The following is a 57,671-nucleotide window of genomic DNA, read 5'->3' as shown; positions in this document are numbered from 1 at the left end:
GCCGGCGGGGCGGCATAGCGCGCCTGCCACGCGGCCAGTTTCTCCAGGTGCGCCTCTTCGTCCTGAGGATAGATCTGCCACACCAGCGGACGGGCCGCCCACGCGGCACGCACGAACGAATCCTCGCCGCGGACGAAATTGATGTCGGCGCACCACAGCAGACGGTCGAAGTCGGCCTGCACCAGCAGCGGTATGCGCGCCATGCGCAGTCGTCCGCCCGGCGGCACGGCAGTCTCCAGGCCGGGCGCCACGCCCTGGGGCACCAGCAGCAGCGTGGACTCGGCGTCGGCGCCCAGCGCCGCCGCCATGTCGGCCCAGGGCGCGTGCGGATAGCAGAACAGCGTGGCCAGGCGCGCGCCGGACGCGGCCAGGTCCAGGTCGGGCTGCGCGAGACCCAGCCCGGCCAGGAATTCGCGCCGCAGGCCGCTCGATGCCTGCAGGGCATCGCGCTCGGCCGACAGGCCGGGCTCGCGCATCAGGCCGCCGGTGGCCGGGGTGAAGCCGGGGAAGAAGAAATGCTTGACCAGGCCGTCCGGGCGCAGCGACGGCACGCCGTGGCAGCTTTCGATCCACGCCTCGGCGCTGAGATATTCGAGATTGATCCATACCGGATGCGTCTGCCGCATCGCCTGCACATACGCGGCGGGAGGATCGCAGGCGAACGCCTCGATCACGACGTCCGCCGGCTGCAGCAGCGCGGGATCCGGATCCGGCGTCCAGTGCACGACCTCGATGCCGGCGCATCGCTGCCGGGCGGCGTCAGTGCGGACCTCGGGTTGGATGCGCGAGAAGGTGGCCAGGTCGTCCACCCACAGGCGCACCTGCCAGCCGTGTCCATGCGCCAGGCGACGGGCCAGGCGCCAGCACACGCCGATGTCCCCGTAGTTGTCTACCACGCGGCAGAACAGGTCGGTACGCATGGCGTGCGGGCTCCGGGAAGATCAGTGAAAGCGGGTGGGGGTGGCTTCGGCGTCCTCGGGCAGTTCGGCATGCACCAGTTCGCCCAGCGGGTTGGGAAACTGCGGCGCGCCGCAGTCTTCGCAATAGTCGAGCGGCAGCAGGCCCGGAATGCGCCGGACTTCGCCCACGCCGTACTCCTTCAGCAGCGCGGCGATCTCATCGACCGCATCGGGACGGCCCTCGTCGGCGGCCGGGACATCGTCCTCGCGGCCGTACAGCGGCCAGACGCAGCCGTAGTAGACGTCGTTGCTGTTTCGCGCGGTGAAGCCGATGCGGTATTCCTCGATCTGCGATTCTCCGCAGCCAGCCACCACGGCACGCAGCTGCCCGGGCATCAGGTTGACGGCGCTTTCCAGCCAGCTGACGGCGGCGCGAAGCGACAGCGGGCGCACGCGGCGGTCGGCGTCGCGGTTGCTGACGTAATAGGCATCGGGCAGCAGGCATTCGATGCCGCAGCCCGGCAGCAGCCCGGCCAGTGTGGGCTGCGCCTGCGCGATCCATTGCTCGAGGCAGGCGTCGCGGCTGGCCGAGGCATCCTCGGGGTGCTCCTGCCAGCGGAAGATCGGGGTGCGCTCGGGCACGGCCACCGCCGCCACCAGATAGCGCGTGTCGGCCAGCATGTTCGCCGTTTCCATGTCGGCGTTCAGCACGGGCCAGCTGGTCTCGGCGCCCAGGGCGCGCGCTGCCAGGCGGTGCATCCATTGCCAGGTTTCGGCGAAAGTGCGCGGCATCTGGTCGATGCTGACCAGTTGCGGCAGCAGCGACACGCGCGCCTGGCTGGAGAGCACGTGGCCGTGCAGTTGCGCCAGCAGCGCCTGCTGCGCGGGCGCGGCCACCGGACCGGTGGGGATGGTGTAGCGCGTCCATGCGGCGATCGGCGCCACCAGCAGCAGCACGTCGTAGCGCACGCCGTTCTTCTCGATCTGCATGGATTCGGACAGGGTCTCGGCCTGTTCGATCAGGACTTCGTACGCGCCCGTGTCGTTCTGCGACAGGTGATCCAGGGCCGACTCGAGCGGTCCGTCCTGGCCCTGGCGCAGCAGCTTGGTGATGGCCTCGCCCAGTTGCGCCTGCCAAAACAGGTCTTCCACATGACTGCCCGATCGGTTCAGCGATTGCGACAGCGTCACCAGGCGGGTGGCGTCGCGGGACAGGCGGGTGGACGTTCGGCTGCGGGCTCGGGCCATGAATTCTTCGCAAAGCGTATAGGTGAACCTCGTAGTTTACCTCTGCTCGCCGCGTCGCCCCGTATTGATCCGCCGGCGGCAACAGTGCGTGCCGCCGGCCCCCATTTATCGGTGCGCGGACCGGCGTCATCATGACGCCATGTCCACCACTCTGTTGCAAAGGTCGTCCATGCGCTGGCCCGCCCTGTTCGTTTCCCATGGTTCGCCGATGATGGCGGTCGATCCCGGCCGGACCGGCCCGGCGTTGGCAGCCTGGAGCCGGGCGCAGGCTCAGCGCCCCGCCGGCATCCTGGTGGTGTCGCCGCACTGGAGGGGACATGGACTGGCCGTGTCCACGCGAGACAGGCAGGCGGCGTGGCACGACTTCGGCGGCTTCCCGGCCGAACTCTACGAACTGCAATACCCGGCCTCCGGTTCGCCGGCGCTGGCCGGCCGCGTGCGGGCGCTGCTGGACCGGGCCGGCATGCCGGTCGCCGACGATGCCGGCCGTCCCCTGGACCATGGCGCCTGGGTGCCGCTGCGCTATCTGTATCCGGACGCCGACGTGCCGGTGGTGCAGCTGTCGCTGGACGCCGGGCGCGACGCGCGCGGCCAGTACGAACTGGGCCGGGCGCTGGCGCCATTGCGGGACGAAGGCATTCTGCTCATCGGGTCGGGCTCGCTCACTCATAATCTGCGCGACGTGCGCATGCCCCATGACGCACCGGCGGCCGACTACGTGCGGCCGTTCCAGGACTGGTACGCCAGCCGCGTCGCCGCCGGCGACGTCGAAGGGCTGCTGGACTGGCACGCCGCGCCCGGCGCGTCCCGTGCCCATCCGCACGATGATCACCTGATGCCGTTCTATGTGGCGTTGGGGGCGGGCGGCCCTGTGCGCACCCGGCTGGGCGACGAGGTGGCGTATGCGGCGCTGGCCATGGATGCCTACGAGTTCGGCGACTGATTCGTCCCTCTCGTCGTACCTCTGTGGCGCATACTTTCCGCCGCGTGCCGCTGTCCGACCGAGTAAGGGCGGGCGGCCGGCCTGGCGGTCCGGCTCGTCGATTCGCGCCAGCCGGCGAGGGCGGGTAGTCCGCGGGGCTGCCCGCTTTCTTTCAATTGACTTTCAACGAGCGCTTCTTCACACTATTCATAAGACATCGTACAACTTTAATGATGGCTCCGGCTCGCGCCAGGGGCTTCCGATACGTGTAAAAGGAGACACCACATGAGTATCGCTCGCCGAGAGTTCCTGGCCGCCATGGGCGCGGTCGCGCTTGCCTCGGCCGCCCGTCCGGTCTTCGCGCAAGACTGGCCCTCCCGCACCATCCGCCTGATCGTGCCGTACCCGCCCGGCGGCTCGTCGGACATCATCGCGCGGGCCATCAGCCAGCCGCTGTCCGCCGCCCTGGGCCAGACCGTCGTGGTCGAGAACCGGCCCGGCGCCAATGGCAACCTGGGCGCCGGTCAGGTCGCGCAGTCGGGCGAGGAAGGCCACACGCTGCTCATCTGCGACGTCGGCGCGCTGGCCATCAGCCCGTCGGTATACACCAAGCTGAACTTCGACCCCTCGAAGGACCTGCGCGGCGTGGGCATGCTGGCGTACTCGCCCCACGTATTGGCCGTGCACCCCTCGGTGCAAGTCAAGACCCTGCCCGAACTTGTCGAGCTGTCCAAGCGCCAGCGCCTGAACTTCGCCGTCACCGCCGTGGGCAGCGCGCCGCACCTGGCTGGCGTGGCTGTCGAGCAAGCCACCGCGGCCAAATGGGAATACGTGCCCTACAAGGGCGGTTCGCAGGCCATCACCGACACGGTGGGCGGCCAGACCCAGATCATCATGAACGGCCTGCTGGCCACGCTGCCGCATGTTCAGAGCGGCAAGCTCAAGGCCATCGCCATCTCCAAGCGTTCGCGCATGGACATCCTGCCCGACCTGCCCACCATCGCCGAGCAGGGCGTCACCGGATTCGAATCGGGCACCTGGCAGGGCATCCTGGTTCCGCGCAGCATGCCCGACGCCGTCGTCCAGCGTCTGGGCGCCGAACTCACCAAGATCATCAACCAGCCCGACATCAAGAAGAAGCTCAACGACCAGGGCGCCGAGGTCGTCACCATGAGCCCCGCCGAACTGGACAAGTTCTTCGCGCAAGAGCGCCAGCGCTGGGCGGGCGTGGTGGCCAAGGCCGATATCCGCCTGGACTGATCGGCAGTCGCGGGCCTGCGGCCGCACCTGGCCGGCCGCACTCGCCGGCCGCACCTCGCCGGCCGCACCTCGCCGGCCGCACCAGCCCCCCATCCTGCCCTTTGCGTACCGCGCGGGGCAAATAGAAAAGCCGATCCACGGGGATCGGCTTTTTGTTTGCTGGCGCCTGGTGGCGCCATCGCGGCGGCACAGGCAGGCAAGCCGCCCGCCGCGTGCCCGTTGCGTTATGCCGCCAGCAGCTGGCGCAGCACGAAAGGCAGAATGCCGCCGTGCTTGTAGTAGTCCACCTCGATCGGCGTGTCGATGCGCAGCAGCACCGTGACGTCCTGCGTGCTGCCGTCCTCGCGGTGGATCGTCAGCGTGACGTCCTGCATCGGCTTGATGCCGTTCTCCAGACCCGAGATGTCGAAGGTCTCGCGGCCCGTGATGCCGAGGCTCTCGACGCTGTCGTCACCCTTGAACTGCAGGGGCAGCACGCCCATGCCGACCAGGTTGCTGCGGTGGATGCGCTCGAAGCTGCGCGTGATCACGGCCTTCACGCCCAGCAGCTGCGTGCCCTTGGCGGCCCAGTCGCGCGACGAACCCGTGCCGTATTCCTCGCCGCCGAACACAACGGTGGGCGTGCCCTCGGCCACGTACTTCATGGCAGCGTCGTAGATCGACATCTGCTCGCCGCTGGGCTGGAACAGCGTCTCGCCGCCTTCGAAGCGGCTGCCGTCCTCCTTGGGCGGGATCATCAGGTTCTTGATGCGCACGTTGGCGAACGTGCCGCGCATCATGATCTCGTGGTTGCCGCGGCGCGAACCGTAGCTGTTGAAGTCGGCTTTCATCACGCCGTTCTCTTTCAGCCACTTGCCCGCGGGCGAGGTTTCCTTGATGGAGCCGGCCGGCGAGATGTGGTCGGTGGTGACCGAGTCGCCGAAGATGCCCAGCGCGCGGGCGCCCTTGACCGTGGGCAGTTCGCCCGGGGTCATGTCGAAGCCTTCGAAGAAGGGCGGTTCGGCGATGTAGGTGGACTCGGGCCAGTCGTAGGTTTCGCCGGTGACGCCCTTGATGTTCTCCCACAGCTTGCCGGGATTGGTCTTGACCTGGCCGTAGTTCTGCTGGAAGGCCTCGGGATTCAGCGCGAACTTCAGCAGCGCGTTGACTTCGTCGGAGGAGGGCCAGATGTCGCCCAGCCAGACGTCGCCGTTCTTGCCGTGGCCCACCGGTTCGGTCATCAGGTCGCGCGTGACCGTGCCGGCCAGCGCATACGCCACCACCAGCGGCGGCGAGGCCAGGAAGTTGGCCTTGATGTTCGGGTGGATGCGCGCCTCGAAGTTGCGGTTGCCCGACAGCACGGCGGCGCACACCAGGTCATTGCCCAGGATGGCTTCGTTCAGGTCGGGCGCCAGGTCGCCCGCGTTGCCGATGCAGGTGGTGCAGCCGTAGGCCGCCACGTCGAAGCCCAGTTGCTCGAGGTAGGGCAACAGGCCGGTCTTGGTCAGGTACTCGGTGACCACGCGCGATCCGGGGGCCAGCGACGTCTTGATGTGCTTGGGCACCTTCAGGCCGGCTTCGACGGCCTTCTTGGCCAGCAGGCCCGCGGCCAGCAGCACGCTGGGGTTGGACGTGTTGGTGCACGAGGTGATGGCGGCGATCAGGATGTCGCCGTTCTTCAGCTTGGTGCCTTCGCTGGTGGTGAAGGTCTGCTGCAACTTTTCGGCGGGCTGGTTGAAGCCGTTCTCGGACACCGGCTTGGAGAACAGGTCGATGAAGGTGTTCTTGACGTTGCCGATCTCGATGCGGTCCTGCGGGCGCTTGGGCCCGGCCAGCGAGGGCGCCACGGTGGACAGGTCCAGCGTCAGCAGCTTGGTGTAGTTGATGTCGCGGGCAGCGGGCACGCCGTACATCTTCTGCGCCTTGAAGTAGGCGGCGAAGGCCTCGATCTCTTCGGGCGTGCGGCCGGTGCCCTCGAAGTAGTCGATGGTGCGGTCGTCCACGGGGAAGAAGCCCATGGTGGCGCCGTACTCGGGGGCCATGTTGCCGATGGTGGCGCGGTCGGTCACGCTGAGGCTGGCGGTGCCTTCGCCGCAGAATTCCACGAACTTGCCCACCACCTTCTCGCGGCGCAGCATCTCGGTGATGGTCAGCACCAGATCGGTGGCGGTGACGCCGCCGCGCAGCTGGCCCTTCAGTTCGACGCCCACCACGTCGGGCGTCAGGAAGTACACGGGCTGGCCCAGCATGCCGGCCTCGGCTTCGATGCCGCCCACGCCCCAGCCGACCACGCCGATACCGTTGATCATGGTGGTGTGGCTGTCGGTGCCCACCAGCGAGTCGGGGTAGTACACGTCATTGCTGTCGTGGTGCACGCCGCGGGCCAGGTATTCGAGGTTCACCTGGTGGACGATGCCGAAGCCCGGAGGCACGACGCCGAACGTGTCGAAGGCCTGCATGCCCCACTTCATGAACTGGTAGCGCTCTTTGTTGCGCTGGAACTCCAGCTTCATGTTCAGGTCGAGCGCGTTCTTGGAACCGAAGTGGTCGATCATCACCGAGTGGTCGACCACCAGGTCGACCGGCACCAGCGGCTCGATGCTCTTGGGGCTCTTGCCCATCTTGTCGGCCACCGACCGCATGGCGGCGATGTCGGCCAGCAGGGGCACGCCCGTGAAATCCTGCAGCACCACGCGGGCCACCACGAACGGGATCTCGTCCTCGCGCCGGGCGTTCGGCTGCCAATTGGCCAGCTGGCGCACATGCTCTTCGGTGACCTTCTGCCCGTCACAGTTGCGCAACACCGATTCCAGCACGATGCGGATGGACACGGGAAGCCGCTGGACGTCGACGCCAAGGGTTTTGCCCAGGGCCGGCAGCGAATAGAACTGACAGGTTTTCTTGCCTAGCTTGAAAGTCTTGAGCGTGTCGAGCGTGTTGTGCGGCATGATGGACTCCGTGGGTTTGGACCGCGTAAAGCCGCCATTTTCTGGCGTTTCGGCGAGCTTGTCATTGTATGTGAGACAAACCGTCGCGGGGGTTTATGTCTTATATCTTATATAAGACATAAGACATGTGTCAAAGCAGGATTCAACCGTGGTCCGGCAGCCTGTCCAGCGCGGCGTCCAGGCCCTCGACGGCGGGCAGGGCGATGCCGAAATCGCCCGTCAGCACGTCGCGCAACTGTGCGGCCGACTCGAGCCGCCGCCGGCGCACGGCGCCATCCGACTCATAGCGCGTGTACTCGCGATTGCGCAGCGCCAGCCGGGCGCCGGGTATGGGACGCGCCGCCACCAGCTCCTGCGTGAAGAAGGAATCGGGATAGGTCGAGACGTAGTAGCTGGCCACTTCGTAGTCGGGCAGCTCCTGCGGGTGCAGGTCATAGCGATAGAGCGTGCGCCAGGCGTTGCCCACCATGGCCTGCATGCGCCATCCGTCGTCTTCCGGCAACAGCCTGAAGTCGCCGTGCGGCGTGCGCTGCACGCCGGGTTCCAGGCGCAATACGCCTGTCAACGTCATGGCGCCGAAGCCCACGTCCACGATGTGCGGTGCTCCGTCGAAATGTACCTGCAGCAGCATGTGAGTGCGAGGCGTGATGGCGTCCTCGGGCTGTGTCCACAGGACTCGCGCGGCCAGGTTGGTCACCCGCAGCCCCAGCCCCCGCAGCGCGGCGCCGAACAGCAGGTTGTGCTCGTAGCAGTACCCGCCGCGCTGTTCATGGACCAGCTTGCGATGCAGGTCGGGCAGGGCCAGGCTTACGGGCTGGCGCAGCAGGGGGCTCAGGTTCTCGAAGGGAATCGCCTGCACGTGATGCAGCACCAGGCTGGCGACCCCTTGTACGGTGGGGGCGGGCCACGACGGCAGGCCGATACGTTGCAGATAGGCATCCCAGACGGCTTCGGCGGGCATGGGCAGCTCCTTGGCGTTGTGCGATGCCGTCCATCGTAACGCTAGAAAATGCCCAGCCAGCCCCCGCCTTCCAGCTCTTTCTGGCAGCTCTTGTACTGCGCGGCGAAGCGCTCCGCGCGCGTCTGCACCAGGCCCGCCACGCGTTTCAGCCATGCCTTGGACTCGTAGCTGCGATTGCGATAGCCGGTCCAGCCCTCGTGGTAGTTCAGATACTGCCGATAGGCGTCCCATTTCGAGATGCCGTTGATGCGCTGGGTCTTGGTGATGTACCAGCCCATGAAGTCGAGCGCATCGTCGAAGTCGTCTCGGCTCGAGAACCAGCCGCCGGCCTCGCGCTGGTAGTCGGCCCAGGTTTCGTCCTTGGCCTGCGCGTAGCCATAGGCCGAACTGACGCGGCCCCATGGGATGATGCCGAGGAAGAAATAGCGCGGCGGCAGCGCATCGTGCCGGAAGCTCGATTCCTGGTACATCATGGCGAACGGCACCTGCGGCGGCACGCCCCATTTGTCGCGTACCGCGACCGCGGCGTCATGCCAGTCGGGCTTCTCGCGGAAGATGGCGCACAGGTTTTCCGGGTCCGAGGGCGGGGCGGTGGCGCAGCCGGCAAGCAACGCCAGCGGCGCCAGAAACAGCGGTCCTCGCATTGCCTTGCGTGTCCTTCTCGGTAGCCGGGATGGCGCCGATTTTAAGCATACGCTGCGAACTATGATGAAATGCGACCGGCCCCTCGCCGATTTTCCGCCGTACCGTACGCCAGGCATCCATGAAAGGCTCCCGCAACTCCCTGACCTCGCTGCGCATTTTTCTCGAGGCCGCGCGCGCGCTCAACTTCAGCCGTACCGCCGAATCCCTGCACCTGACGCAAAGCGCGGTCAGCAAGCACATCAGCGCGCTGGAAGACCGGCTGGGCTGCCCCCTGTTCAAGCGCCTGCCCACCGGCCTGCGACTGACGCACGCCGGGGCGCTGTATCTCGAGCGGGTGGCGGCGGGGCTGCGCCTGATCGACGAGGCCGATGCGCTGGTCGCGAGGCCGGGCTCGCGAGTCGCGCTCAATCTGGCGGTGTCGCCTTCCTTTGCGCAGTTCTGCCTGATTCCCGGCCTGCGCGAATTCTTCGAGCTGCACCCCGAAGTGCGCGTGAACGTCCGGCCCCGCCTGCTGTACGGGCGGGATCGGGCCGAGCGCTTCGATGCCGAGATCCAGCTGCACACCGGCCACGTGGCCGGCATGTCGGCCCAGTATCTGTGCGGGCGGGAAATGACGCTGGTGGCGGCCCCGGACTTGCTGGCGCGCACGCCGGTGCGCGGCGTGGAAGATCTCGAGCAATTGACGCTGCTCAAGCGCGCGCAGCGCGGCTATGGCTGGGACGAGTGGAAGGCCGAGGTCGCGCCGCTATGGCGCGGGCCGGGCGCCTCGGCGCCCGAGTATGAAGGCTTCTCGGTGCTGCTCCCCGCCGTGCTGGCGGGGCTGGGCGTGGCCATCGTGCCCCTGTGCATGGTGCTGGACCACCTGCGCGCGGGGGCGCTGGTGCGGCCGCTGGGCGAGGTGGTCGAGGGGCGTTATGGCTACTTCCTGCTGCAGCCGCGTCCCAATGTGGGCGGGCCGTACGCCGACGCCTTGTGCGCCTGGGTGACCGAGCGCGCCGGCCGGCTGGACGCGCAGGTCCAGGCGCTGCGATAGCTTGCCGGAGCCGCTATTCCATATCGGAATAGCGCATGCGCATATGTCGTTTGCCCATGGCGAAGTCGGGCAACAGAATGGAGGAACTTCATTCACCTCCCTGCCTGCATACCGACATGTTCAAGTGGAAAAAACTCCTTGCCAGCGTGGCGCTGCCCGGCCTGGCCGTCCTGGCGGCGACGCCGGCGTTCGCCGCCTATCCCGACAAGCCGATCCGCCTGGTGGTGCCGTATTCGGCCGGCGGCAGCTCGGACGTGCTGGCGCGCGCCATCAGCGACCAGCTTGGCGCCGAACTGGGCCAGTCGGTCGTGGTAGAGAACCGCGCCGGCGCCGGTTCGATGATCGGCACGGCCTTCGTGGCCGACTCGGCTCCCGACGGCTACACGCTGCTGCTGGCCGACGTTCCGTTCACTATCGTGCCCGCCCTGTATCGCGACCGCGTCAAGTATGACGCCCGCAAGGACTTCGCGCCGGTCACGCTGCTGGGCGTCTCGCCCATGTACCTGTTCGTCAAGCCGGACTCCGAGGCCCGGACGGTGGACGGACTGGTGTCGGCCGCCAAGGCGCGCCCCGGGCTGATCTCGATTGGGTCGGGCGGCAATGGTTCGTTCACGCACCTGATGGCCGAACTGCTGATGCTGAAGACTGACATCAAGCTCGTGCATATCCCGTACAAGGGCGCCTCGGCCTCGGTCAATGACCTGGCAGGCGGCCAGATCGAGACCAGCTTCACCACCATGCCCACCGCCGCCGCGCTGTACCAGGCCGGCCGCATCAAGCCTATCGCCGTGTCCTCGCCCGAGCGCCAGCGCGATACGCCGGACGTGCCCACTTTCCGTGAAAGCGGCCTGCCTGACCTGACCGTCGAAAGCTGGTGGGGCGTGATGGCGCCGGCGGGTACGCCGGCGGACGTGGTGCAGCGCCTGGACGCCGCCATGAAGAACGTCATGCAATCCGACGCGGTCAAGCAGCGCCTGTCCAGCGTGGGCGTCCGCTTGCCGCCGGACACCTCGGCGCAGGCCCTGCAGAATCTGCTGACGGCCGACTTCGCTCGTTGGCAGGACGTGGTCACGCGCGCTGGCATCAAGCTGGACTGAACGCGCCTATCCCGGAGAGAGACTCATGATGGATTGGATGCAAGCTGCCTCGGCAGACGCGGCGCTGATGGACGACTTCCGCGCGATCTGCGCGTTCGGCGGCCGCATGTCGGGCTCCGGCCAGGACGACGCCGCCATGGACTGGGCCCTGCGGCGCCTGGGCTCGGTGGGGGGCGAGGTTCGCAGGCTGGCCGTGCCCTACGACGGCTGGCGCTGCGAGGGCGCCGCGCTGGAGCTGCTCGGCCCGCAGGGACCGGTGGCGCTGGCCTGCCGTCCGCTGCTGCGCTCGGCATCGACCTCGGCGCAGGGCCTGGAGGCCGAGGTGCTGGACCTGGGCGGCGGCCGCGCCGAGGACTTCGAGCGCGCCGGCGAGCAGGTGCGCGGCCGGATCGTGCTGGTGCGTCATGAGTATCCGTTCTCCGGCGAGCACCTGCATCGCCGTCGCAAATACGACATGGCCGTGGCTGCCGGCGCCAGCGGTTTCCTCATCGCGAACACGCGGCCCGGCGCGGGCGTGCTGTCCGGTTCCTCCGGCCGGCCGCGCGGCGCATCCGGCATCCCCGCGGCCTATATCGACGCCGAGGGCGCGCAGGCCCTGGCGGCGGCTGCCGCGGCCGGCAGCGCGCGGGTGCGCCTGCTGGTCGACGGCCGCGAGATCGACGAGGCGCTCGCCAGCGTGGGCGTGCTGGACCTGCCTGGCGGGCGCGACAGCCGCGTGGTCATCAGCGCGCACGTCGACGGCCATGACCTGGGCTGCAGCGCGCTGGACAACGCCACCGGCGTGGCCGTGGCGCTGGCCGCCGCGCGCCTGCTGGCGCCGCGCCTGGGGCCGGACACGCCGGGGCTGCGCATCTGCCTGTTCTGCGCCGAGGAATGGGCGCTGACCGGCTCGGCGCGATACCTGGCCGACATGCCGGCCGACGAGCGCGCCAACCTGAAGGTCGACATCAATCTGGATACGGTGGCGGGCGACGCCGAACTGACGGCGCTGATCAGCGGCTTCACCGGCCTCGAGCCGCTGGTGCGGCAGGCGTCCCAAGCCGCGGGCGTGCCGGTGGGAACGTGGCTGCCGCTCATGCCCAACTCTGACCATGCCAACTTCGCGCACCACGGCATCCCCGCGCTGCGCCTGGTGGCCGGCTTCGGCAAGCCTGAGTCGCGCGTCAACAACATCCTGTCGGCGGGCGACGTGACGAGCGTGATCGAGGAAGAAGAAATGCGCCGTGCGCTGGCGGTGACGGCGGCGATGGCCGATGCGGCGCTGTCGATGAGCGACGCTGAACTGGGGCGGCTGGCCGCCAAGGCGGACTGAATCCGCCGCGTCCGCGATGCCCGCCGCGCGTTGCGCGGCAGGCATCCGGGCAGGCCGCAACAAAGCGGCCGGATACGAGCCAGGCCTTGCTCAGGCCGACGGCGGGACGAAGCCTTGCGCCTCGACCGTGCCGTCTTCGAACAGGAAGCGCTCCATCTGCTGCTGCAGATACTTGCGGGCGCGCGCGTCGGCGAGATTCAGGCGGTTCTCGTTGACCAGGCGCGTCTGGATCGCCTTCCATTCTTCCCAGGCTTCTTTCGAAACCTGCTGCCAGATGCGCGTACCCAGTTCGCCGGGATAGGGCGGGAAGTCGAGCCCTTCGGCCTCGCGCTTCAGTTTCACACAGTTGACGGTTCGAGCCATGGTCTGCTGCCGGTAAGGATTGCGAATCCTCGATTCTAGCCGGCCCGCGCCGCGAGCCGGGCCGTGGCCCTGCCGGCGTCAGAGTTTCTTGATGAAGACCAGGCTGTTGCGCGAGCGGTTGTAGTTGTTCTGCTTCTCGCGCGGCAGGTCGGAGATGCCGCCCTGCACGAAACCGCGCTTGATGAACCAGTGCGAGGTGCGGGTGGTCAGCACGAACAGGCGCTTCATGCCCAGCGCGCGGGCGCGCGCCTCCATGTGGCGCAGCAGTATCTCGCCTTCGCCCGAGCCCTGCCATTCGGGATGCACGATCAGGCAGGCCATCTCGGCCATCTGTTCGGCGGCGTACGGATTCAGCGCCGCGCAGCCGTAGATGACGCCGTCGTGCTCCAGCACGGTGAAGCGTTCCACGTCGCGCTCGATCACGCTGCGCGGACGCGGCACCAGCGTGCCGTCGGCCTCCAGCGGTTCGATCAGGCTCAGGATGGCGCCCACGTCGTCGATGGTGGCCGGCCGCAGGTCGTCCAGCGTGTCTTCCACCACCATGGTGCCCACGCCGTCGTGGGTGAACACTTCGAGCAGCACGCTGCCGTCCAGCGAGTAGGGCACCAGGTGCGCGCGGGCCACGCCGCGCTTGACCGCCAGCGAGGCGTACTGAAGGTACAGCGCGGTGTCCTCGTCCAGTTCGTCGCCGGCCAGCAGGGCGTCGGCGTCCGCGCGCGCCAGTTCGGTGTCCACCGAGCCGTCGTCGTTCAGCACGCCGGCCGAGCCGGACAAGAAGATGAGTTTTTCGGCGCGCAGCGCCACCGCCACGCTGGTGGCCAGTTCTTCCATCGCCAGGTTGAAGGCGTCGCCGGTGGGCGAGAAGCCCAGCGGCGACAGCAGCACCACCGAGCCGCGCTCGATGGCGAACTTCAAGGCGTCGCTGTCGATCTTGCGCACCATGCCGGTGTGTTGATAGTCGACGCCATCGACCACGCCGGTGGGGCGCGCGGTGACGAAGTTGCCCGAGATCACGCGTATGTGAGAGCCCGACATGGGCGTGTTCGGCAGGCCCTGGCTGAAGGCGGCCTCGATGTCCAGGCGGATTTCGCCGGCGGCTTCCTTGGCGCACTCCAGCGCGGCCTTGTCCGTCGGCTGCATGCCGCGGCCGAACTGCTGCGTGTAGCCCTTCAGGCGCAGCTGTTCATTGACCTGGGGACGCGAGCCGTGCACCAGCACCAGCCTCACGCCGAGCGCGGACAGCAGCGACAGGTCTTGTATCAGCGTGTTCAGCGCGCCCGCCTGCACCAGCTCGCCGCCGAATGCCACCACGAAAGTCTTGCCGCGGAAGGCATGCACATACGGCGCCACCTCCCGGAACCAGCGCACGAACTGCGCGGCCGCGAATTCGGGGGCTTCAAGGGCGGAGACGGTGTCGTGTTCCTGGTCGGGCATGATGGCGGCGTGGAATTCCTGGATGACGAAGAAGCGGCGCCCGGCCGGAAACGGTCCTGTGGCGGGTCGCGGAATTATATGGCCGGCGGGCGGCGCATGAACGCCATGCGCGGGGCGGAAACGTCGTCGCCACGGTCGCGGCGGGCGGGGCGGCGCCGCAAAATTTATAATGCGCGGTTCACCGGATGAATCCTTCCCATGTCTGAAGTCTCCCGCGCGCCAGGGCGCGGCGGCAGCGGCGGCGGTCCCCGTCCCGCGCCGCGGCCCGAGCGCCCCGAGCGGCCCATTCCCGCCGTCACCTATCCTGAAGACCTGCCCGTCAGCGCGCGCCGATCTGAAATCGCGCGTGCCGTCGCCGCACACCAGGTGGTGATCGTCAGCGGCGAGACCGGCTCGGGCAAGACCACGCAGCTGCCCAAGATCTGTCTCGAGCTCGGCCGCGGCCGCCGCAAGATGATCGGCCACACCCAGCCGCGCCGCCTGGCCGCCACCTCGGTGGCCAAGCGCATCGCCGAGGAACTGAACACGCCCATGGGCGAGGTCGTCGGCTACCAGGTGCGCTTCAACGACCGCACCGGTCCCAACGCGGCCATCAAGCTGATGACCGACGGCATCCTGCTGGCCGAGTCGCAGCGCGACCCGCTGCTGCGGCGCTACGACACCATCATCATCGACGAGGCGCACGAACGCAGCCTGAATATCGACTTCCTGCTGGGCTACCTGAAGCAGCTGCTGCCGCGCCGGCCCGACCTGAAGCTCATCATCACCTCGGCCACCATCGACGCCGAGCGGTTCTCGCGCCACTTCGCCGAGTCGCCCGACAAACCCGCGCCTGTCATCGAGGTGTCGGGCCGCCTGTATCCGGTCGAGGTGCGCTACCGTCCCGTGCAGCAGCCGCAGGACGACGAGGACAGCCCGGCCGCAACAGCCAAGGCCACCCGCGGCGGCGAGCGCCTGACGGGCGACGAAGAGCGCGACCTGATCGACGCCATCGTCGACGCGGTCGACGAGTGTGCGCGCCACGGTCCGGGCGACGTACTGGTGTTCCTGCCCGGCGAGCGCGAGATCCGCGAATCGGCCGAGGCGCTGCGCAAGCGGCATCCGGCCGGCACCGAGATACTGCCGCTGTACGCGCGCCTGTCGCAGGCCGAGCAGGAGCAGATTTTCCATCCGCGCGGCAACGCACGGCGCGTGGTGCTGGCCACCAACGTGGCCGAAACCTCGCTGACCGTCCCCGGCATCCGCTACGTGGTCGACAGCGGCCTGGCACGCATCAAGCGCTACTCGTGGCGCAACAAGGTCGAGCAACTGCGCATCGAGCCCATCAGCCGCGCCTCGGCCAACCAGCGCGCGGGGCGCTGCGGGCGCGTGGGGCCCGGCGTGTGCATCCGCCTCTACGACGAAGCTGATTTCAACGGGCGCGCGCCGTTCACCGATCCCGAGGTGCTGCGCTCGTCGCTGGCCTCGGTCATCCTGCGCATGAAGTCGCTGGGGCTGGACGAGATCGAGAGCTTCCCGTTCGTCGAGGCGCCGCCCGGCCGGGCCGTGGCCGATGGCTACCACCTGCTGCAGGAACTGGGCGCCATCGCGCTGGCCTCGATGGACGACGGCGGCGATGCGCCGCGCACCGGCAAGTCGTACGAACTGACTTCCACCGGCCGCGAGCTGGCCAAGCTGCCCGTGGACCCGCGCATCGGCCGCATGATCCTGGCCGCGCGCGAGCAGCAGTGCCTGGCCGAGATGCTCATCATCGCGGCCGCGCTGTCCGTGCAGGACCCGCGCGACCGCCCCATGCACGAGCGCGAGGCCGCCGAGGCCGCGCACGCCAAGTTCGCCGACGACAAGTCCGAGTTCCTGTCCTTCCTGAAACTGTGGCGCTGGTACGGCGAACAGGTGCAACACAAGCAGTCGCAGCGCAAGCTGGTGGGCCTCTTGCGGCAGAACTTCCTGTCGCCGATCCGGCTGCGCGAGTGGCACGACGTGCACACGCAACTGGCCGCGCTGGTGGGCGAACAGGGCTGGCGCCTGAACCAGACCGACGCCACCTACGAACAGCTGCACCTGGCGCTGCTGTCCGGCCTTCTGGGCAACATCGGCTTCAAGGGCGAGGAAAGCGGCCAGTATCTGGGGGCGCGCGACATCCGCTTCCACATCCATCCGGGATCGCGCCTGGCCAAGAAGGGCGGGCGCTGGATCATGGCGGCCGAACTGGTCGAGACCACCCGGCTGTATGCGCGCTGCGTCGCCAGCATCGACCCCGTCTGGCTGGAACGCGTGGGCGCCCACCTGCTGCGCCGCAACTGGTCCGACCCGCGCTGGGAGAAGAAGGCAGGGCAGGTGGTGGCCAACGAGCGCGCCACGCTGTATGGCCTCACCATCTATGCGGGGCGCCGCGTGCATTACGGCCGCATCAACCCGCAGCATGCGCGCGAGCTCTTCATCCGCGAGGCCCTGGTACCCGGCGAGATCGACACGCGGCTGCCCTTCGTGGCGCACAACCGCAAGCTGATCGCGGGCATCGAGAAGCTCGAGCACCAGACGCGACGGCCCGACATCCTGGTCGACGACGAACTCATCTACGCATTCTACGACCGCCAACTGCCCGAAGGCATCTCGCAGACCGCCACGCTCGAAAAGTGGGTGTCCGGCCTGCACAAGACCGCGGCCGCCGCGCTGCTGCTGACGCGCGAAGAGCTGATGCGCCACGAGGCCGCGGGCGTCACCACCGACGTCTTTCCCAAGAAGGTCGAGTGGCAGGGCGTGTCCATGGCGCTGGACTACCACTTCGAGCCGGGTTCGCCGCGCGACGGCGTCACGCTGTCGGTGCCGCTGTTCGCGCTCAACCAGATCGACGCGCAGCGCTGCGAGTGGCTGGTGCCCGGCATGCTGAAAGAGAAAGTGCATCTGCTGCTGAAGTCGCTGCCGCAGAAGCTGCGCCGCCACTGCGTGCCGCTGCCCGACTATGCCGCCGGCTTCTACGACCGCTGGTACGACAGGCTGGGCGACCCGCAGCAGGGCCTGGTCGATGCCATCATCGCGGACATGTGGCGCCAGGTGCAGGTGCGTCCGGCGCCGGGCGACTTCAAGCTCGAGACGCTGCCGGCTCATCTGTTCATGAACTTCCGCGTGGTGGACGAGCACGGCCGCATGCTGGCCGCCGGCCGCAACCTGGCGCAGCTCAAGGCCGAACTGGGCAAGCAGGCGCAGGCGACCTTCCAGCAGTTGGCCGCGCGCGATACCGAAGTCGCGCAGGCGCTGGCGCACGAGAACCTCACGTCATGGACCTTCGGTCCGCTGCCCGAGATCATGGAGATCCGGCGCGGCGGTCAGTCCGTCATCGGCTATCCCGCTCTGGTCGACCGCGGCGCGCATTGCGATCTCGACGTGTTCGACGATCCCGACGAGGCGCGCCGGCACCATCGCGCGGGACTGCTCAAGCTGTTCCGCCTGGGGCTGCGCGAGCAGGTCAAGTTCCTGGAAAGGAACCTGACCGACCTGACCAAGATGAGCATGCTGTACATGACGCTGGGCACGCAGGACGAACTGCGCGACCAGGTCATCGACTGCGCGCTGGCGCAGGCCTGCCTGGGCGAGCCCTGGCCGGTGAACGCGCAGCAGTTCGAGGCGCGCCGCGCCGAGGGCAAGGGCAGGCTGGGCCTGCTGGCGCAGGAGGTGGCCCGCCTGGCGCATGCCATCCTCACAGAATACGCGACGCTGCAGCGCAAGCTGCCGCAGGCCAAGCCGTACGCCACCGCCTATGCCGACCTGCAGCAGCAGTTGGGCGCGCTGATGCCCAAGTGGTTCGTGCGCGACATTCCGTACGCGCAGCTGGCGCACTATCCGCGCTACCTGAAGGCAGCGGTGGCGCGCATCGACAAGCTGCGCGCGGACCCGGCGCGCGATGCCCGCCTGATGGCCGAGATGGCGCCGCTGCTGGTGCAATACCAGCGGGCCCGTTCGGCCCTGAAGGGCGGCGCCGACGCGCGCCTGGACGAGTTCCGCTGGCTGCTCGAGGAGTTGCGCGTGGCGCTTTACGCGCAGGAGCTGCGCACGCCGATGCCGGTGTCGGTCAAGCGACTGATGAAGGCCTGGGAGGCTCTGCAGCGTTGAGGCGCCGCCTCGGCGGCCCGCAAAAAAAGGCGGAAGTGATCTTCCGCCTTGTTTCGTCGATGGCGCCGCCCGCTAGATCGCCAGGAAGGCCGCGACCACCAGGATGATGAGGCCCCACTTGGTCGCCTTGTAGACCGTCCGGTTCCAGGCCTTGAACGCCTTGCGCTTCTGGTCGAGCTTCCAGTGCAGGTGCGTCAGCCGGTTGATGGCGCCGGTCTGGTCGCCGCTGTCGTTGGGCGAACTGGCGGCCGACATCACCACCTTGCCGAACCAGCGGTTGAAGGCTTCGGCCCAGCGCCATTTCAAGGGCCGCTCGACGTCGCAGAACAGGATGATGCGGTTGGCCTCGGACTTGTTGTGCGCTTCGTGGATATAGGTCTCGTCGAACACCACGCTCTCGCCGTCGCGCCAGCTGTAGCGCTCGCCGTCCACGTCGATGTAGCAGCGGTCGTCGTTGGGCGTGGCCAGGCCCAGGTGGTAGCGCAGCGAGCCCGAGAAGGGATCGCGGTGCGGGTTCAGCGTGCCGCCGGGCGGCAGTTCGGCGAACATGGCCGCCTTCACCTTGGGCAGCGAGCGCAGGATTTCCACGGTCTTGGGGCACAGGGCCTCGGCGGACGGATGCCGGGCGTCATACCACTTCAGGTAGAAGCGTTTCCAGCCGTTCTTGAAGAACGAATTGAAGCCGATGTCGTCGTGCTTCTCGGCCGCCTTGATGTGGCGCAGCTGCTGCATGTGCAGCGCTTCGTCGCGGATGATCTCCCAGTTGTCGTCCAGCACCTTCAGCTCGGGGATCTCGCGCGTGGTGACGTACGGCGTGGTCGGCACGCGCGAACTGAGCACCATGAAGGCATTGACGGGAGCCAGGATGGCGGAGTGGTCGAGGAACTGCCGGGATAGGCGCAGCCGGACCCGGCCGCGGTAATGCGCAAAGAGAATGGAGGCCAGCCATAGCCCCGGGATAAGCCATTTCATGTTCTTGGGATGATCGAGAGGCGCGCGGCGCGCGTCGGGGTAGCAGCTATTGTTGCACAGGCAAGGGGGCGATCGCCTCGCTGGCGCAGAGTTCTCGCAGAATCTGCGCGAAGTGCGTCTCGGCCTGAAGCGGCACCTCGCGCACCCGGCGGATAAGGCTTATGGGCGGCAGTTCCCAGTCGAAGCGCCAGGGCGCGGTGGCCACCCGCCCTTGCCGCGACATTTCGCGCGCGATGTCCTCGGGCACGATGGACACCAGCCGATCGTCGTCGGCGATCAGCCCTTCGATCACGTCCAAAGAATAGGTTTCGATCATCGGCGTGGGCGGCTGCACCTGCGCGCGTACGAACAGCCCCGCGATCATCGCGCCGATGGGCGTGGCGGGAGAGGGCAGGATCCAGCGCATCGACGCAAGCTCGGCCCAGTCGGGCGGGCCGCGCAGCAGCCGGCGTACCAGGCGGGGGTGGCCGATCAGCGCTGGCCATTGCCGGTACAGCAGCTCATGCCAGATCGCGCGCGCGTCCGGGCCGCCGCCCGCCGCGCGTCCGATCACACAGTCCAGGTCGCGGCGCAGCAGCAGTTCAACCAACTGGTCCGTGGTGGCGCGATGCAGCGTGACCGTGACGCCGTGGCGGTGGTGCAGCATCGATACGGCGCGCGTCAGCAGCGGCCCCGAAACGAACGGAATGGCGCCGATGTTCAGATGGGCGCTATGGCCCGAGCGCAGCGCGTCGACCTCGCGGGTCCACTGGTCCAGGTCTTGCAGCAGGTGGCGGGCGCGCACCAGCGCCAGTTCGCCCAGCGGCGTAGGCTGCAGGCCATGGCGGGAACGCGTGAACAGCGGTGCTCCGAAGATGTCTTCGACCTCCGCCAGCGCCTTGGTTGCAGCGGGTTGGCTCACGCCCATGTCGACGGCCACGCGCGTCAGCGAGCCATGGCGCGCCACGGCGAGCAGCAGGCTGAGATGGCGGACTTTGAGGCGGGCGGCCAGGCGGCTGGGCGGTATCCCGGACATGATGGATACGAATAACTGACTGGTTATAGATATATCAAAAAATACCTGATCCTGGTTATTGGTGATTCCTATACTTGTCCGAGATACACGCAACCTGCGGACCCTCGATGTCTACTTCCTTCACCACCCGTCCCGAGATCCGGGGCACCTTCGGCGTCGTCTCTTCCACTCATTGGCTCGCCTCGCAGACGGCCATGAGCGTGCTGGAACGCGGCGGCAATGCGTTCGACGCCGCGGTGGCCGGGGGCTTTGTGCTGCAGATCGTCGAGCCGCATCTGAACGGGCCCGGCGGCGAGGTGCCGATCCTGTTCTGGAGCGAATCCGAGCGCCGCATGCGGGCGCTGTGCGGGCAGGGACCCGCGCCGGCGCTTGCGTCCGCGGCGTGGTTCCGCAACCAGGGTCATCATCTGGTGCCCGGCATCGGCCTGCTGCCCGCCGTAGTGCCGGGCGCGTTCGGGGCCTGGCTGACGCTGCTTCGCGATTACGGCACCTGGGAATTGCAGGACGTATTGCAACCGGCCATCGATTACGCGCGCAACGGCTTTCCGCTGGTGCCGCGCATCGTGCAGGCCGTCATTTCCGTGCAGGAACTGTTTCGCACCGAATGGACCAGTTCGGCCGAGGTCTGGCTTCCCGATGGCCGCGCGCCGCATCCCGAGCGCCTGTTCCGCACGCCCGCGGTGGCCTCCACCTATGCCCGGCTGGTCGACGAAGCGGGACGAGGCGCGGGCAGCCGCGCCCAGCGCCTGGATGCCGCCATCGCGCTTTGGTATCGCGGGTTCGTGGCGCGCGCCATCGACGACTATTACCGCAATGCCGAGGTCCGGGATTGCACCGGCGAGCGTCATCGCGGTCTGCTGCGCTACGAGGACATGGCCGCCTGGCAGGCCCGCTACGACGAGCCGGTGACCGCACAGTATGGGCGCCACACGGTGGCCAAGTGCGGCGTGTGGTCGCAAGGGCCGGTTTTCCTCCAGCAACTGGCCATGCTGCGCCATCTCGGCATCGAGGGCCTGGATGCCGCAGGTCCCGAGTTCGTGCATCGCATCGCCGAATCGGCCAAGCTGGCATTCGCGGACCGGCTGGCCTGGTACGGCGACCCGGATCACGCCGACGTGCCGCTGCAGGCCTTGCTGGACGATGCCTATGCACGCGAACGGGCCGCGCTGGTGGGCCGCGAGGCGTCGCGCGAACTGCGGCCCGGGCAGCCGGGCGGTCGGGCGCCCATCCTGCCAGACCTGTCCGCCAGCGAGCGCGCATTGGCGCAGGCCGATACCCGCTTCGGTGTCGGCGAGCCCACATTCGCGCCGCTGCCGCCCGTGCACGAGTGGGCGCAGCGGGAGATCTTCGTCGGGGACACCTGCCACATCGACGTGATTGACCGACACGGCAACATGGTCGCCGCCACGCCTTCGGGCGGCTGGCTGTCGTCCAGCCCCGCGGTGCCGGGACTGGGCTTCTCCATTTCTACGCGCCTGCAGATGACCTGGCTGGACGAGGGCCTGCCCGGCACGCTGCAACCCGGCAAGCGGCCGTGCACGACCTTGTCTCCCGGCCTGGCGCTGCGCGACGGCGAGCCCTATATGGCGTTCGGCACGCCCGGCGGCGACCAGCAGGACCAGTGGACAGTGGGGTTCTTCCTGCGTCATGCCGCGCTGGGCATGAACCTGCAAGAGGCCATCGACGCGCCGTCCTGGCACGTCGACCATTTCCCGGGATCCTTCTGGCCGCGCGCCACGACGCTGAATCGCCTGACCGTGGAAGGGCGGTTTCCCGAGGCCACCCTGCAGGCTCTGCGGCAGGCCGGCCACGACCTGCGCGTCGGCCAGCCGTGGTCCGAAGGGCGCATCAGCGTGTGCACGCGTGAGTCCGTCGCCGGCGGCGGGCTGCTGCTGCGCGCCGCCGCCAATCCGCGCGGCATGCAGAGCTATGCCGTGGGCCGTTGACACCTTTTTCCGAGGCCGGCGGCGTGCCGCCAGCCGCGTTGCTGCTGAGTTCAACCTAAAAAACCACACAAGGGGTATGCAGATGGCTTTTTCCTTTATACGCAAGGTCTTGTCCGCATTGACGCTGGCCGCCGCCGCGGGGCTGCCTGCCGCGGCGCACGCGGACTGGCCCGACCGCCCGATCACACTGATCGTGCCCTGGGCCGCGGGCGGCTCCACCGACATCCTGGCCCGCCTGCTTTCCGAGCACTTGAGCGTCTCGCTCGGCCAGCCGGTGCCCGTCGAGAACCGCTCGGGCGCCTCGGGCAACATCGGTTCGAACGCCGTGGCGCGCGCCAAGCCCGACGGCTACACGCTGCTGGTCGGCTCGATGAGCACGCACACCATGAACCAGGCGATGTTCAAGACCATGCCGTTCGACGGTGTGAAGGACTTCACGCCCATCGCGGAACTGGCACTGGTCACCAACACGATGGTCGTCAGCGCATCGGTGCCGGCGACGACCGTCGCGGAGTTCATTGCCTACGCCAAGGCGCGTCCCGGCCAGATCGCCTACGCGTCGGCGGGAGCGGGATCCACCAATCACCTCAGCGCGGCCCTGTTCGAGAAGTCCACGGGCATCTCGATGACGCACGTGCCATATCGCGGCGGCGCGCCCGCCGTGCTCGACACCGCGGCCGATCGCACCCAGCTGCTGTTCAGCGCAGGCACGCAGACGCTGCCCCACGTGCAATCGGGCAAGCTCAAGCTGCTGGCCGTGACCGAATCGCAGCGCTCCAAGCTGCTGCCCGACGTGCCCACCGTGGCCGAAACCGTGCCCGGCTATGAACTGGCCGTGTGGTACGGCGCCTTCGGGCCGGCCGGCATGCCCGCCGAGGTCGTGAAGCGCCTGAGCCGCGAGATCAACGCGATCCTCGCCAAGCCCGAAGTGATCAAGAAAATGGGTGACATGGGCGTCGAGGTGCGCCAGTCCACGCCGCAGTCCTTCGCCGCCACCCTGCAGAGGGACGCCGACAAGTACGGCAAGCTGGTGCGCGAGCTGGGCATCACGATGGAGTGAGGATGGCCGTCGCCCTTGCCGATCTGCTGCCGGGTCTCGACGCGCTGGCCCGGGCCCACGACGATGCCGATCGCGCGGCCCTGTGCGCCGCCGTCGACGCGCAGGTTCGTCCGGTGCTCGGCCATACTTTGTGCACGGTCAACCGGTACGACCCCGAACGCATGGCGCTGACACGCCTGTACAGTTCGAACCCGCTGGCCTACCCGCCCGGCGGCGGCAAGGACAAGCGCGGCACGCCGTGGGGGCGCCACGTGCTGCTGGAGCGGCGGTTGTTCGTCGGCGAGGGCGTGCAGGCCATCCGGCAGGCCTTCGACGACCACGCCGCGATCGAGGCGCTGGGCCTGCGTTCGGTCATCAACGTGCCCCTCGTGGCGCGCGGCGCGTGCCTGGGCACGCTCAACTTTCTGATGCCCTGGGAACGCGTGGGCGACGACCGGATTGCGGCGGCGCGGCTGGCCGGGCTGCTGGTTCTGCCGGTCCTGCTTGCGATGCCCTGAAAGGGGCCGGGCGGCGGCCACGACTGGGTACAATCCCGCACATGTCCGATGTCGCCGTTTCGCCCCCCGCCTTCGTCCACCTGCGCGTCCATTCCGAGTTCTCGGTGGTGGACGGCCTGGTGCGCATTCCCGACCTGATCAAGCGCGTGGCCAAGCTCGGCCAGCCGGCCGTGGCGCTCACCGACCTGGCCAACCTCTTCGGGCTGATCAAGTTCTACAAGGGCGCGCGCGGCGCCGGCGTCAAGCCCATCGCGGGATGCGACGCCTGGCTGGCCAACGACGACGATCCCGACAAGCCCTTCCGCGTCCTGCTGCTGGTGCGCAATCACAGCGGCTACCTCAGCCTGTGCGAGCTGCTCACGCAGGCTTTCCTCACCAACCAGTCCACGGGCCGCGCCGAGCTGCGCCGCGAATGGCTGCAAGGACGCCAGGGACTGATCGTGCTGTCCGGCGGTCGCGCGGGCGACGTCGGCCAGGCGCTCGAGGCCGGCAACGCCGTGTCGGCCCTGTCGCTGGCGCGCCAATGGGCCCACATGTTCCCGGGCGCGTACTACATCGAGCTGCAGCGCGCGGGCCTGGATGGCGACGAGACCTATACCCAGGCAGCCATGCGCCTGGCCGCCGAGGCCGGCCTGCCCGTCGTGGCCACGCATCCGGTGCAGTTCCTCGACCGCGACGACTTCCAGGCGCACGAGGCGCGGGTCTGTATCGCCGAAGGACAGGTGCTGGCCAATCCGCGCCGGGTGCGGCGCTTCTCGCCCGACCAATACCTGCTCAGCTCCGAAGAAATGGCGCAGCGCTTTGCCGACGTGCCGTCGGCGCTGGCCAACAGCGTCGAGATCGCGCGCCGCTGCAACCTGACGCTGGTGCTGGGCAAGCCCAGGCTGCCCAACTTTCCCACGCCGGAAGGCGTGTCGCTGGACGACTATCTCGTGCAGCTGTCCGAGCAGGGCCTGGAGAAGCGCCTGGCCTTCCTGTTCCCGGACGAGGCCGAGCGTAATGCCAAGCGCGAGCAGTACTACGAACGCCTGCGCTGGGAGTGCAAGACCATCATCCAGATGGGCTTCCCGGGCTACTTCCTCATCGTTCAGGACTTCATCAACTGGGGCAAGAACAACGGCGTGCCGGTGGGCCCGGGGCGGGGCTCGGGCGCCGGCTCGCTGGTGGCCTATGCGCTGGGCATCACCGACCTCGACCCCATCCGCTACGACCTGCTCTTCGAACGCTTCCTGAATCCCGAGCGCGTGTCGATGCCCGACTTCGACATCGACTTCTGCCAGGACAACCGCGAACGCGTCATCGACTACGTGAAGGAGAAATACGGCCGCGACGCCGTCAGCCAGATCGCCACCTTCGGCACGCTGGGCGCCAAGGCCGTGGTGCGGGATGCCGGCCGGGTGCTGGACATGCCCTACATGTTCTGCGACCAGCTTTCCAAGCTCATCCCGTTCAATCCCGCCGATCCCTGGACGCTGGACCGCACGCTGAAAGACGAACCGGCGTTCAAGGAACGCTACGAGCAGGAAGAGGAAGTGCGCGGGCTGGTCGACCTGGCGCGGCCGCTCGAAGGCCTGACCCGCAACATCGGCATGCACGCGGGCGGCGTGCTCATCGCCCCGGGCAAGCTCACCGACTTCTGCCCGCTGTACTGCCAGCCGGGCCAGGAGAACAGCGCGGTCTCGCAGTACGACAAGGACGACGTCGAGGCCGCCGGCCTGGTCAAGTTCGACTTCCTGGGCCTGCGCAACCTCACCATTCTCGATTGGGCCGTGCGCTACGTGCGCCAGTTCAACGAATCGAAGCGCGACTTCGACATCATGGCGCTGGCGCTGGACGACCAGGCCGCCTACCGCGTGCTGTGCGAGGCCAACACCACCGCGGTGTTCCAGCTGGAATCGCGCGGCATGAAAGAGCTGCTGAAGAAGCTCAAGCCCAGCAACTTCGAAGACATCATCGCCATGCTGGCCCTGTATCGCCCGGGGCCGCTCGAATCGGGCATGGTGGAAGACTTCGTCAACCGCAAGCACGGCCGCGCGCAGGTGGATTACTTCCACCCCGACCTGGAAGGCACCCTGAAGAGCACCTACGGGGTCATCGTCTACCAGGAACAGGTGATGCTGATCTCGCAGATCATCGGCGGCTACTCGCTGGGCGGCGCCGACCTGCTGCGGCGCGCCATGGGCAAGAAAAAGCCCGAGGAAATGGCCAAGCACCGCGAACTGTTCGAGAAGGGCGCGCGCGAGAAGGGCCATGATCCCGACCTGGCGGTCAAGCTGTTCGACCTGATGGAGAAGTTCGCCGGGTACGGCTTCAACAAGTCGCACTCGGCCGCGTACGCGCTCATCGCTTACCAGACCGCGTGGCTCAAGGCCTATCATCCCACCGAGTTCCTGGCCGCCACCCTGTCGTCCGACATGGACGACACGGACAAGGTGCAGACCTTCGTGCGCGACGCCCAGGCCAACGGCGTGGCGGTGCTTCCGCCCGACGTCAACGCCTCCGGCTATCGCTTCGAACCGGTGGCCGACGAGCACACCGCCAAGGGCAAGCCGCCTCGCACCATGCGCTATGGGCTGGGAGCGGTGAAGGGCACGGGCCAGGGGGCCGTCGAAGAGATCCTGCGCGCCCGTGCGGCCGACGGGCCCTTCCAGAACCTGTTCGATTTCTGCCGCCGCGTCGACAAGCACGCGGTCAATCGCCGCACCATCGAGGCGCTGATCCGGGCCGGCGCCTTCGACAGCATCGAGCCCAATCGAGCAGCCCTGCTGGGCTCGGTGGGCACCGCCATGGAGGCGGCCGAGCAGGCGGCGCGCAGCGCCAACCAGGTCTCGCTGTTCGGCGACGACAGCAGCGACGTGGTCGCCAGCGAACTCGCCAAGGTGCCGCCCTGGAACCTGCACGCCAAGCTCACCGAGGAAAAGAGCGCGCTGGGCTACTACTTCAGCGGCCATCTGTTCGATCATTGGCGCGACGAAGTGCGCCGCATCGTGCCCATGCAGCTGGCGCGCGTCGAGCCGCAGCGCGACCTCCAATGGATGTGCGGGGTGCTGGCCGGCGTGCGCGTCATGATGACTCGCCGCGGCAAGATGGTGTTCGCCGTGCTGGACGACGGCACCGCCCAGCTCGAGATCTCCATCTTCAACGAGTTGTACGAAAAGCACCGCAATCGCCTGCGCGAAGACCAGCTGCTCATTGTTCAGGGCAAGGTCAGCAACGATGATTACTCTGGCGGCATGCGCATCGTCGCCGACCAGCTGTACGACCTGCAGCTGGCGCGCGAAGCGCGGGCGCGCTCGCTGCGGGTCCGGCTCAATGGCCAGGCCGATGCGAACCGCCTGCACCAGATGCTCAATCCCTTCCGCGCCGAACCCGAGAACGGCGTGCCCGGCGTACCGGTCGACATCGTCTACCAAAAGGACGACTTCCAATGCACGATGCGCCTCGGCGATGAGTGGCGCGTGCGTATGGCCGATACACTGCTGGATAACCTGGCTGCGTGGGCCAGGCCGGACGGGGTCGAGATCACGTACTAGCAGTCCAGGAGCTGCATGGGCCCCGGCTGCGGCAGGGCGCCCGGGCCGGGCACAGGAGCATACCGAAAATGAATAACGCACCCAGCGTGCCGGTGCTGATGTATCACCACGTCATGCCCCAGCACACGAGGCTCTCCGTGCAGACCTCGAACTTCGAGCGTCAGATCGCCAGTCTCGCGCGGCGCGGCTACACCTCCTTGACCACGCGGCAGTTCGCCGACTACCTGCAAGGCGGTTCCGTCCCGGCCAAGTCCGTGCTGATCACCTTCGACGACGGCTATCTCGACAATTGGATCTACGCGCATCCCGTGCTGCAGCGCTATGGCATGCATGCGGTGCTGTTCGTCATCACCCGATGGATAGGCGACGGCCCCGTGCGGCCGCATGCCGGCCAGGGGGAACCCCTGCCGCCATCGCCCGACCATGCCGAATGCACTCGTCTCGTCGAGGCAGGCCGTCACGACGAGGTAGCCCTGCGCTGGAGCGAACTTCGCGCCATGCAAGAGGCCGGCACCTTCGAGATCCATTCGCACACCCACACCCATACCCGCTGGGACCAAGTCTGCGGCTCCGACGTCGTGGCGAAGCGTCGCCACGTCGCCCAGGAACTGGCCGAAGCGAAGGCGCTGCTCGAACGCAATCTGGGTCCCACCGCTGATCACCTGTGTTGGCCGCAAGGCTATTTCGATGCCGACTACGTGGCCGAGGCCCGCGCCGCCGGCCTGCGGCACCTGTACACGACGGACGCCTTCGGCCAGAACAAGCCCGGCAGCGATCCCGGACACATCTATCGTTTCGCGGTACGCGACAGCGGGCCCGGTTATTTCCACCAGCGCATCTGGGTGAACCGCAATACCCTGATCGGCCCCGCCTACCTTGCATTCAAGGCCTGGCGCCGGCAGCTACGGAACCGTGCAGCGCAGCGGGGTGGGGCGGCTGCGGTTTGATGGCGTGTCTGTGGGCAGATTGATTGAGTTCTTGCGGCGCGGCGGGCGTCCCTGCGAAGTCCCGTCCTCGCGCTGAAGCGCTGCGGGCGCGACTTCTCCGGGACGCCCGCCGCTCACGACAACGCAATGCCCTGCGTCGCAAACTCCCTGTGGTCGGACGACAGTCGCGCATGAGTCGACGTCCGCAGCAACCTGGATGCTGTATGGCAGGCACCGAGATGCCTTGAGCCTGGGCCATGGCGGAGGGTTCGCGCCCGCAGCGCGTCAGCGCGAGGACGAGAATCCGCAGTCATGGACCAGGCGCTCAAGAACTCAAGCGCCTCCCACGCACAACACCATCACCGCGGCGCCGTATCCCGCTCCAACTGCGCCAGCCACGCCACGGCATGCTCGCGATCAGGCCCGCACATCTCGGCCTGCGGCTGCAAGCCTCCACAGAAGTCCGGCCGCTCAGGCCGCCCGAACAACGCGCACCGCATGTCGGCCAACAATTGCACGCAAGGAACACCCGCCGGCTTGCCCTGCGGCATGCCCGGAATCGGCCGGGTGATGGACGGCGCGATGCAGCAGGCGCCGCAGCCGGGTCGGCAGGCCAGCGCGCTCGTTGCCATGTCCATCACACCCAACCGCGCAGCCAATACACGAACAGGCCGGCGTACTCCTTGATGATGGACCGGCTGGCGTCCAGCGCGCGCTCGTTGGGCACCCACGGATGCACCGAGCCGTCGGGCGGCAGGACGATCTGCGGAGGGGCGGGGGCGGCGATGGTCTGCACGCCCTGCTTGGCGAACGCCGCCATCGCGCGCGGCATGTGCAGCGCAGACGTGACCAGCAATACCGTCCGGATCTCGTGCTGCTTGAGTGTGGTCTCGGTCAGCGCCGCATTTTCGTAGGTCGTGCGGCTCGAGTTCTCCAGGATCAGGGCGGTGTCGGGCACGCCGTTCTGCCGCATCTGGTAGGCCATGCCGCGGGCCTCGCTGACGTCGCCCTCCAGCGCGCCGCCCGACAGCAGCACCGTCGGCGCGCGGCCGGCCTTGTACAGCTCTGTCGCGGTGTCCACGCGGACCACCGCGGTCTCGCGGTCGTAGGGCAGGAACCAGTTGGCGCGGCCGTTGGCGGTGTTGCCGCCCAGCACCACGATGGCGTCGGCGGTCGGCATCTGCGCGGGCGGCACGTGGGCGTACCGCTGTTCCAGCGCGCCGCCCAGCCACAGCGAGGTGGCGGGCAGAGACCACGCGGCGGCCCAGATGACGCCGGCTGCGGCCAGGGTCGCGCCCGTGCGCCGCAGTCGGAAGAGTCCCAGCACCAGTCCCAGGGCAACCAGCGTCAGGCAGAGATTCAGGGGAATGATCAGGTTGGTGAGAAAAGACGATATAGCCATGGGCGCAATCTTATCTGCTCAGCAGCGTACGGACCTGGGTTCGGACCTCGGCCAAGCTTGGCCAGTTCCCATCGGAGCCCAGGCAGATTGCGTCAGGCGACCAGGGGCCCGTGCGCTGCGGCTGCGTGACGCCGAACAGCGTCAGTTGCCGCGCGCCGACGGCGGCGGCCACGTGGGACACGCCCGAGTCGTTGCACACCACCAGCGCCGCGCGGGCCGCCAGCGCGGCGAATGCACCCAGCGACAGCGGGGGCAATACTTGCGCGGTGGGAGCGTTGCGGCGCGCCTGCTCGGCCTCGGCGGGCGGCGGACACATGGCGACGGCATGGCCGTCCGCCTGCAGCGCGCGGGTCAGGCCGTCGAACTCTGGCCATACCTTGACCTTGCCCCGATGCAGGCCGGTGGCCGTGGGTGCGATCAGCACCAGGGGCTTGTCTGCCAGGCCGCTGTCACGCAGCGCCGCCTCGGCCGCCTGGCGATGCGCCTCGGTCAGCGGCAGGTCGAGCAGCCGGTCGGGTTCGGCCGGACCTTGCGGCAGATTCCAAAGTCGCAGAGCACTGCGCGCGAGATGATGCCAGGATTGCACAGCGTGCAGCCCCGCCGGCGGCTTGGCCAGCGGCCAGCGCAGCAGCAGGCTGCGGCCGTCGTCGCGGTAGCCGGCGCTGGGCACGCCAGCAAGCCTGAACACCGCCGCGCTGGACAGCGAGTCGGGCAGCAGTATTCCGCGTGTGTCCTTCGCCCGCGCGCCCAGCCCGCGCCGGTGCGCCGCCACGGCCGCCCGGTCTGCGCGCCATTTGCCGCGCATAGGCACGAAGCCCTGTTTTTCCACGCCGGCCAGCAGATCCTGCGCCCACGGCCGGGCGCACAGTACCAGGGGAATGCCGGTGGCCTGCAGCAGGCGCACAGTGGGCAGGCTCATGCAGACGTCGCCCACCCAGTTGGGCAATCTCAGGTACAGACAGGAAATCTCGGTCATGGACAAGCGCAGGGCGCGGTAAGGGGTAATGGGCGTACGTTCCGACCTGTAGCGCCGGGCCGGTACAATCGCCGGCACAATTGTATTAAAGCGAGAGTTTCCTTTGACTTCTGCTTCGCGCTACACGCCTGCCGGCAGCGAGCCGGTACGCGGCTATCTCTGGAAGCGCATCTACGCCCGGGTCGGCTCCCACTGGAAGCGCCTGCTGATGGCCGGGGTGCTGATGGCCATCGCGGCGGGTACCCAGCCAACCCTGGCGGTCATCATGAAGCCGCTGCTGGACGATGGCTTCTCCGGCGCCAAACCGTACTACATCTGGGCGATCCCCCTGGCGGTGGTCGGCCTGATCCTGATGCGCGGGATTTGCAATTTCTTCAGCGATTACCTGCTGGCCTGGGTCGCCAACAAGGTGCTGTTGAAGATGCGCGGCGACATGTTCGACCGCCTGCTGCACCTGCCCGACGCCGACTTCAAGCGCGGCGACACCGGCAGGCTGCTCAACCGCTTCACCGTCGACGCAGGCAACGTCACCAGCTATGCCACCGACGTGATCACGGTGCTGGTGCGCGAAACCCTGGTCGTCGTGGCCCTGATCTTCGTGCTGTTGTACATGTCCTGGGCGCTCACCCTCATCGTGCTGGTCATGATGCCGGTCTGCATCCTCATCATGCGCGCCTTCATCCGGCGCCTGCGCCGCATCAGCCGCGACACGGTCAACATGAACGCCGAACTGACCCGCGTGGTCAGCGAAGGCATCGACGGCCAGCGCGTCATCAAGCTGTTCGACGGCTATGCCACCGAGAGCAAGCGCTTCGAATTCGTCAGCTCGCGGCTGCGCCGCTTCGCCATGCGCACCGCCACTGCCGACGCGGCCCTCACGCCCATCACGCAATTGTTCATCTCGATCGCGGTGGGCGCGGTCATCGCCACGGCGCTGACCCAGGCCAACAGCGGCACGCTTACCGTAGGCAGCTTCGCGTCGTTCATGGCGGCGCTGGCCCAGATTTTCGATCCCATCAAGCGGCTGACCAACGTGGCCGGCAAGATGCAGAAGATGCTAGTCGCCGCCGAAAGCGTGTTCGCGCTGGTCGACCAGGAACCCGAGGCGGAGACCGGTACCCGTTCATTGCCCGAACCCGTGCGAGGCGCCATCGAGTTCCGCGACGTCACGCACCGGTTCCCCGACGCCGAACGCGACACGGTCCGCGGCGTCTCCTTCCGCATCGAGCCGGGCCAGACGGTCGCTCTGGTGGGCCGATCGGGCAGCGGCAAGACCACGCTGGCCAACATGCTGCCGCGCTTCGTGCTGCCGACTTCCGGCGAGATCCTGCTGGACGGCGTCCCCATCGGCGACCTGTCGCTGCACAGCCTGCGCACGCATCTGTCGCTGGTCAGCCAGGACGTGATGATGTTCGACGACACCATCGCGGCCAACGTCGGCTACGGCGCGCTCGACGATGCCGACGACCAGCGCATTCGCGAGGCGCTGTCGGCCGCCAACCTGCTGGAGTTCGCCGATTCGCTGCCGCAAGGCATACATTCGCCGGTGGGCGAGCGGGCGGCGCGCCTGTCAGGCGGTCAGCGCCAGCGCCTGGCCATCGCGCGCGCGCTCATCAAGAACGCCCCGGTCCTGATTCTTGACGAAGCCACCTCCGCCCTGGACAACGAATCCGAGCGCCAGGTGCAGGCTTCGCTCGAGCGCCTGATGCAGGGACGCAGCACGCTGGTCATCGCCCACCGGCTGTCCACCGTGCAGAACGCCGATCGCATCATCGTGCTGGACGCCGGCCGGATCGCCGAGCAGGGCACGCACGCCGAACTGCTTGCCGCCGGCGGCCTGTACGCGTCGCTTTACAACATGCAGTTCCGTGAAGACTGAGGGATGCAGCCATCTCGGTGTTGTATACGCGCAAATTCCCGCCGCCGGGGACAGGGACAAAAGTAACCGATGCGATACAGCGCGGCGCCCTCATACTAGGACGGCGCACCGCGCTGGGGCAGGGCAGCGAATATTTTGTCTCATCTGGATTCATCCCGTTTATATCGAGTTCAGTCGCTTTCCCTAGGCTTTGAAAATCCGCGGACACACGACCTGCGGCGTTTTTCTCGAACCTCACGTGGAACAGTGCTATGAAACTCAAAAAAAATCTGTTGGCCGGTGTCTTTCTTGCAGCGATCGCCGGCACGGCCGGGGCTGAAACGTCCGTGACACTCTACGGCCTGATCGACCTGGGGATCGTGTATCAACGCGGCAAGGTCGGCACCAGCGATGCCAATCGCCCCGAGTACGGCGGCGACTATCATTCGCGGTTCGGCATGAACAGTGGCAACCAGAGCGGGTCGCGCTTCGGCCTGCGCGGCGTTGAAGACCTGGGCGACGGCCTGCAGGCCAATTTCGTCCTCGAGAACGGCTTCACCGCGAACAACGGCAATCGCGATCAGGGCGGCCGCCTGTTCGGCCGTCGCGCCACGGTGGGCCTGGCGCACGCCGCGTGGGGCAGTCTCGATCTGGGTCGCAACACCAATATCGCCTCGGACTGGTTCGGCAACATCGACCCGTTCGGCACCGACTTCTGGACGGCCTCGATGGGTACGGCGTTCAGCGCGGCCAACACGGTCCGCTATGACAACATGGTCATGTACCAGAGCCCGTCGTTCGGCGGCTTCCAGTTCGGCGGCGGCTATTCGTTCTCGTTCGACGACGTCGAGAACCCCCCGCAGTTCGCCACGCAGGACAACAGCCGTGCCATCACGGCCGGTGTCCGCTACAGCGGCGGCCCGCTGCAGGTGGTGGCCACCTACGATAAGCAGATGCTTCAGCCCAGTCAGCCGTCGCCCGAGCAGTTCATCATCGGCGCGGCGTATGACTTCGAGGTGGTGAAGCTCGCCCTGGCCTATGGACGCAGCACCGACGGCGTCATGATCGGGCAAGGCTACGACCTGATGGGCGGCCTGCCCAATCCCAACACGCCGGCCCGCGGGCAGGGCGGCTCGAATGGCCGTTTCACCTGGGATGACCTGAAGATTAATTCGTACATGGTCGGCCTGAGCGCGCCCATCGGCGGCGCCAGCAGCGTGTTCGGCTCCTGGCAGCGCGCCGATCCAAACGAGGGCCTCGAAACCATGAACGTGTACAGCCTGGGCTACACGTACGACCTGTCCAAGCGCACCAACCTGTACGCGTTCGGTTCGTACAACGATGCCGCGGCCTTCGTGGACGGCGACAAGATGCTGACCGTGGGCATGGGCCTGCGTCACCGCTTCTGATCGGCCGTCCCGGCGCCGCGTCGCGGGCTGTCCCGCCCCGGGGTCTCCGGCGCGGCGACTCATGGGCCACTCTCGCCGGAGAGTGGCCTTTTCTTTTGCTTCATGTCATCGCGTGGCCTGGCCGGTCGCGCGAGACTTGGTCCCTCCGACCGCGAGCTATTGACGGAGATCAAAGTCGCCGGCCGGACTTCGCGGGATATTGGTGGCACGGCGCCTGGCGGCGCTCTCCTCGATAGTCCTGAAGGAAGTACAGCCATGAGCAAGGTAATGGTTCCCATCGATGGCTCGGAATGCGCCCTCCGCGCCCTGAATCACGTGATCCGGAACGCGCAAAGGTTTCAGCCCCTGACGCTGCATCTGCTCAATGTGCAGTTTCCTATTGCCACCGGCACCGTCCGCTTGTTCATCGACCAAGCGACCATCCGCCAATATCACCAGGAGGAAGGCGAGGCCATGCTGGCCCGCGCGCGCGAGCTGCTGTCATCCGCGGACGTGCCATACGAGACGCACATCAAGGTCGGGCGTATTGCGGAAACCATCGTCGCATCCGCGAAGGAACTCGGCTGCGACGAGATCGTCATGGGATCCCGCGGTTCAAGCTCCACCGCCGGCCACTGGCTGGGATCGGTGGCCACCAAGACTTTGCACCTGGCCAGCGTCCCGGTCACCATCATCAAGTAGCGCCACGCGAGCGGGATTGCGCGCCGGCTCGTCCTGTGTCCGGCCGTCCGTCGGATGAGCGGAGAGGGAGCGCGCCACGGTGCCGACGTATAGGCGCCGCGCCCGACCTGCGTCTGTTGTCAGGCATAACGACGGTCAGATCAGGATGATGTCGTATTGCTCTTGAGAATATGTGGCTTCCACTTCCAGCGACACCGGCTTGCCGACGAAATCGCCCAGCATGGCCAGGTGCTGGCTTTCCTCTTCCAGGAACAGATCCACCACCTGCTGCGATGCCAGCACGCGAAACTCGCGCGGGTTGAACTGGCGGCTTTCGCGCAGGATTTCGCGCAGGATCTCATAGCACACTGTGCGCGGCGTGCGCACCGTGCCGCGTGCCTGGCACATCGGGCACGGCTCGCACAGCTGGTGCGCCAGCGAATCGCGCGTGCGCTTGCGCGTCATCTCGACCAACCCCAGTTGCGTGAACCCGTTCACCGTCATGCGCGTGCGGTCGCGCGCCAGCGCCTTCTTCAACTCCGCCAGCACGGTCTCGCGATGCTGCGGGTCTTCCATGTCGATGAAGTCCAGGATCACGATGCCGCCGAGGTTGCGCAGACGCAGTTGCCGCGCGATGGCCTGCGCGGCCTCGAGATTGGTCTTGAAGATGGTGTCGTCGAAATTGCGCCCGCCCACGAATCCGCCGGTATTGACGTCCACGGTGGTAAGCGCCTCGGTCTGGTCGACGATGAGGTATCCGCCTGATTTCAGGTCCACGCGGCGCGACAGCGCGCGCGCGATTTCTTCGTCGACGTTGGCGGTATCGAACAGCGGCCTGTCCCCGCTGTAATGGCGGATGCGGTCGGCGACCGAGGGCGTGTACACACGTGCCCAGTCCTGCAGCGAGGCCGTGGTGCTGCGCGAGTCCACCAGAATGTTGCCCGTATGCGGTCCGACCATGTCGCGCAGCACCCGTTGCGCAAGCGTCAGGTCATGATGCAGCAGGGTGGGAGCCGGCTGGCTGCGCGCGGCCGCCTGGACGCTTGCCCACAGCTTGCGCAGATACTCTAGATCGGCAGCCAGTTCGTCATCGGTTGCGCCCTCGGCCTGCGTGCGCACGATGAAGCCGCCTTTTTCTTCCGGCGGGATCAGGGCCTGCAGGCGCTCTCGCAGTTGCACGCGCTCGGCCTCGGAGTCGATTTTCTGCGAGATGCCGATATGCGGGTCATGCGGCAGGTGCACCAGCATGCGGCCTGCGATGCTGATCTGTGTGGACAGGCGCGCGCCCTTGGTGCCCAGCGGATCCTTGATCACCTGCACCATCAGCGTCTGGCCCTCGAACAGCAGCTTCTCGATGGGCGTGGGCGTCTGGCCATGGCTGCGCTCGGCGCGATTCTCGCGCAGGTCTGCGATATGGATGAAGGCCGCCCGTTCCAGGCCCACGTCGATGAATGCGCTCTGCATGCCGGGCAGCACCCGCACCACGCGGCCCAGATATATGTTGCCCACCTGGCCGCGCTGGATGCTGCGCTCCATGTGGAGCTCCTGGACGGCGCCTTGCTCCACCAGTGCCACGCGAGTTTCGAATGGGGTGACGTTGATCAGAATGTCTTCGCTCATGTTCTCGTTCTATAGGTGGATACTTTACGGAGTAGGGTACCGTAAGGAACGTGCGGCGACGCATGAACGGATGCGAGCACGGGGGCCGTGTTGGAGTAGGTACGACCCCATTTGCATCCGCCAAAGCAGTTGTGCTATAGTTTCTGGCTCGGCAGTTGATTGCGACATGCATGCGCAGGTCTGAAGAAATTCAGATGCAGGCGCGGCGGTCAGGTTGGCAAGCCGAGGGTTGTGAAGTAGGTCAGGTCAGCGGTTCTGCGCAGTAGGGGCAGGGCGGCTTGGCGAAGCAGGGTCGGGTGGCGCGAGGCGCGGCCGGATCCGGTGGATGAAAGATCCGCCCGCTTCGCGAAGCGAAACAAGCTGATTTGACACGCTGAAAAAACTTCTTCATAATCTCGTTTCTCTGCTGCTGACACAGCAGCGGAGGCGAAAGTAGAAAGTGAAGTAGGCAAGACCAAGCAACAAACCCGCCGGTGGCGCGACGCAGCGATGCGATGTGTAGCCGGGCAGGCGCAGGCAGTACCCGCTCTTTAACAATTGAACAACCGATAAGTGTGGGCGCTTGATGCGTGTGCGCGGTACGGGCAACTGTACCGAAGCAAAAGTATCATCAAGCGCTCATATAGAAGTAAGGTTTTTAATAAACCTCACTTCCTTTGAGAAGCTAGCGAAGTCGTCTTGTGTTTTGTCTACGGATGGGATGCAAGGCGCGAAACAGAGATTGAACTGAAGAGTTTGATCCTGGCTCAGATTGAACGCTGGCGGGATGCCTTACACATGCAAGTCGAACGGCAGCACGGACTTCGGTCTGGTGGCGAGTGGCGAACGGGTGAGTAAAGTATCGGAACGTACCCAGTAGCGGGGGATAACTACGCGAAAGCGTAGCTAATACCGCATACGCCCTGAGGGGGAAAGCGGGGGACCGAAAGGCCTCGCACTATTGGAGCGGCCGATATCGGATTAGCTAGTTGGTGGGGTAAAGGCCTACCAAGGCGACGATCCGTAGCTGGTTTGAGAGGACGACCAGCCACACTGGGACTGAGACACGGCCCAGACTCCTACGGGAGGCAGCAGTGGGGAATTTTGGACAATGGGGGCAACCCTGATCCAGCCATCCCGCGTGTGCGATGAAGGCCTTCGGGTTGTAAAGCACTTTTGGCAGGAAAGAAACGGGCCCGGTTAATACCTGGGTCAACTGACGGTACCTGCAGAATAAGCACCGGCTAACTACGTGCCAGCAGCCGCGGTAATACGTAGGGTGCAAGCGTTAATCGGAATTACTGGGCGTAAAGCGTGCGCAGGCGGTTCGGAAAGAAAGATGTGAAATCCCAGAGCTTAACTTTGGAACTGCATTTTTAACTACCGGGCTAGAGTGTGTCAGAGGGAGGTGGAATTCCGCGTGTAGCAGTGAAATGCGTAGAGATGCGGAGGAACACCGATGGCGAAGGCAGCCTCCTGGGATAACACTGACGCTCATGCACGAAAGCGTGGGGAGCAAACAGGATTAGATACCCTGGTAGTCCACGCCCTAAACGATGTCAACTAGCTGTTGGGGGCTTCGGCCCTTGGTAGCGCAGCTAACGCGTGAAGTTGACCGCCTGGGGAGTACGGTCGCAAGATTAAAACTCAAAGGAATTGACGGGGACCCGCACAAGCGGTGGATGATGTGGATTAATTCGATGCAACGCGAAAAACCTTACCTACCCTTGACATGTCTGGAATCCCGAAGAGATTTGGGAGTGCTCGCAAGAGAACCGGAACACAGGTGCTGCATGGCTGTCGTCAGCTCGTGTCGTGAGATGTTGGGTTAAGTCCCGCAACGAGCGCAACCCTTGTCATTAGTTGCTACGAAAGGGCACTCTAATGAGACTGCCGGTGACAAACCGGAGGAAGGTGGGGATGACGTCAAGTCCTCATGGCCCTTATGGGTAGGGCTTCACACGTCATACAATGGTCGGGACAGAGGGCTGCCAACCCGCGAGGGGGAGCCAATCCCAGAAACCCGATCGTAGTCCGGATCGCAGTCTGCAACTCGACTGCGTGAAGTCGGAATCGCTAGTAATCGCGGATCAGCATGTCGCGGTGAATACGTTCCCGGGTCTTGTACACACCGCCCGTCACACCATGGGAGTGGGTTTTACCAGAAGTAGTTAGCCTAACCGCAAGGAGGGCGATTACCACGGTAGGATTCATGACTGGGGTGAAGTCGTAACAAGGTAGCCGTATCGGAAGGTGCGGCTGGATCACCTCCTTTAAGAGCTTAAGTGCGCGTGTTAAGCGTCCACGCTTATCGGTTGTTCGAGAAATGACTGCCCGGATTGCTTTAGGGGGTCTGTAGCTCAGTCGGTTAGAGCACCGTCTTGATAAGGCGGGGGTCGTTGGTTCGAATCCAACCAGACCCACCAGTCGATCAAAGGGGGATTAGCTCAGCTGGGAGAGCGCCTGCTTTGCAAGCAGGATGTCGTCGGTTCGATCCCGTCATCCTCCACCAAGACCTTCAGGCGCGTGAAGCCAGGCATAAAGCGCAACGATGAATGCTGTGAATCAGTATTGATCGTTGGGTTTTACACCAACAGTCATTTCGTTCTTTAACAATGAGGAAGAAGCACAACGTAAAGTGTTTCCGAGTAATCAGAGCCCACCAGGGGTGATGATGAAAGGGGATACGGGTTGTGATTGCATGATTTTAGTTCTCAAAAGTCTCAAAGTCGGCCAGTAGCAGGCAGTACCGGGGGGAAGCTTCCGGGGGTGGCGAAGGTCGATGAGCTTTGAATGAACGGCACAAGCGCGAACTCAGCACCTATAAGACTTTAGTGTTATAGGATCAAGCGACTAAGTGCATATGGTGGATGCCTTGGCGATCACAGGCGATGAAGGACGTGGTAGCCTGCGAAAAGCTGCGGGGAGCTGGCAAACAAGCATTGATCCGCAGATGTCCGAATGGGGAAACCCACTGCGCAAGCAGTATCCCTGGCTGAATACATAGGCCAGTGGAGGCGAACCGGGTGAACTGAAACATCTCAGTAGCTCGAGGAACAGAAATCAACCGAGATTCCGAAAGTAGTGGCGAGCGAAATCGGAAGAGCCTTTACGATTTAGCATTTTATCTAGCCGAACAGTCTGGAAAGTCTGGCCGTAGCAGGTGATAGCCCTGTAGGCGAAAGGTAGAGTGTGGAACTAGGCGTAAGAGAAGTAGGGCGGGACACGTGAAATCCTGTCTGAAGATGGGGGGACCATCCTCCAAGGCTAAATACTCGTGATCGACCGATAGTGAACCAGTACCGTGAGGGAAAGGCGAAAAGAACCCCGGAAGGGGAGTGAAATAGATCCTGAAACCGTATGCATACAAACAGTCGGAGCCTCTTTATGGGGTGACGGCGTACCTTTTGTATAATGGGTCAGCGACTTACATTCAGTGGCGAGCTTAACCGGATAGGGAAGGCGTAGCGAAAGCGAGTCCGAATAGGGCGTCCAGTCGCTGGGTGTAGACCCGAAACCAGATGATCTACCCATGGCCAGGTTGAAGGCACGGTAACACGTGCTGGAGGACCGAACCCACTAGTGTTGAAAAACTAGGGGATGAGCTGTGGATAGGGGTGAAAGGCTAAACAAATCTGGAAATAGCTGGTTCTCTCCGAAAACTATTTAGGTAGTGCCTCAAGTATTACTGCGGGGGGTAGAGCACTGTTATGGCTAGGGGGTCATGGCGACTTACCAAACCATGGCAAACTCCGAATACCCGCAAGTACAGCTTGGGAGACAGAGCACCGGGTGCTAACGTCCGGACTCAAGAGGGAAACAACCCAGACCGCCAGCTAAGGTCCCGAATTATCGCTAAGTGGGAAACGAAGTGGGAAGGCATAGACAGTCAGGAGGTTGGCTTAGAAGCAGCCATCCTTTAAAGAAAGCGTAATAGCTCACTGATCGAGTCGTCCTGCGCGGAAGATGTAACGGGGCTAAGCGATAAACCGAAGCTGCGGGTGTGTACTATGTACACGCGGTAGGAGAGCGTTCTGTAAGCCTGCGAAGGTGGCTTGTGAAGGCTGCTGGAGGTATCAGAAGTGCGAATGCTGACATGAGTAGCGATAAAGGGGGTGAAAAGCCCCCTCGCCGTAAGTCCAAGGTTTCCTGCGCAACGTTCATCGGCGCAGGGTGAGTCGGCCCCTAAGGCGAGGCAGAGATGCGTAGCTGATGGGAAGCTGGTTAATATTCCAGCACCGTCGTACAGTGCGATGGGGGGACGGATCGCGGAAGATCATCAGGGTGTTGGATGTCCCTGTTGCTGCATTGAAGAGGGCACTTAGGCAAATCCGGGTGCGTGACTCAAGGGTGTGGCGCGAGCGAGCATAGCTTGCGAAGTGATTGGAAGTGGTTCCAGGAAAAGCCTCTAAGCTTCAGCTGTACGAGACCGTACCGCAAACCGACACAGGTGGACGGGATGAATATTCCAAGGCGCTTGAGAGAACTCGGGAGAAGGAACTCGGCAAATTGATACCGTAACTTCGGGAGAAGGTATGCCCCGGTAGTGTGAAGCGCCTGCGCGCTTAGCATGATGGGGTCGCAGAGAATCGGTGGCTGCGACTGTTTATTAAAAACACAGCACTCTGCTAAGACGAAAGTCGACGTATAGGGTGTGACGCCTGCCCGGTGCCGGAAGGTTAAGTGATGGGGTGCAAGCTCTTGATCGAAGCCCCGGTAAACGGCGGCCGTAACTATAACGGTCCTAAGGTAGCGAAATTCCTTGTCGGGTAAGTTCCGACCTGCACGAATGGCGTAACGATGGCCACACTGTCTCCTCCCGAGACTCAGCGAAGTTGAAGTGTTTGTGATGATGCAATCTACCCGCGGCTAGACGGAAAGACCCCATGAACCTTTACTGTAGCTTTGCATTGGATTGTGAACCGGCCTGTGTAGGATAGGTGGGAGGCGCAGAAACCCAGTCGCCAGATTGGGTGGAGCCGTCCTTGAAATACCACCCTGGTTTGTTTGCGGTTCTAACCTTGGTCCGTTATCCGGATCGGGGACAGTGCATGGTAGGCAGTTTGACTGGGGCGGTCTCCTCCCAAAGCGTAACGGAGGAGTTCGAAGGTACGCTAGGTACGGTCGGAAATCGTGCTGATAGTGCAATGGCATAAGCGTGCTTGACTGTGAGACTGACAAGTCGAACAGGTGCGAAAGCAGGACATAGTGATCCGGTGGTTCTGAATGGAAGGGCCATCGCTCAACGGATAAAAGGTACTCTGGGGATAACAGGCTGATACCGCCCAAGAGTTCATATCGACGGCGGTGTTTGGCACCTCGATGTCGGCTCATCTCATCCTGGGGCTGTAGCCGGTCCCAAGGGTATGGCTGTTCGCCATTTAAAGAGGTACGTGAGCTGGGTTTAAAACGTCGTGAGACAGTTTGGTCCCTATCTGCCGTGGGCGTTGGATACTTGACGGAGCCTGTTCCTAGTACGAGAGGACCGGAATGGACGTACCGCTGGTGTACCGGTTGTCATGCCAATGGCATTGCCGGGTAGCTAAGTACGGAAGAGATAACCGCTGAAGGCATCTAAGCGGGAAACTCGTCTGAAGATTAGGTATCCCTGGGGGCTTGACCCCCCTGTAGGGTCGTTCAAGACCAGGACGTTGATAGGTCGGGTGTGCAAGTGCAGTAATGCATTGAGCTAACCGATACTAATTGCCCGTGAGGCTTGATCCTATAACTCTACAGTCTTGGGCAGGGAACAATCCCTGCCCCGGTGCAGCGCGCACCACGTGCCGGCGAGAACGCCGTGCAACACAACCCCATACACACACACTGTGCTTCTTCTTCAGAGCGGTTGACCCCAGCGTCAACGGCTCAACCCCTTACGCCTGACGACCATAGCAAGGCGGTCCCACCCCTTCCCATCCCGAACAGGACCGTGAAACGCCTTAGCGCCGATGATAGTGGATGTACATCTGTGAAAGTAGGTCATCGTCAGGCTCTTATCCCCAAAACCCCGTAGGCACCGCCTGCGGGGTTTTGTCTTTGCGGCGCCAGAACAGGCAGCCCCACCGCTACGCGGCATCACTAAACGGCATCACGACGCGGCATCCACTGCCGCGACATCAGTGGGCAACTCGCAACCGCGCGGGAAGCCCCCGGTCCGATAAACCGCGGATCTGACAAGCACCAAGTAAAAGGCCATTCTCTCGAATGGCCATGGTCACCTCTGAGGGAAGACCATACCGGATGGCCTGGCTGATTGCGCGGTAGCGCCGCCCGCTTCAACTCGGAATCGTCAAACCACGGGACACCGCAGGGCGGGCCACGAAAGCGTCCAGCACACGGCGTACGTTGACGAACCGGTCGAATTCGACGAGCTCGCCCGCTTCGTAGAAACCAACCAGATTGCGCACCCATGGGAAGGTGGTGATGTCGGCGATGGTGTACTCGTCGCCCATGATCCACTGCCGACCCTCCAGGCGCTGGTCCAGCACGCCCAGCAGGCGCTTGGACTCCGCCACATAGCGGTCGCGAGGACGCTTGTCTTCGTAGTCCTTGCCGGCAAACTTGTGGAAGAACCCCAGCTGCCCGAACATGGGCCCGATGCCTCCCATCTGGAACATCACCCATTGCAGTGTTTCGTACCGGCCCCCGACGTCCTGCGGCATGAAAAGGCCGCTTTTGGCCGCCAGGTACACCAGGATCGCGCCGGACTCGAACAGCGCCAGCGGCTTGCCGTCCGGGCCGTCGGGGTCGATGATGGCCGGGATCTTGTTGTTCGGGTTCAGCGACAGGAACTCGGGCGAAAGCTGATCGTCGTTGCCGAAGTCCACGCGATGCGGCTCATAGGGCAGGCCGGTTTCTTCCAGCATGATCGATACCTTCACGCCGTTGGGCGTGGGCAGCGAGTAGAGCTGGATGCGATCAGGGTGCCGGGCGGGCCACTTGCGGGTAATGGGGAAATCCGAAAGTTGTGCGCTCATGGATGAATTGTCCGAGGGAGGGTCGCGGCCGGCGAGTCAGTTCATGCGTGCTGGTCGCCGTCTACATAGAGCCAGCGTCCGTCCTCGCGGACGAAGCGGCTGGTTTCGTGCATGCGCGTTGCGCGGCCGTCCTGCCGGCAGCGCGCGACGAACTCGACAATGGCGTGATCGGCGTCCTGGCGCTCGTGGCGCCGCACCTGCAACCCCAGCCACTTCAGGTTGGCCGGGTTCGGCGACAGCTGGTTGGGGCGAGTGCCGGGATGCCAGGTCTCGAGCAGATAGTCCAGCTCGTCCAGGACGTAGGCGCTGTAGCGTGAACGCATCAGCGACTCGGCGTCAGGCGCCTGCAGGCGCGACGCGCCACGATGCCAGCGGGCACAGCAGGCCGGATACGGCTGGCCGCTGCCGCAAGGGCAAATGGCATCTGGGACGGGGCGAGATGGCTTCACGCCCGCATTGTGGCATGAAGCGGCGGAGCCGCGGCATGCAAGGGACAATGCCGTCCCTGGCTCCTTAGCCGAGCAGGTCGGCGTACTCGGTGTGGCGGCGCATGTAGACCTCGGCATACGAGCACACAGGCAGAACGCGCCAGCCTTCGCGCCGCGCGGTTTCCAATGCCACGCGCGTGAGCTCGGCGGCGATGCCGCGGCCGCCGACCGGGCTCGGCACGCCGGTGTGCAGGATCGCCATGACGCCGTCCGTCAGGCGATAGTCCAGCACGCAGCGATACCCTTCGACGCTGCATTCGAAACGGCCTTCCCGTTCATGGTGGACGACTTCAGGCATGAGCACCTCCATAGAGCACGTGAGCACAGATGCTCAGCAGCGATCGTGCCCATGCTTGGGCGCGGCACGGGGCTTTCCGTGCCGCGGCCCTATCGGGCAAACAACAACAGCCCCCATAGGACGATCATCGCGAAGAGGCCGAGCCAGCACGAGCCCCAGAACCCTATTACCGGCCACTTGACGTCCATGGGGACCTTCTTGGGCTCGACGTGCTTCAGCAACAGGTTCGATTGGCCTATCAGCCAGAACTTGGCGCCCGGGAAGGCCAGCCGGAAAAAATAATCCAGGAAGATCGAGGCGCGGATCGCGAAAGGATACTGCGCGAACGGACGATGCTCGAGGTACGGATGCTTCAGCACGGAATTGACTCGCTTGGCCTTGAAGAAAAACAGCACTACCCCGCAGATCGTGCACGTGATGAAGCAGGTGATGAACAGGCTGAAAGCGATGCGCAGGAACTGCGCGACCATGGGGTCGGTTGCGGTCATCATCCTCGGGTCTGTCCTTCACCGTTGAGCACCCATTTCAGGGTCGTCAGGCCTTCGAGTCCGACCGGACCGCGCGCATGCAGCCGGTTCGTCGAAATGCCGATCTCGGCGCCCAGCCCGTACTCGAAGCCGTCGGCGAAGCAGGTGGGCAGGTTCACATACACCGAGCTGGAGTCGACTTCGCGCTGGAAGCGGTTTGCGGCCGACAGGCTTTCGGTGACGATGGAGTCGGTGTGCCCCGACCCCCAACGTGAGATGTGCGCGACGGCATCGTCCAGGCTGTCGACGATGCGCACGGCCAGGATGGGGCCCAGGTACTCGGTGGCCCAGTCCTCGTCGGTGGCTGGCACGGCGTAAGGCAGCAGCGCGCGCGTGCGTTCGCAGCCGCGCAGCTCGACGCCATGGTCGCGCAGGGCCGCGCCCAGGCCGGGCAGCACTGTCGGAGCGGCCTCGGCGTGGACCAGCAGGGTTTCCATCGCGCCGCACACGCCGTAGCGATACGTCTTGGCATTGAAGGCAATGGTGTGCGCCTTGGCAGGATCGGCGGCCTGGTCGATATAGACGTGGCAGTTGCCGTCGAGGTGCTTGATGAGCGGCACGCGAGCCTCCTGCGCGAGGCGCGCGATCAGGCCCTTGCCGCCGCGCGGCACGATGACGTCGACGTGCTCGGTCATGGTGATGAGCTTGCCGACGGCCGCGCGATCGGTCGTTTCGACGACCTGGACCGCCTCGGCGGGCAGGCCGGCCTCGCGCAGGCCGTGCTGCACGATGCGGCCCAGCGCCAGATTGGAGCGCAGGGCCTCGCGGCCGCCACGCAGGATGGCGGCGTTGCCGGACTTCAGGCACAGGGCAGCAGCGTCGATCGTGACGTTGGGGCGCGACTCGTAGATGATGCCGATGACGCCCAGCGGCACGCGCATCTGGGCCACGCGCATGCCGTTGGGGCGCACGTTGGTGGCCGTGATGCTGCCCACGGGGTCGGGCAGCGACGCAACCTGCATCAGGCCCTCGTGCATCAGGTCGATGCTGCGCTCCGACAGGGTAAGGCGGTCGAGCAGGGCGGCATCCAGCCCGTCGGCGCGCGCCGCCTGGACGTCGGCCGCGTTGGCGGCCTGGAGTTCGGCGCGGCGCGCGACCAGTTCGGCGGCCATGGCGTGCAGGGCGCGGTTCTTTTGGGCGGCGCCGGCGCGCATCATCACGCGCGACGCCGCGCGGGCGTGTACGCCCAGGGACAGCATGGATTCTTCTATCGTGGACATGACAATCTTCGGGTGGACGGCGGCCGTGAGGCGCCGCGACAGATTCAAGTTTACCGGCGGTCAGGCCAGCGCAAGGGCGGGGGTGGCGGCTGGGCCGCCTTCACGGTCGTGCGGCAGCCGAGGCGGAGCCCGCCGCAGCCACCCGCAGCGCCAGGCGCGCCATTTCTTCCCAGGGGTCGGACAGCCGGCCCGGCACCGACAAGCCTTTGATCAGCCTGTCCACGTCGTGCGCGTGCTGCACGGCGGCGGGCCAGGCGCGGGCGGGAACGCGGCCCAATGCCTGCAGCGCCAGGCGTTCGTGGGCGCCGAACACGCGCAGGCGGCGCATCAGGCCGTTCATGTCCTGTCCCTGCTGTCGCGCCTCGGCCAGTCGCGCCAACAGGCGGATCTCTTCGCCCACCGCCCACAGCACCAGCGGCAGGGCCTCGCCTTCGGCGCGCAAGCCAAGCAGCATGCGCAGCGTGCGGGCGCTGTCGCCGGCCAGCATGGCGTCGCGCAACCCGAACACGTCGTAGCGGGCCACGTTGAGGACGGCACGCTCGACGTCCTCGGCGGCGAGTTCGCCTTCGGGATAGAGCAGGCCCAGCTTCTGGATTTCCTGGTGGGCGGCCAGCAGATTGCCTTCGACCTTGTCGGCCATCCACTGCAGCGTGGCGTTGTCGGTGCGCTGGTTCTGGCGAGCCAGCCGCGCGCCTATCCAGGCCGGCAGCCGGCCCCGTTCGATGGAGGCGATATCGGTGGCCACCCCCGCCTGTGCCAGGGCCTGGGCCCATTTGCTGTCGCGCGTGGCCTTGTCCAGGCGCGGCAGGGCGACCACGATGAGCGTATCGGCGTCCTGTTGCTGCCTGGCCTGGTCGGCCAGTCGCACCAGCGTGTCGCCGCCGGCCTTGCCGGGCTTGCCGGTGGGGATCTTGAGTTCGAGCAGGCGGCGGTCGCCGAACAGGGATACGGTCTGCGTGGCCGCGACCACCGCGCTCCAGTCGCTGCGCGCATCCATGACCAGCGAGGTGCGCTCAGTGTACCCGGCCGCTCTAGCCGCGGCGCGCAAGGCGTCGACGGCTTCGGTGACCAGTAGCGGCTCGTCGCCGGACACCATGTACAGCGGCGCCAGGCGTTGTCCGGCGCGCTGCAGGTGGTCGGCCAGTCCGCCGGCGTCCAGGACCTGCGCCATGCGCGTCAGTACCGGGGACGCGCGTCGTTGATGGACGGCGAGCGCCAGGGTTCCGGCACGTCGGGCACGGGCTTCACCTGGCTGGGATCGTAGACCGGCGAATCGGCGTCGACCGCCCCCTGCTGCAGGCGAGCCACCGCCTCGCGGACGTCGGGCGCCGTGAGCCGGCGCATCAGGCGGCTGACCAGCGATTGCTGCATGGTGTCGTACAGCAGGGCGATCTGGTCTTCCTTGGCCTGCATGGCGCGGTCGTCGTAGGGCATCTGCTGATAGGCCGACAGCGTGGTGTCCGGAATGATGGCATTGCCCTTCGCGTCGATCAGGCGGAACGTGAAGGCGATGCTGAGTTCGTATTCCTCGACCCGGCCCTGCGCGTTGAGCGATACGTCGCGCAGGCCGCGGGTGTTGTTGACCTGCTGCAGGATGGCCTGGGCCTCTTTGGGCGTGTCGGTCAGGCGCGTATTGGGCGAGGAGGCTCGCAGCGAACGCCGTACGTCCGCCCCGAAGCGGCTGTTGTCGGGGATGTTGACGTACATGGAGTCGAAGGGCAGCGGCGTTTCGCCGCGCATCTTGAACCCGCATGCGGCCAGCAGCATGACGAGCGCCAGGCCCGCCGTGCGCAGCAGCGCACGGGGGAGCGGGCGGGAAGGGGCGAGCCGGGCGTGATTCATGCGGAACCTCTCAGCCTACGACGTTGACGAGCTTGCCGGGCACGACGATCACCCGCTTGGGCGGGCGGCCTTCGAGGAAGCGCGCGACCTCTTCCTGCGCGGCCGCCAGGCGCTCGATGTCTTCCTTGGGCGCCTGCGCGGCGACGCGGATCGAGCCGCGCAGCTTGCCGTTGACCTGCAGCATGAGTTCGATCTCGTCGGCCACCAGCGCGGCCTCGTCGATGTGCGGCCATGGCGCGTCCAGCAGGTCGCCCAGCGTATCGGCGTAGCCCAGGTCGCGCCACAGCTGCCAGGTGACGTGCGGCACCACGGGGTACAGCACGCGCAGCAGGATGCCGAGCATCTCGGCCTGCGCCGCGTCGGCAGCGGGGCCTTCGGGCAGCGTGGCGGCGTCGATGGCGTTCAGCATCTTCATGCAGGACGACACCACCGTGTTGTACTGGATGCGCTGGTAATCGTAGTCGGCCTGCTTGAGCAGTCCGTAGACCTCGCGGCGCAGGTCCTTGACGGGCGCGGGCGCCCGGGTCCAGTCGGCGCCGGCCGCCAGGCCGCGCGCCACGGCGTCGCGGCGGCCATGGCACAGGGACCACAGGCGGCGCAGGAAGCGGTTGGCGCCTTCGACGCCGGAGTCCGACCATTCGAGGGTCTGCTCGGGCGGGCTGGCGAACATGACGAACAGGCGGGCCGTGTCGGCGCCAAGGGTGTCGATGAGCGATTGCGGATCGACGCCGTTGTTCTTGGACTTGGACATCGTGCCCACGCCGCCGTAGTTCACGTCGCTGCCGTCGGCCTTCAGCTTGGCGCCGACGATGGCGCCCTTGGCGTCGTAGACGTTCTCGACTTCGTCGGGCCAGAAGTACTCGACGCCGCCTTGCGCATTGCGGCGCGAATAGATGTGGTTGAGCACCATGCCCTGGCACAGCAGGCGGGTGAAGGGCTCATCGAACTTCAGCAGGCCCATGTCGCGCATGACCTTGGTCCAGAAGCGCGCATACAGCAGGTGCAGCACGGCATGCTCGATGCCGCCGATGTACTGGTCCATCGGCATCCAGTAATCGTTGCGGCCGTCTACCATGGCCTGGTCGTTGCCGGCCGAGGTGTAGCGCATGAAGTACCAGGCCGAGTCGACGAACGTGTCCATGGTGTCCGTTTCGCGCCGGGCGGCCTTGCCGCACTTGGGGCACGAGCACGACAGGAAGGCCTCGTTCTTCGCCAGCGGATTGCCGCTGCCGTCGGGAATGAGGTCTTCGGGCAGCACGACGGGCAGGTCGGACTCGGGCACGGGCACCGGGCCGCAGTCGGGGCAGTGGATGATGGGGATGGGGGTGCCCCAATAGCGCTGGCGCGAAATGCCCCAGTCGCGCAGGCGCCATGTGGTCTGCTTCTCGCCCAGGCCCCGCGCGGCCAGGTCGGCGGCGATGGCGTCGACCGCTTCCTTGTGGCCGAGGCCGTCGTATTTGCCCGAGGCGATGGTGCGGCCCGATTGCTTGTCGCCGTACCACTCCTGCCAGGCGTCGGTGGAGTATTCCTTGCCTTCGACCGCCACGACCTGGCGGATGGGCAGGCCGTACTTCTTGGCGAAGGCGAAGTCGCGTTCGTCGTGCGCGGGCACGCCCATGACGGCACCGTCGCCGTAGCTCATCAACACGTAATTGCCCACCCATACCTGCACGGGCTCGCCCGTGAGGGGATGGGTGACGTTCAGGCCCGTGGGCATGCCTTCCTTCTCGCGCGTGGCCATTTCGGCCTCGGTGGTGCCGCCGAGCTTGCATTGCTCGATGAAGGCAGCCAGCTGGGGATTGCCCTGCGCGGCATGAGTGGCCAGGGGGTGTTCGGGCGCCACCGCGCAGAACGTGACGCCCATGATGGTGTCGCCGCGCGTGGTGAACACGTACATCTTGCCGTCCTGCACCAGCTTGCCGTCGGCGCCGGCGATGTCGTGCGTGAACGCGAAGCGCAGGCCTTCGGACTTGCCGATCCAGTTCTCCTGCATGACGCGGACGCGCTCCGGCCAGCCCGGCAGGCCGTTCTTGACCTGTTCGAGCAGTTCGTCGGCGTAGTCGGTGATGCGCAGGTAGTAGCCCGGAATCTCGCGTTTTTCGACCAGCGCGCCCGAGCGCCAGCCGCGGCCGTCGATGACCTGTTCATTGGCCAGCACGGTCTGGTCGACCGGATCCCAGTTGACCACCTGGGTCTTGCGGTAGGCCACGCCCTTTTCGAGCATCTTGAGGAACAGCCACTGGTTCCACTTGTAGTACTTGGGATCGCACGCGCACATCTCGCGAGACCAGTCGATGGCCAGCCCCATCGCCTTCATCTGCTTCTTCATGTAGGCGATGTTGTCGTAGGTCCATTTGGCCGGCGGCACCTTGGACTTGATGGCGGCGTTTTCCGCCGGCATGCCGAAGGCGTCCCAGCCCATGGGCATCAGCACGTTGTAGCCGCGCATGCGCAGCTGGCGCGCCATCATGTCGTTGATGGTGTAGTTGCGCACGTGGCCCATGTGCAGCTTGCCGCTGGGATACGGCAGCATCGAGCAGGCGTAGAACTTGGGCTTTTCCGAGCCGTCGGCGTTGCGGGCGTGCTCGTGCACGAGGTAGGCGTCGCGCGCTTGCCAATCCTGCTGGGCGGCGGCTTCGACGGCGGTAGGCTGATAGCGTTCCTGCATGGGAAAAGTGCGGGTGTCCGGCAATGGGTAGCGACCGCCCCGGGACGGGCGGCCAAACCATGGATTATAGGAGAGTCGCCTTCAGCGTTGCGCGCCGTCAGGGGCGGCGGGAATGCGGGCGCCGCGTGCCAGGCAGGCATATGCCAGCGCCAGGATGCCCAACGCGGCACCCACGACGCACACGCCCGTCCATCCGGCATGCGGATACAGCCATGAAGCCAGCAACGAGCCCGAGGCGCCGCCGATGAAATAGCTGGTCATGTAGCCGGCCGTCAGGCGGCTGCGGGCTTCGGGCCGCAGGCGATAGATGGCGCTCTGGTTGGTGACGTGCACGCCCTGGATGGCCAGGTCCTGTATGAGAATGCCCGCCAGCAGCGCGATGACGGCGTGTGCGCCCGCGCCGACGAGCAGCCAGGAGACCGCCAGCAGCCCCAGTCCGGCGATCGTGGCGCGATTGCCGTATCCGCTGTCGACCAGCCGGCCGAACCGGTTGGCGGCATAGGCGCCTACCGCGCCGGCCAGGCCGAACAGCCCGATGGTGGTGTTGGAATAGCCATACGCGGGCCCGGCCAGCAGGAACGTCAAAGGCGTCCACACCATGCTGAACGAGGCGAACAGCAGCGCGCCGATCAGCGAACGTGCGCGGAACAGCGGCTCCTGCGCGTAGAGCTGGAAGATCGACGCCAGCAGCCGCGGGTAGCTCATGCGGTCGGGGCTGCGATAGCGCGGCAGGCGCAGCCGCAGCACCACCGCCATGGCGAACATGAGCAAGGCGGCCACCCAATACACCGTGCGCCAGCTGCCCAGGTCGGCCAGGGCGCCTGCCGCGGTGCGCGCCAGCAGGATGCCCAGCAGCAGACCGCTCATCACCGTGCCGACCGCCTTGCCGCGTTCCTCGGGATCGGCCAGCGTGGCGGCGAACGGCACCAATACCTGGGCCACCACCGACAGCAGCGCGCTGATCGCCGTGCCCAGCAGCAGTACCGAGATGCTCGGCGCGAATGCGGAAATCAGCAGGCCCAGGCCGGACAGTGCCGTCATGCCGGCGATGAGGCTGCGGCGTTCGAGCAGATCGCCCAGCGGCACCAGCAGGATCAGCCCGACCGCATAAGCCAGTTGGGCCGTGGTGACGATGCCGCCGGCCGCGGCGTTGGACAGGCCGAATTGCTGGCCGATTTCATGCAGCAGAGGTTGCGCGTAGTAATTGCCCGACACCGCCAGGCCGGTGGCCAGCGACATCAGCAGGACCATCGGCGCGGTCAGCCGCGCGGCGGCGTGCGCGTTCTGAGATCCGCCGGCGGGAGCGTGCGGCCGGGTCATGGCGCATCTCCGGCAATGGCTCCGGGAGCGGCACGATCGTGACCGGCAAGCAGGCGGCGCAGCAGCGTGGAGAGTCTGGCGCGGTCCGACCGGGACAGGGGCGCCAACAGGGCATCGAGCTGCGCCAGGTAGTCGTCCAGCGCCTTGCGCAGGACGGCGCGGCCTTGCGCGGTGAGGGAAACGATGATGCCGCGCCGGTCGTCGGGATTGCGGCGGCGCGCCACCAGGCCCGCCTGTTCCAGACGGTCGAGCCGGTTGGTCATGGCGCCGGACGACAGCAGCAGTGCATCCACCAACTGCTGCGGGCTTAGCGAGTGCGGAGCGCCCGAGCGATACAGCGTGGCCAGCAGGTCGAACTCGCCCTGCTGAATGCCGTGCCGGCGGAACGTGCGTTCGACATCGCGCATGGCCAGCGTGTTGAGCCGGAAGACCCGGCTGAGCACGGCCATGGAAGAGACGTCCAGGTCGGGCCGCTCGCGCGCCCATTGCGCAAGCACGAAATCGACGTGATCCTGCATGATGGGAATCTAGCTTGATGTAAAGTATCTTTATATCAAAATAAATGCCGGCACGCAGAACCCGGAACGATACGCACGGCCGCAAAAAACCCGCCTCGAAGGCGGGTTCTTTGCTGTAGTGCGGTACTGCGCGGCAGGATTACTGCGCGGCGTCCTTCAGCTTCTTCAGCGGACGGACCTTGACCTTGACCGAAGCGGGCTTGGCGGGGAACCAGCGCTCTTGACCGGTGAAGGGATCCTTGCCGAAGCGCTTGGCCTTGGCGGGAACCTTCTGCACGGAGATCTTGAACAGGCCGGGCAGCGTGAATTCGCCGGCGCCCTTCTTGTCGATCGAACCCAGCACGGAGGATTCCAGGCCGGCCAGCACGGCCTTGACCGACTTGGCTTCGATGCCGGTGCTCTCGACCAGGTGGGCGATGAGTTGCGACTTGTTCAGCGCTTCCTTGATGGGACGCACGCCGGCGGCCGGCGCTTTCTTTACCGCGGTCTTCGAAGCAACTGCCTTCTTGGCAGGCGTCTTGGCGGCGGTCTTGGTGACTTTCTTGGCGGGAGCTTTTGCTTTGGTAGCCATGTCGGGATCCGTATGTTGAGTACACGAGGCTGCGCTGCGCCTGCTAGGCGATAAGCACCTCGCGCCCGATGATAGCGGAACTGGCGTGCAATGCACGCGTTTTCAGGGGTTTGCTCGAGATACTTTGTTGTTTTCGGCGCAGAATCCGCATCGGACCGACGCTGCCGATGCAAGATGCGGCCCATCGCGTGCGTTTGCGCGGCATGCGACGCAGCGTTTACGCTAGCAGCCTTTGCCGCGCTCGCGCTTGAATGCCGGGCTCTTGCGGCGTCTCAGGGCAGGATATGGCGAAGCAGGAAAGCGGCAGGCAGCGGCCCGCGCGGCGCGCGGGCTTATCCAGGCTGTTCGGCGACTGGGTCGCCGAGGTCGACAGCCGCACCTTGAAGGCCGACGCGCTGGCCGGCTTGTTGGGCGCGCTGCTGGTGCTGCCGCAGGGCGTCGCGTTCGCCACGCTGGCCGGCCTGCCTGCCGAATACGGCATCTATTCCGCGATCGTGCCATGTGTGCTGGCCGCGTTGCTCGGGTCCAGCCGGCACGTGATGTCGGGTCCCACCAACGCGAACTCGCTGGCGCTGTTCGCGGTGCTGGCGCCGCTGGCCGTGGCGGGCACACCGGCCTACATCGAGCTTGCGCTGGCGGTGACGGTGCTGGTGGGCCTGCTGCAGCTGGCCGTGGGCCTGCTGCGGTTGGGCGCGCTGGCCAACTTCATCTCGCCGTCTGCCTTGTTCGGCTTCACCAGCGGCGCGGCGGTGCTGATCGCGCTGCATGCGCTGGTCGACGCGCTGGGCCTGGCGATCGAAGGCCATGGCACCGCGGATACGGCGGCCGGCATCGTGAAGAATCTGGGGCAGGCGCAGGCGGGCGCCATCGCGGTGGCCGTGGCCACCATCGCAGTGACCCTGGCCGTGCGCCGTTGGGATCGCCGCAAGCCGCACATGCTGGCGGGCCTGGCGGCGGGCACGCTCGCGGCTTATGCATGGAATGCCCTGCGGCCGGAGGGCGCGGTCGCGCTGCTGGGATCGCTGGCGCAGCCATGGCCGCCATTCCACGTGCCCGAGGTCCCGTGGCGCCTGCTTCCCGATCTGGTCGGGCTGGCCGTTCCGCTCACCATCGTCGCGCTGGCGCAGTCCATTTCGATCGCCAAGGCCGTGGCCGCGCGCTCCGGACAGGCCATCGACGCCAACCGCGAGTTCATCGGACAGGGCGTGTCGAACGCGGTGGGCGGCCTGTTTTCCAGCTATCTGTCGTGCGGATCGCTGAACCGGTCGCTGCCCAATTTCGAGGCGGGCGCGCGCACACCGCTGGCCTCCGTATTCTCGGCTGTGCTGCTCATCGTGCTGGTGCTGCTCAGCGCGCCGCTGCTGGCGCGCATTCCGCATGCCGCGATCGCGGGCCTGCTGCTGGTGGTGGCATGGGGGCTGCTGGACGTTGCGCGATGGAAGAAGTTGCTGCGCGTGGATCGCATCGAAGTGCTGATCGCGGCGGCCACGCTGGTCGCGACGGTGTTCATCCGCATGGAGATCGCCATCCTGCTGGGCACGCTGCTGTCGCTGGGAGGCTATCTGCATCGCACCTCGCGGCCGGCCATGCGCACCATGGGCTTCGAAGCCGACGACCCGGCGCGGCATTTCGTTCCGCTAGAGGGGCAGGGCGGCACACTGCCCGAATGCCCGCAACTGAAGCTGCTGCGCATGGAAGGGTCGGTGTACTTCGGCGCGGCGGTGCACGTCGCCGACCGGCTGCATGCGCTGCGCGCCGCGCCTGATGCGCCGGCCCATCTGCTGGTGATGAGCAAGAGCATGAATTTCGTGGACCATGCGGGGGTGGAAGTCTGGGAGCACGAGCTGCGCAGGCGCCGCCAGATCGGTGGAGACCTGTACTTCCATCGGCCGCGGCCGCAGGTGATGGAGGCGTGGACGCGAACCGGATTCCTGGATGAGCTTGGCGCCGACCACATCTTCCCGGACAAACAGGCGGCCATCCACGAGATCTACCAGCGGCTGGATCCGGACATCTGCAGAACCTGTACCGTGCGCTGTTTCCTCGAGTGCGGGCCGTATGGCTATGCGGGGCAGCGCAGCGTAGTGGCGCCCGCTAGCGAGCCGCGGAAACCGGAGTCCTGAGCGTACTAGAAGGCCAGCGGGCGGGCCGGCGGCTGCAGGATGGCATCGGCCGGCACGGGCGCGCGGGGCTGCTGCGCGGGCGGCCGCGCATCGGTCTGCCCGCGATCGGCCGGGCCGCGAACAGCATCGGCCGCGGGCGCAGCCGGTGCGCCGGTCTGTGTATCCGGCGCCGCGGTCTCTCCGTCTTCCGGCCGCGGCGGGCGGGGTTCGGGCGCGCGCAGCCGGCGTACGGCATTGTCGGGCAGTTGCAGCCTGGCGCCGTCCTGGTATCCGGCCATCTGCATGGCCGGTACGCCGTCTTGGACGATGGTGACGCCGATATGCGTACCCAGCGTCGACTGATGGTCCTGCTTGCGGAAACGGATGCGGCCCAGCGGCGTGTCCACTTCCAGCCCGGAAAAGGCCTCGGTCAATGCGTCGGGCGTGGCCGAATCGGCCTTGCGCAGGCCGGCCGCAAGCGACATAAGGGTGGTGTAGCCCAGTAGCGAGCCGGCGCGCGGCGGTATGCCGTAGCGCTGCGTGTAGGCCGCCGCGAAGGCGCGATGTCCGGGCAGATCGATGGCGTGCCATGGATAGCCGGCCACGATCCAGCCTGCCGGCGCGTCGGCGCCCAGCGGTTCCAGATACTCGGGCATGCCCGCCAGGGGCGCGACGACCGCGCGCTCGTCGAACAGATCCATGGCGTTGCCTGCTTGCGCGAATCGCGACAGTTCGACGCCGCGCAGCGCACTGAAGATGGCATCGGGTCGGGCCTGCCGCACTTGCTGCAAGGCGGCGTGCCAATCGAACTTGCCTGCCGGCACCGGCAGGTCGGACACGAACTCGGCATTGGACTGGAAAGCTTCGAGCATGCTTCTGAATGTGGCTGCCATGCCGCGGCCGTCTTCATCGTCGGAATACACCACGGCCCAGCGCTGCTTGCGCAGGCCCAGTGCCCTGGGCGCGACCGCGGCCACGAGCATGCGGCTGGAGATGCCCACACGGTACGTGTAGCGATTGCCCTCTTGCCAGACCAGCCGGTCGGACAGCGGCGCCGCGGCGAGGTAGAAGACCTGGTTGTGCGCCGCGAAGTCGGCCAACGCCAGGCCCGGCTCGGAGCGGAAGCCGCCGAAGATGATGTCGATGCCATCCTGCTCGCGCAGTTGCTGCGCTGCCTGCACGGCGCCCTCGGCGCGATCGCCATCGTCGCGCGTCACCACCTGCAGCTTGCGTCCCAGCACGCCGCCTTCCGCATTGACCTGTTCGAGGGCCAGTTGCCAGCCCTTGCGATATGGATCGAGGAAGGCCGGGTAGGCCTTGTAGCTGTTGACGTCGCCGACGCGCAGCGGCGGCGGGGGTTTCTGGCCATGGGCCGCGCCTGCCAGGACGAAAGCGGCCGCGGCGCAGGCGGCGCGGCGCAGCAGGAAAAGAATAGGGCGGATCGGCATTGAAGGAAGGAACCGGGCGCGCAATGAAAAAAGCCCTGCCATGGGGCAGGGCTTTGAACGATACCGTAAAACTGGCACCGCGAATTCTTCCGCTGAATTACTTCAGCTTGGTTTCCTTGTAATCGACGTGCTTGCGCGCGACCGGATCGAACTTCTTGATCAGCATCTTTTCCGGGGTGTTGCGCTTGTTCTTGGTGGTGGTGTAGAAGTGGCCCGTGCCGGCGGTCGACTCGAGCTTGATTTTTTCACGGATGCCTTTGGCCATGTCGTGCTCCTGGATAGGGGGTGGCGGCTGGCGCCGCCGTTATCTTGATGGCGGGAGTGGCTTAGACAGCTTCGCCGCGGGCGCGCAGGTCGGCCAGGACGGCGTCGATGCCGTTCTTGTCGATCGTGCGGATGGCGCTGGCGGTGACACGCAGGCGGACCCAGCGGTTTTCGCTTTCGACCCAGAACCGGCGCGATTGCAGGTTGGGGAGGAAGCGACGCTTGGTCTTGTTGTTAGCGTGCGAAACGTTGTTGCCCACCATCGGGCCCTTGCCGGTAACTTGGCATACGCGTGCCATGGATACACCTCTTGGGTTGTTCTAGCCGCGTGTCGGGAAGGGCAATGAGGGAGTGGGCTTGGCCATCGTGAGCGACGGCCCTTCCGATGGCGCTTCAAGCTGCGTTTCGCCACCGGTAGCGGCGCGAAGGCGTTGAAGAGGTCTGAAGTGCTTATACCCCGCTGCCTGCCGTCCACGCGGGTCGGTAGTCAGAGTGCTGCGTTCGCAAAGCATAGCGAAACGCGCACGGGAAAAATCAGTCAATCGCCGATTCTAGTATGGATTTCAAGCGTCGGTCAAGCCGCCCGGCGCGCGATGCGGCCGCACAGCCACGACAGACAGGCGCAGCATGCCAGCACGGTGGCCAGCGGCGTGGCGCTGTCGCTTTGCCAGGCGCTGATCGCCAGCCCCGCCAGGGCGCCGCAGGACAACTGCAGCGTGCCCAGCAGGGCCGAAGCCGCGCCCAGCCGCCCGCCTTGCTCTGCCAGCGCCAACGCCGCGGAATTCGGGTTCACGAAGCCCTGGCTGAACATGTAGCAGACCAGGCACAGCATCAGCACCGGCAGGCTCATCAGCCCGAACACGGCGAGCACGAAGGCGGCCAGGCTGGCCGCGGCCAGCGCGCTCTGGGCGCGCCGCTGCAATAGCGGCGGCGGCAGGCGGCGCAACAGGCGCGCGCTGACCTGCGATCCGATGATGAGCGCGGCGGCATTGGCGCCGAACAGCAGGCCGTAGTACTCGGGCGCGACTCCGTAGATCTCGATGAACACCCGCGGCGAGCCCACGATGTAGGCAAACATGCCGGCCTGGCCGAGGCCGCCGGCCAGGCTGTGCGCCATGAAGCCGCGATGCTCGAGCAGGGCGCCGTAGTTGGACAGGATGGTGTTCCAGCGCAGCGGCACGGCACGCTCGGGCTTGAGCGACTCGCGCATGGTCAGCCTGACCGCCAGCAGCATGGCCAGGCCCAGCGCCGCCATCACCCAGAACAGGCTGCGCCAGCCGACGAAGGCCAGCAGCTGTGCGCCAACCAGCGGCGCCAGGATGGGCGCCACGCCCATGATGAGCATCAGCAGCGACAGCGCGCGT

The 57,671-nt window shown here is 66.1% G+C and carries 43 protein-coding genes, 2 tRNA genes and 3 rRNA genes (2 of these 48 cut by a window edge); 20 read left to right on the top strand and 28 right to left on the bottom strand.

Annotated features, from left to right (window positions below; genetic code table 11):
• Window positions 1-920 carry the 5' portion of an elongation factor P maturation arginine rhamnosyltransferase EarP gene (gene earP, locus CAL15_RS11250; protein WP_086078668.1) on the bottom strand. Its footprint begins 193 nt before the window's first position, so the window shows 920 of its 1,113 coding nt (coding positions 1-920); it begins with the start codon at window positions 918-920; its stop codon lies beyond the left edge, outside the window.
• Between the two features lie 21 nt (window positions 921-941).
• Window positions 942-2,147: a DUF2863 family protein gene (locus CAL15_RS11245; protein ID WP_086078667.1), complete on the bottom strand. Its 1,206-nt coding sequence runs from the start codon at window positions 2,145-2,147 to the stop codon at window positions 942-944.
• 169 nt (window positions 2,148-2,316) lie between these two features.
• Between CAL15_RS11245 and CAL15_RS11240 the strand changes: the two genes are divergently transcribed.
• The gene (locus CAL15_RS11240) at window positions 2,317-3,090 is read left to right on the top strand and encodes a DODA-type extradiol aromatic ring-opening family dioxygenase (RefSeq protein WP_086078666.1); all 774 of its coding nucleotides are present in this window, start codon (window positions 2,317-2,319) and stop codon (window positions 3,088-3,090) included.
• Window positions 3,091-3,354: 264 nt separating this feature from the next.
• Window positions 3,355-4,329 carry a Bug family tripartite tricarboxylate transporter substrate binding protein gene (locus tag CAL15_RS11235; RefSeq protein WP_086078665.1) on the top strand — a complete coding sequence of 325 codons (975 nt, stop codon included), beginning with the start codon at window positions 3,355-3,357 and terminating at the stop codon, window positions 4,327-4,329.
• A 224-nt stretch (window positions 4,330-4,553) separates the two neighbouring features.
• On the opposite strand, the gene acnA is transcribed toward CAL15_RS11235, so the two are convergent.
• From acnA to CAL15_RS11220, 3 genes are all read right to left on the bottom strand, one after another.
• Window positions 4,554-7,256, bottom strand: a complete 2,703-nt coding sequence (acnA, locus tag CAL15_RS11230; protein WP_086078664.1) for an aconitate hydratase AcnA — start codon at window positions 7,254-7,256, stop codon at window positions 4,554-4,556.
• Window positions 7,257-7,398: 142 nt separating this feature from the next.
• Complete coding sequence (locus CAL15_RS11225) at window positions 7,399-8,217, bottom strand: arylamine N-acetyltransferase family protein (protein WP_086078663.1); 819 nt, start codon at window positions 8,215-8,217, stop codon at window positions 7,399-7,401.
• A 41-nt stretch (window positions 8,218-8,258) separates the two neighbouring features.
• Window positions 8,259-8,861, bottom strand: a complete 603-nt coding sequence (locus CAL15_RS11220; protein WP_086078662.1) for a transglycosylase SLT domain-containing protein — start codon at window positions 8,859-8,861, stop codon at window positions 8,259-8,261.
• Between the two features lie 119 nt (window positions 8,862-8,980).
• Here CAL15_RS11220 and CAL15_RS11215 point away from each other — a divergent pair, with 119 nt between their 5' ends.
• From CAL15_RS11215 to CAL15_RS11205, 3 genes are all read left to right on the top strand, one after another.
• Complete coding sequence (locus tag CAL15_RS11215) at window positions 8,981-9,895, top strand: LysR substrate-binding domain-containing protein (protein WP_086078661.1); 915 nt, start codon at window positions 8,981-8,983, stop codon at window positions 9,893-9,895.
• A gap of 116 nt (window positions 9,896-10,011) precedes the next feature.
• On the top strand, window positions 10,012-10,992 hold the full coding sequence (locus CAL15_RS11210; RefSeq protein ID WP_157666641.1) for a Bug family tripartite tricarboxylate transporter substrate binding protein: 981 nt from the start codon (window positions 10,012-10,014) through the stop codon (window positions 10,990-10,992).
• Window positions 10,993-11,017: 25 nt separating this feature from the next.
• Window positions 11,018-12,304 carry a M28 family peptidase gene (locus tag CAL15_RS11205; protein WP_086078659.1) on the top strand — a complete coding sequence of 429 codons (1,287 nt, stop codon included), beginning with the start codon at window positions 11,018-11,020 and terminating at the stop codon, window positions 12,302-12,304.
• Between the two features lie 90 nt (window positions 12,305-12,394).
• Here CAL15_RS11205 and CAL15_RS11200 read toward each other — a convergent pair whose 3' ends face one another.
• Window positions 12,395-12,667: an oxidative damage protection protein gene (locus tag CAL15_RS11200; protein ID WP_086078658.1), complete on the bottom strand. Its 273-nt coding sequence runs from the start codon at window positions 12,665-12,667 to the stop codon at window positions 12,395-12,397.
• Window positions 12,668-12,745: 78 nt separating this feature from the next.
• Window positions 12,746-14,101, bottom strand: coding sequence for an amino-acid N-acetyltransferase (argA, locus tag CAL15_RS11195; RefSeq protein ID WP_086078657.1), 1,356 nt, complete (start codon window positions 14,099-14,101; stop codon window positions 12,746-12,748).
• A gap of 198 nt (window positions 14,102-14,299) precedes the next feature.
• Here argA and hrpA point away from each other — a divergent pair, with 198 nt between their 5' ends.
• Window positions 14,300-18,211, top strand: a complete 3,912-nt coding sequence (gene hrpA, locus CAL15_RS11190; protein WP_086078656.1) for an ATP-dependent RNA helicase HrpA — start codon at window positions 14,300-14,302, stop codon at window positions 18,209-18,211.
• Between the two features lie 72 nt (window positions 18,212-18,283).
• On the opposite strand, the gene lpxO is transcribed toward hrpA, so the two are convergent.
• The gene (gene lpxO, locus CAL15_RS11185; protein ID WP_086078655.1) at window positions 18,284-19,183 is read right to left on the bottom strand and encodes a lipid A hydroxylase LpxO; all 900 of its coding nucleotides are present in this window, start codon (window positions 19,181-19,183) and stop codon (window positions 18,284-18,286) included.
• 46 nt (window positions 19,184-19,229) lie between these two features.
• Window positions 19,230-20,198, bottom strand: a complete 969-nt coding sequence (locus CAL15_RS11180) for a LysR family transcriptional regulator (RefSeq protein ID WP_086078654.1) — start codon at window positions 20,196-20,198, stop codon at window positions 19,230-19,232.
• A gap of 107 nt (window positions 20,199-20,305) precedes the next feature.
• On the opposite strand from CAL15_RS11180, the gene CAL15_RS11175 reads away from it, so the two are divergent.
• The 5 genes from CAL15_RS11175 to CAL15_RS11155 all read left to right on the top strand — a co-directional run bounded on the left by CAL15_RS11175 (window position 20,306) and on the right by CAL15_RS11155 (window position 28,181).
• A complete protein-coding gene (locus CAL15_RS11175; RefSeq protein ID WP_086078653.1) occupies window positions 20,306-22,144 on the top strand; it encodes a gamma-glutamyltransferase family protein in 1,839 nt (612 codons plus the stop codon).
• An 82-nt stretch (window positions 22,145-22,226) separates the two neighbouring features.
• Window positions 22,227-23,204 (top strand): Bug family tripartite tricarboxylate transporter substrate binding protein, encoded by a 978-nt coding sequence (locus CAL15_RS11170; RefSeq protein ID WP_420042544.1) that lies wholly within the window; start codon window positions 22,227-22,229, stop codon window positions 23,202-23,204.
• A 2-nt stretch (window positions 23,205-23,206) separates the two neighbouring features.
• On the top strand, window positions 23,207-23,701 hold the full coding sequence (locus tag CAL15_RS11165) for a GAF domain-containing protein (RefSeq protein ID WP_086078651.1): 495 nt from the start codon (window positions 23,207-23,209) through the stop codon (window positions 23,699-23,701).
• Window positions 23,702-23,742: 41 nt separating this feature from the next.
• Entirely contained in the window at window positions 23,743-27,234 is a 3,492-nt protein-coding gene (gene dnaE, locus CAL15_RS11160) for a DNA polymerase III subunit alpha (RefSeq protein WP_086078650.1), read from the top strand.
• 68 nt (window positions 27,235-27,302) lie between these two features.
• Window positions 27,303-28,181, top strand: a complete 879-nt coding sequence (locus CAL15_RS11155) for a polysaccharide deacetylase family protein (protein ID WP_086078649.1) — start codon at window positions 27,303-27,305, stop codon at window positions 28,179-28,181.
• A 338-nt stretch (window positions 28,182-28,519) separates the two neighbouring features.
• Here CAL15_RS11155 and CAL15_RS24650 read toward each other — a convergent pair whose 3' ends face one another.
• From CAL15_RS24650 to CAL15_RS11140, 3 genes are read right to left on the bottom strand one after another with little or no spacing between them, the layout of a single operon-like run.
• Window positions 28,520-28,798, bottom strand: coding sequence for a YkgJ family cysteine cluster protein (locus CAL15_RS24650; protein ID WP_086081046.1), 279 nt, complete (start codon window positions 28,796-28,798; stop codon window positions 28,520-28,522).
• Window positions 28,798-29,562: a YdcF family protein gene (locus tag CAL15_RS11145; RefSeq protein WP_086078648.1), complete on the bottom strand. Its 765-nt coding sequence runs from the start codon at window positions 29,560-29,562 to the stop codon at window positions 28,798-28,800. Before CAL15_RS11145 ends, CAL15_RS24650 begins: the two co-directional genes overlap by 1 nt.
• A 10-nt stretch (window positions 29,563-29,572) precedes the next feature.
• Complete coding sequence (locus CAL15_RS11140; protein ID WP_086081045.1) at window positions 29,573-30,538, bottom strand: glycosyltransferase family 9 protein; 966 nt, start codon at window positions 30,536-30,538, stop codon at window positions 29,573-29,575.
• 103 nt (window positions 30,539-30,641) lie between these two features.
• Between CAL15_RS11140 and msbA the strand changes: the two genes are divergently transcribed.
• The 3 genes from msbA to CAL15_RS11125 all read left to right on the top strand — a co-directional run bounded on the left by msbA (window position 30,642) and on the right by CAL15_RS11125 (window position 34,486).
• Entirely contained in the window at window positions 30,642-32,417 is a 1,776-nt protein-coding gene (gene msbA, locus CAL15_RS11135) for a lipid A export permease/ATP-binding protein MsbA (RefSeq protein WP_086078647.1), read from the top strand.
• Window positions 32,418-32,668: 251 nt separating this feature from the next.
• Window positions 32,669-33,805, top strand: coding sequence for a porin (locus CAL15_RS11130; RefSeq protein ID WP_086078646.1), 1,137 nt, complete (start codon window positions 32,669-32,671; stop codon window positions 33,803-33,805).
• Between the two features lie 255 nt (window positions 33,806-34,060).
• Window positions 34,061-34,486, top strand: a complete 426-nt coding sequence (locus CAL15_RS11125) for a universal stress protein (protein WP_086078645.1) — start codon at window positions 34,061-34,063, stop codon at window positions 34,484-34,486.
• 135 nt (window positions 34,487-34,621) lie between these two features.
• On the opposite strand, the gene rng is transcribed toward CAL15_RS11125, so the two are convergent.
• Window positions 34,622-36,085, bottom strand: coding sequence for a ribonuclease G (gene rng, locus CAL15_RS11120; protein WP_086078644.1), 1,464 nt, complete (start codon window positions 36,083-36,085; stop codon window positions 34,622-34,624).
• A gap of 723 nt (window positions 36,086-36,808) precedes the next feature.
• Here rng and CAL15_RS11115 point away from each other — a divergent pair.
• The 5 genes from CAL15_RS11115 to rrf all read left to right on the top strand — a co-directional run bounded on the left by CAL15_RS11115 (window position 36,809) and on the right by rrf (window position 42,055).
• Window positions 36,809-38,339 (top strand): 16S ribosomal RNA (locus CAL15_RS11115).
• 74 nt (window positions 38,340-38,413) lie between these two features.
• Window positions 38,414-38,490 (top strand) — tRNA-Ile (locus CAL15_RS11110).
• Window positions 38,491-38,500: 10 nt separating this feature from the next.
• Window positions 38,501-38,576, top strand: a tRNA-Ala gene (locus tag CAL15_RS11105).
• A 331-nt stretch (window positions 38,577-38,907) separates the two neighbouring features.
• Window positions 38,908-41,788, top strand: a 23S ribosomal RNA gene (locus CAL15_RS11100).
• A 154-nt stretch (window positions 41,789-41,942) separates the two neighbouring features.
• Window positions 41,943-42,055 (top strand): 5S ribosomal RNA (gene rrf / locus CAL15_RS11095).
• The 16S, 23S and 5S rRNA genes sit together here with 2 tRNA genes alongside, the layout of an rRNA operon.
• A 284-nt stretch (window positions 42,056-42,339) precedes the next feature.
• On the opposite strand, the gene CAL15_RS11090 is transcribed toward rrf, so the two are convergent.
• The 11 genes from CAL15_RS11090 to CAL15_RS11040 all read right to left on the bottom strand — a co-directional run bounded on the left by CAL15_RS11090 (window position 42,340) and on the right by CAL15_RS11040 (window position 52,493).
• Window positions 42,340-43,041, bottom strand: coding sequence for a glutathione S-transferase N-terminal domain-containing protein (locus CAL15_RS11090; protein WP_086078643.1), 702 nt, complete (start codon window positions 43,039-43,041; stop codon window positions 42,340-42,342).
• 41 nt (window positions 43,042-43,082) lie between these two features.
• The gene (locus CAL15_RS11085) at window positions 43,083-43,490 is read right to left on the bottom strand and encodes a YchJ family protein (protein WP_086081044.1); all 408 of its coding nucleotides are present in this window, start codon (window positions 43,488-43,490) and stop codon (window positions 43,083-43,085) included.
• A 64-nt stretch (window positions 43,491-43,554) separates the two neighbouring features.
• The gene (locus CAL15_RS11080) at window positions 43,555-43,827 is read right to left on the bottom strand and encodes a GNAT family N-acetyltransferase (RefSeq protein ID WP_086081043.1); all 273 of its coding nucleotides are present in this window, start codon (window positions 43,825-43,827) and stop codon (window positions 43,555-43,557) included.
• Between the two features lie 89 nt (window positions 43,828-43,916).
• The gene (locus tag CAL15_RS11075; protein ID WP_420042555.1) at window positions 43,917-44,315 is read right to left on the bottom strand and encodes a hypothetical protein; all 399 of its coding nucleotides are present in this window, start codon (window positions 44,313-44,315) and stop codon (window positions 43,917-43,919) included.
• Window positions 44,315-45,574, bottom strand: a complete 1,260-nt coding sequence (locus CAL15_RS11070) for a glutamate-5-semialdehyde dehydrogenase (RefSeq protein ID WP_086078641.1) — start codon at window positions 45,572-45,574, stop codon at window positions 44,315-44,317. Before CAL15_RS11070 ends, CAL15_RS11075 begins: the two co-directional genes overlap by 1 nt.
• Before the next feature lie 100 nt (window positions 45,575-45,674).
• A complete protein-coding gene (gene holA, locus CAL15_RS11065) occupies window positions 45,675-46,745 on the bottom strand; it encodes a DNA polymerase III subunit delta (RefSeq protein ID WP_086078640.1) in 1,071 nt (356 codons plus the stop codon).
• 5 nt (window positions 46,746-46,750) lie between these two features.
• Window positions 46,751-47,416: an LPS-assembly lipoprotein LptE gene (locus CAL15_RS11060; protein ID WP_086078639.1), complete on the bottom strand. Its 666-nt coding sequence runs from the start codon at window positions 47,414-47,416 to the stop codon at window positions 46,751-46,753.
• A 10-nt stretch (window positions 47,417-47,426) separates the two neighbouring features.
• Window positions 47,427-50,084, bottom strand: a complete 2,658-nt coding sequence (gene leuS, locus CAL15_RS11055; protein ID WP_086078638.1) for a leucine--tRNA ligase — start codon at window positions 50,082-50,084, stop codon at window positions 47,427-47,429.
• Between the two features lie 81 nt (window positions 50,085-50,165).
• Window positions 50,166-51,404, bottom strand: coding sequence for an MFS transporter (locus CAL15_RS11050; RefSeq protein WP_332455558.1), 1,239 nt, complete (start codon window positions 51,402-51,404; stop codon window positions 50,166-50,168).
• Window positions 51,401-51,922, bottom strand: a complete 522-nt coding sequence (locus tag CAL15_RS11045) for a MarR family winged helix-turn-helix transcriptional regulator (RefSeq protein ID WP_086078637.1) — start codon at window positions 51,920-51,922, stop codon at window positions 51,401-51,403. Before CAL15_RS11045 ends, CAL15_RS11050 begins: the two co-directional genes overlap by 4 nt.
• A 139-nt stretch (window positions 51,923-52,061) precedes the next feature.
• Window positions 52,062-52,493: an HU family DNA-binding protein gene (locus CAL15_RS11040; RefSeq protein ID WP_086078636.1), complete on the bottom strand. Its 432-nt coding sequence runs from the start codon at window positions 52,491-52,493 to the stop codon at window positions 52,062-52,064.
• Between the two features lie 284 nt (window positions 52,494-52,777).
• Between CAL15_RS11040 and CAL15_RS11035 the strand changes: the two genes are divergently transcribed.
• Window positions 52,778-54,616, top strand: a complete 1,839-nt coding sequence (locus tag CAL15_RS11035) for a SulP family inorganic anion transporter (RefSeq protein WP_086078635.1) — start codon at window positions 52,778-52,780, stop codon at window positions 54,614-54,616.
• A gap of 5 nt (window positions 54,617-54,621) precedes the next feature.
• Here CAL15_RS11035 and CAL15_RS11030 read toward each other — a convergent pair whose 3' ends face one another.
• The 4 genes from CAL15_RS11030 to CAL15_RS11015 all read right to left on the bottom strand — a co-directional run.
• Window positions 54,622-56,043 carry an ABC transporter substrate-binding protein gene (locus tag CAL15_RS11030; RefSeq protein WP_086078634.1) on the bottom strand — a complete coding sequence of 474 codons (1,422 nt, stop codon included), beginning with the start codon at window positions 56,041-56,043 and terminating at the stop codon, window positions 54,622-54,624.
• 97 nt (window positions 56,044-56,140) lie between these two features.
• Window positions 56,141-56,308: a 50S ribosomal protein L33 gene (gene rpmG / locus CAL15_RS11025; RefSeq protein ID WP_014750397.1), complete on the bottom strand. Its 168-nt coding sequence runs from the start codon at window positions 56,306-56,308 to the stop codon at window positions 56,141-56,143.
• 61 nt (window positions 56,309-56,369) lie between these two features.
• The gene (gene rpmB, locus CAL15_RS11020; RefSeq protein ID WP_086078633.1) at window positions 56,370-56,606 is read right to left on the bottom strand and encodes a 50S ribosomal protein L28; all 237 of its coding nucleotides are present in this window, start codon (window positions 56,604-56,606) and stop codon (window positions 56,370-56,372) included.
• 275 nt (window positions 56,607-56,881) lie between these two features.
• Window positions 56,882-57,671, bottom strand: partial view of a multidrug effflux MFS transporter gene (locus CAL15_RS11015; protein ID WP_086078632.1) — the 3' portion only. It continues 404 nt past the right edge of the window; the window shows 790 of its 1,194 coding nt (coding positions 405-1,194); its start codon lies beyond the right edge, outside the window; its stop codon occupies window positions 56,882-56,884.

It is taken from the genome of Bordetella genomosp. 13 (genome assembly GCF_002119665.1).
In the GTDB taxonomy this organism is placed as follows: Bacteria; Pseudomonadota; Gammaproteobacteria; order Burkholderiales; family Burkholderiaceae_B; genus Bordetella.
This window is presented reverse-complemented; position numbering and strand designations above follow the sequence as displayed.

Excerpts from the sequence above, each read along its gene's own strand:
- lpxO (WP_086078655.1), bottom strand. The coding sequence starts at position 19,183 with ATGAAATGGCTTATCCCGGGGCTATGGCTGGCCTCCATTCTCTTTGCG.
- CAL15_RS11165 (WP_086078651.1), top strand. The coding sequence starts at position 23,207 with ATGGCCGTCGCCCTTGCCGATCTGCTGCCGGGTCTCGACGCGCTGGCC.
- CAL15_RS11180 (WP_086078654.1), bottom strand. The coding sequence starts at position 20,198 with ATGTCCGGGATACCGCCCAGCCGCCTGGCCGCCCGCCTCAAAGTCCGC.
- rpmG (WP_014750397.1), bottom strand. The coding sequence starts at position 56,308 with ATGGCCAAAGGCATCCGTGAAAAAATCAAGCTCGAGTCGACCGCCGGC.
- rpmB (WP_086078633.1), bottom strand. The coding sequence starts at position 56,606 with ATGGCACGCGTATGCCAAGTTACCGGCAAGGGCCCGATGGTGGGCAAC.
- CAL15_RS11045 (WP_086078637.1), bottom strand. The coding sequence starts at position 51,922 with ATGCAGGATCACGTCGATTTCGTGCTTGCGCAATGGGCGCGCGAGCGG.
- CAL15_RS11240 (WP_086078666.1), top strand. The coding sequence starts at position 2,317 with ATGCGCTGGCCCGCCCTGTTCGTTTCCCATGGTTCGCCGATGATGGCG.
- CAL15_RS11030 (WP_086078634.1), bottom strand. The coding sequence starts at position 56,043 with ATGCCGATCCGCCCTATTCTTTTCCTGCTGCGCCGCGCCGCCTGCGCC.
- holA (WP_086078640.1), bottom strand. The coding sequence starts at position 46,745 with ATGGCGCAGGTCCTGGACGCCGGCGGACTGGCCGACCACCTGCAGCGC.
- CAL15_RS11090 (WP_086078643.1), bottom strand. The coding sequence starts at position 43,041 with ATGAGCGCACAACTTTCGGATTTCCCCATTACCCGCAAGTGGCCCGCC.
- CAL15_RS11140 (WP_086081045.1), bottom strand. The coding sequence starts at position 30,538 with ATGACCGAGATTTCCTGTCTGTACCTGAGATTGCCCAACTGGGTGGGC.
- CAL15_RS11050 (WP_332455558.1), bottom strand. The coding sequence starts at position 51,404 with ATGACCCGGCCGCACGCTCCCGCCGGCGGATCTCAGAACGCGCACGCC.
- CAL15_RS11200 (WP_086078658.1), bottom strand. The coding sequence starts at position 12,667 with ATGGCTCGAACCGTCAACTGTGTGAAACTGAAGCGCGAGGCCGAAGGG.
- rng (WP_086078644.1), bottom strand. The coding sequence starts at position 36,085 with ATGAGCGAAGACATTCTGATCAACGTCACCCCATTCGAAACTCGCGTG.
- acnA (WP_086078664.1), bottom strand. The coding sequence starts at position 7,256 with ATGCCGCACAACACGCTCGACACGCTCAAGACTTTCAAGCTAGGCAAG.
- CAL15_RS11035 (WP_086078635.1), top strand. The coding sequence starts at position 52,778 with ATGGCGAAGCAGGAAAGCGGCAGGCAGCGGCCCGCGCGGCGCGCGGGC.
- leuS (WP_086078638.1), bottom strand. The coding sequence starts at position 50,084 with ATGCAGGAACGCTATCAGCCTACCGCCGTCGAAGCCGCCGCCCAGCAG.
- CAL15_RS11145 (WP_086078648.1), bottom strand. The coding sequence starts at position 29,562 with ATGGCTATATCGTCTTTTCTCACCAACCTGATCATTCCCCTGAATCTC.
- CAL15_RS11210 (WP_157666641.1), top strand. The coding sequence starts at position 10,012 with ATGTTCAAGTGGAAAAAACTCCTTGCCAGCGTGGCGCTGCCCGGCCTG.
- argA (WP_086078657.1), bottom strand. The coding sequence starts at position 14,101 with ATGCCCGACCAGGAACACGACACCGTCTCCGCCCTTGAAGCCCCCGAA.
- CAL15_RS11225 (WP_086078663.1), bottom strand. The coding sequence starts at position 8,217 with ATGCCCGCCGAAGCCGTCTGGGATGCCTATCTGCAACGTATCGGCCTG.
- CAL15_RS11070 (WP_086078641.1), bottom strand. The coding sequence starts at position 45,574 with ATGTCCACGATAGAAGAATCCATGCTGTCCCTGGGCGTACACGCCCGC.
- CAL15_RS11155 (WP_086078649.1), top strand. The coding sequence starts at position 27,303 with ATGAATAACGCACCCAGCGTGCCGGTGCTGATGTATCACCACGTCATG.
- CAL15_RS11175 (WP_086078653.1), top strand. The coding sequence starts at position 20,306 with ATGTCTACTTCCTTCACCACCCGTCCCGAGATCCGGGGCACCTTCGGC.
- CAL15_RS11215 (WP_086078661.1), top strand. The coding sequence starts at position 8,981 with ATGAAAGGCTCCCGCAACTCCCTGACCTCGCTGCGCATTTTTCTCGAG.
- CAL15_RS11170 (WP_420042544.1), top strand. The coding sequence starts at position 22,227 with ATGGCTTTTTCCTTTATACGCAAGGTCTTGTCCGCATTGACGCTGGCC.
- CAL15_RS11130 (WP_086078646.1), top strand. The coding sequence starts at position 32,669 with ATGAAACTCAAAAAAAATCTGTTGGCCGGTGTCTTTCTTGCAGCGATC.
- CAL15_RS11205 (WP_086078659.1), top strand. The coding sequence starts at position 11,018 with ATGATGGATTGGATGCAAGCTGCCTCGGCAGACGCGGCGCTGATGGAC.
- CAL15_RS11245 (WP_086078667.1), bottom strand. The coding sequence starts at position 2,147 with ATGGCCCGAGCCCGCAGCCGAACGTCCACCCGCCTGTCCCGCGACGCC.
- CAL15_RS11040 (WP_086078636.1), bottom strand. The coding sequence starts at position 52,493 with ATGGCTACCAAAGCAAAAGCTCCCGCCAAGAAAGTCACCAAGACCGCC.
- CAL15_RS11080 (WP_086081043.1), bottom strand. The coding sequence starts at position 43,827 with ATGCCTGAAGTCGTCCACCATGAACGGGAAGGCCGTTTCGAATGCAGC.
- CAL15_RS11125 (WP_086078645.1), top strand. The coding sequence starts at position 34,061 with ATGAGCAAGGTAATGGTTCCCATCGATGGCTCGGAATGCGCCCTCCGC.
- dnaE (WP_086078650.1), top strand. The coding sequence starts at position 23,743 with ATGTCCGATGTCGCCGTTTCGCCCCCCGCCTTCGTCCACCTGCGCGTC.
- hrpA (WP_086078656.1), top strand. The coding sequence starts at position 14,300 with ATGTCTGAAGTCTCCCGCGCGCCAGGGCGCGGCGGCAGCGGCGGCGGT.
- CAL15_RS11060 (WP_086078639.1), bottom strand. The coding sequence starts at position 47,416 with ATGAATCACGCCCGGCTCGCCCCTTCCCGCCCGCTCCCCCGTGCGCTG.
- CAL15_RS11235 (WP_086078665.1), top strand. The coding sequence starts at position 3,355 with ATGAGTATCGCTCGCCGAGAGTTCCTGGCCGCCATGGGCGCGGTCGCG.
- CAL15_RS11220 (WP_086078662.1), bottom strand. The coding sequence starts at position 8,861 with ATGCGAGGACCGCTGTTTCTGGCGCCGCTGGCGTTGCTTGCCGGCTGC.
- CAL15_RS11075 (WP_420042555.1), bottom strand. The coding sequence starts at position 44,315 with ATGACCGCAACCGACCCCATGGTCGCGCAGTTCCTGCGCATCGCTTTC.
- CAL15_RS24650 (WP_086081046.1), bottom strand. The coding sequence starts at position 28,798 with ATGGACATGGCAACGAGCGCGCTGGCCTGCCGACCCGGCTGCGGCGCC.